52 protein-coding genes, 3 tRNA genes and 2 pseudogenes (1 of these 57 running past the window's edge) are annotated in these 56,086 nt (G+C 61.8%); 26 read left to right on the top strand and 31 right to left on the bottom strand.

The window, feature by feature from the left end; all coding sequences use genetic code 11:
• Positions 1-106: 106 nt before the first annotated feature.
• Complete coding sequence (locus BHMPCIPO_RS09825) at positions 107-736, bottom strand: MarC family protein (RefSeq protein ID WP_173516555.1); 630 nt, start codon at positions 734-736, stop codon at positions 107-109.
• Positions 737-1,156: 420 nt separating this feature from the next.
• On the opposite strand from BHMPCIPO_RS09825, the gene gyrA reads away from it, so the two are divergent.
• Complete coding sequence (gene gyrA, locus BHMPCIPO_RS09820; protein ID WP_173516554.1) at positions 1,157-3,934, top strand: DNA gyrase subunit A; 2,778 nt, start codon at positions 1,157-1,159, stop codon at positions 3,932-3,934.
• A 204-nt stretch (positions 3,935-4,138) separates the two neighbouring features.
• On the opposite strand, the gene BHMPCIPO_RS09815 is transcribed toward gyrA, so the two are convergent.
• The gene (locus BHMPCIPO_RS09815) at positions 4,139-5,068 is read right to left on the bottom strand and encodes a LysR family transcriptional regulator (protein ID WP_173516553.1); all 930 of its coding nucleotides are present in this window, start codon (positions 5,066-5,068) and stop codon (positions 4,139-4,141) included.
• 92 nt (positions 5,069-5,160) lie between these two features.
• On the opposite strand from BHMPCIPO_RS09815, the gene BHMPCIPO_RS09810 reads away from it, so the two are divergent.
• Positions 5,161-6,177 carry an SDR family NAD(P)-dependent oxidoreductase gene (locus tag BHMPCIPO_RS09810; RefSeq protein WP_173516552.1) on the top strand — a complete coding sequence of 339 codons (1,017 nt, stop codon included), beginning with the start codon at positions 5,161-5,163 and terminating at the stop codon, positions 6,175-6,177.
• Here BHMPCIPO_RS09810 and BHMPCIPO_RS09805 read toward each other — a convergent pair whose 3' ends face one another.
• Together BHMPCIPO_RS09805 and BHMPCIPO_RS09800 are read right to left on the bottom strand one after the other, a co-directional pair.
• Positions 6,178-7,122, bottom strand: coding sequence for a lytic transglycosylase domain-containing protein (locus BHMPCIPO_RS09805; RefSeq protein ID WP_376741631.1), 945 nt, complete (start codon positions 7,120-7,122; stop codon positions 6,178-6,180).
• A 106-nt stretch (positions 7,123-7,228) separates the two neighbouring features.
• Positions 7,229-7,738, bottom strand: a complete 510-nt coding sequence (locus BHMPCIPO_RS09800; protein ID WP_173516551.1) for a GNAT family N-acetyltransferase — start codon at positions 7,736-7,738, stop codon at positions 7,229-7,231.
• Between the two features lie 37 nt (positions 7,739-7,775).
• Between BHMPCIPO_RS09800 and BHMPCIPO_RS09795 the strand changes: the two genes are divergently transcribed.
• Complete coding sequence (locus tag BHMPCIPO_RS09795; RefSeq protein ID WP_173518132.1) at positions 7,776-8,345, top strand: helix-turn-helix domain-containing protein; 570 nt, start codon at positions 7,776-7,778, stop codon at positions 8,343-8,345.
• A gap of 2 nt (positions 8,346-8,347) precedes the next feature.
• Here the strand turns inward: BHMPCIPO_RS09795 and BHMPCIPO_RS09790 are convergent, their stop codons facing one another.
• The 5 genes from BHMPCIPO_RS09790 to trxB all read right to left on the bottom strand — a co-directional run bounded on the left by BHMPCIPO_RS09790 (position 8,348) and on the right by trxB (position 13,287).
• Positions 8,348-9,151 (bottom strand): aminoglycoside phosphotransferase family protein, encoded by an 804-nt coding sequence (locus BHMPCIPO_RS09790; RefSeq protein ID WP_173516550.1) that lies wholly within the window; start codon positions 9,149-9,151, stop codon positions 8,348-8,350.
• Positions 9,152-9,218: 67 nt separating this feature from the next.
• On the bottom strand, positions 9,219-10,340 hold the full coding sequence (locus tag BHMPCIPO_RS09785) for an alkene reductase (protein ID WP_173516549.1): 1,122 nt from the start codon (positions 10,338-10,340) through the stop codon (positions 9,219-9,221).
• A 55-nt stretch (positions 10,341-10,395) separates the two neighbouring features.
• The gene (locus tag BHMPCIPO_RS09780; RefSeq protein WP_173516548.1) at positions 10,396-10,686 is read right to left on the bottom strand and encodes an ArsR/SmtB family transcription factor; all 291 of its coding nucleotides are present in this window, start codon (positions 10,684-10,686) and stop codon (positions 10,396-10,398) included.
• Positions 10,687-11,300: 614 nt separating this feature from the next.
• Positions 11,301-12,197, bottom strand: a complete 897-nt coding sequence (locus BHMPCIPO_RS09775) for a LysR family transcriptional regulator VtlR (RefSeq protein ID WP_173518131.1) — start codon at positions 12,195-12,197, stop codon at positions 11,301-11,303.
• Between the two features lie 115 nt (positions 12,198-12,312).
• Complete coding sequence (trxB, locus tag BHMPCIPO_RS09770; protein WP_173516547.1) at positions 12,313-13,287, bottom strand: thioredoxin-disulfide reductase; 975 nt, start codon at positions 13,285-13,287, stop codon at positions 12,313-12,315.
• 656 nt (positions 13,288-13,943) lie between these two features.
• Here trxB and BHMPCIPO_RS09765 point away from each other — a divergent pair.
• From BHMPCIPO_RS09765 to BHMPCIPO_RS09755, 3 genes are read left to right on the top strand one after another with little or no spacing between them, the layout of a single operon-like run.
• Complete coding sequence (locus BHMPCIPO_RS09765) at positions 13,944-14,414, top strand: Lrp/AsnC family transcriptional regulator (RefSeq protein ID WP_065373661.1); 471 nt, start codon at positions 13,944-13,946, stop codon at positions 14,412-14,414.
• Positions 14,415-14,423: 9 nt separating this feature from the next.
• Positions 14,424-15,245, top strand: coding sequence for a glycosyltransferase family 2 protein (locus BHMPCIPO_RS09760; RefSeq protein WP_173516546.1), 822 nt, complete (start codon positions 14,424-14,426; stop codon positions 15,243-15,245).
• Positions 15,246-15,252: 7 nt separating this feature from the next.
• The gene (locus BHMPCIPO_RS09755; RefSeq protein ID WP_173516545.1) at positions 15,253-16,275 is read left to right on the top strand and encodes a glycosyltransferase; all 1,023 of its coding nucleotides are present in this window, start codon (positions 15,253-15,255) and stop codon (positions 16,273-16,275) included.
• A 128-nt stretch (positions 16,276-16,403) separates the two neighbouring features.
• On the opposite strand, the gene BHMPCIPO_RS09750 is transcribed toward BHMPCIPO_RS09755, so the two are convergent.
• Complete coding sequence (locus BHMPCIPO_RS09750; RefSeq protein ID WP_173516544.1) at positions 16,404-17,462, bottom strand: glycosyltransferase family 4 protein; 1,059 nt, start codon at positions 17,460-17,462, stop codon at positions 16,404-16,406.
• 86 nt (positions 17,463-17,548) lie between these two features.
• On the bottom strand, positions 17,549-18,025 hold the full coding sequence (gene greA, locus BHMPCIPO_RS09745; protein ID WP_077961205.1) for a transcription elongation factor GreA: 477 nt from the start codon (positions 18,023-18,025) through the stop codon (positions 17,549-17,551).
• Between the two features lie 294 nt (positions 18,026-18,319).
• Here greA and BHMPCIPO_RS09740 point away from each other — a divergent pair, with 294 nt between their 5' ends.
• Positions 18,320-19,834 (top strand): MFS transporter, encoded by a 1,515-nt coding sequence (locus BHMPCIPO_RS09740; protein WP_173516543.1) that lies wholly within the window; start codon positions 18,320-18,322, stop codon positions 19,832-19,834.
• 159 nt (positions 19,835-19,993) lie between these two features.
• Here the strand turns inward: BHMPCIPO_RS09740 and BHMPCIPO_RS09735 are convergent, their stop codons facing one another.
• From BHMPCIPO_RS09735 to BHMPCIPO_RS32835, 3 genes and pseudogenes are all read right to left on the bottom strand, one after another.
• A complete protein-coding gene (locus BHMPCIPO_RS09735; RefSeq protein WP_173516542.1) occupies positions 19,994-20,269 on the bottom strand; it encodes a DUF6894 family protein in 276 nt (91 codons plus the stop codon).
• A 198-nt stretch (positions 20,270-20,467) separates the two neighbouring features.
• On the bottom strand, positions 20,468-23,959 hold the full coding sequence (carB, locus tag BHMPCIPO_RS09730) for a carbamoyl-phosphate synthase large subunit (protein WP_173516541.1): 3,492 nt from the start codon (positions 23,957-23,959) through the stop codon (positions 20,468-20,470).
• 214 nt (positions 23,960-24,173) lie between these two features.
• Positions 24,174-24,326 (bottom strand): annotated as a pseudogene (locus tag BHMPCIPO_RS32835) (zinc-dependent alcohol dehydrogenase family protein); the annotation flags it as partial.
• Positions 24,327-24,526: 200 nt separating this feature from the next.
• On the opposite strand from BHMPCIPO_RS32835, the gene ypfJ reads away from it, so the two are divergent.
• Complete coding sequence (gene ypfJ, locus BHMPCIPO_RS09725; RefSeq protein ID WP_173516540.1) at positions 24,527-25,465, top strand: KPN_02809 family neutral zinc metallopeptidase; 939 nt, start codon at positions 24,527-24,529, stop codon at positions 25,463-25,465.
• A 62-nt stretch (positions 25,466-25,527) separates the two neighbouring features.
• Here the strand turns inward: ypfJ and BHMPCIPO_RS09720 are convergent, their stop codons facing one another.
• Positions 25,528-26,520: an aldo/keto reductase gene (locus BHMPCIPO_RS09720; RefSeq protein WP_173516539.1), complete on the bottom strand. Its 993-nt coding sequence runs from the start codon at positions 26,518-26,520 to the stop codon at positions 25,528-25,530.
• Positions 26,521-26,640: 120 nt separating this feature from the next.
• Between BHMPCIPO_RS09720 and BHMPCIPO_RS09715 the strand changes: the two genes are divergently transcribed.
• The 3 genes from BHMPCIPO_RS09715 (at position 26,641) to BHMPCIPO_RS09705 (ending at position 30,585) form a co-directional block, all read left to right on the top strand.
• Positions 26,641-27,549: a LysR family transcriptional regulator gene (locus tag BHMPCIPO_RS09715; RefSeq protein WP_173516538.1), complete on the top strand. Its 909-nt coding sequence runs from the start codon at positions 26,641-26,643 to the stop codon at positions 27,547-27,549.
• Positions 27,550-27,718: 169 nt separating this feature from the next.
• Complete coding sequence (locus tag BHMPCIPO_RS09710; RefSeq protein WP_173516537.1) at positions 27,719-29,026, top strand: TCR/Tet family MFS transporter; 1,308 nt, start codon at positions 27,719-27,721, stop codon at positions 29,024-29,026.
• A 143-nt stretch (positions 29,027-29,169) separates the two neighbouring features.
• Positions 29,170-30,585, top strand: a complete 1,416-nt coding sequence (locus BHMPCIPO_RS09705) for an MATE family efflux transporter (RefSeq protein WP_173516536.1) — start codon at positions 29,170-29,172, stop codon at positions 30,583-30,585.
• Positions 30,586-30,711: 126 nt separating this feature from the next.
• Here the strand turns inward: BHMPCIPO_RS09705 and BHMPCIPO_RS33425 are convergent, their stop codons facing one another.
• Complete coding sequence (locus tag BHMPCIPO_RS33425; RefSeq protein WP_255571450.1) at positions 30,712-30,840, bottom strand: hypothetical protein; 129 nt, start codon at positions 30,838-30,840, stop codon at positions 30,712-30,714.
• A gap of 360 nt (positions 30,841-31,200) precedes the next feature.
• Here BHMPCIPO_RS33425 and coaD point away from each other — a divergent pair, with 360 nt between their 5' ends.
• The 5 genes from coaD to tgt all read left to right on the top strand — a co-directional run bounded on the left by coaD (position 31,201) and on the right by tgt (position 35,121).
• A complete protein-coding gene (gene coaD, locus BHMPCIPO_RS09700; RefSeq protein ID WP_173516535.1) occupies positions 31,201-31,695 on the top strand; it encodes a pantetheine-phosphate adenylyltransferase in 495 nt (164 codons plus the stop codon).
• A 34-nt stretch (positions 31,696-31,729) separates the two neighbouring features.
• Positions 31,730-32,302, top strand: a complete 573-nt coding sequence (locus BHMPCIPO_RS09695; RefSeq protein WP_173516534.1) for a peptidylprolyl isomerase — start codon at positions 31,730-31,732, stop codon at positions 32,300-32,302.
• Positions 32,303-32,324: 22 nt separating this feature from the next.
• Entirely contained in the window at positions 32,325-32,834 is a 510-nt protein-coding gene (locus BHMPCIPO_RS09690; RefSeq protein ID WP_173516533.1) for a peptidylprolyl isomerase, read from the top strand.
• Between the two features lie 73 nt (positions 32,835-32,907).
• Positions 32,908-33,990, top strand: coding sequence for a tRNA preQ1(34) S-adenosylmethionine ribosyltransferase-isomerase QueA (gene queA / locus BHMPCIPO_RS09685; RefSeq protein WP_173516532.1), 1,083 nt, complete (start codon positions 32,908-32,910; stop codon positions 33,988-33,990).
• Positions 33,991-35,121 (top strand): tRNA guanosine(34) transglycosylase Tgt, encoded by a 1,131-nt coding sequence (gene tgt / locus BHMPCIPO_RS09680; protein WP_173516531.1) that lies wholly within the window; start codon positions 33,991-33,993, stop codon positions 35,119-35,121.
• A gap of 12 nt (positions 35,122-35,133) precedes the next feature.
• Here tgt and BHMPCIPO_RS09675 read toward each other — a convergent pair whose 3' ends face one another.
• Positions 35,134-35,553, bottom strand: coding sequence for a DUF4864 domain-containing protein (locus BHMPCIPO_RS09675; protein WP_173516530.1), 420 nt, complete (start codon positions 35,551-35,553; stop codon positions 35,134-35,136).
• Positions 35,554-35,899: 346 nt separating this feature from the next.
• Between BHMPCIPO_RS09675 and BHMPCIPO_RS09670 the strand changes: the two genes are divergently transcribed.
• Entirely contained in the window at positions 35,900-36,616 is a 717-nt protein-coding gene (locus tag BHMPCIPO_RS09670) for a sulfite exporter TauE/SafE family protein (protein WP_173516529.1), read from the top strand.
• A gap of 263 nt (positions 36,617-36,879) precedes the next feature.
• Here BHMPCIPO_RS09670 and BHMPCIPO_RS09665 read toward each other — a convergent pair whose 3' ends face one another.
• Complete coding sequence (locus tag BHMPCIPO_RS09665) at positions 36,880-38,307, bottom strand: ISNCY family transposase (protein ID WP_104668254.1); 1,428 nt, start codon at positions 38,305-38,307, stop codon at positions 36,880-36,882.
• 300 nt (positions 38,308-38,607) lie between these two features.
• Between BHMPCIPO_RS09665 and BHMPCIPO_RS09660 the strand changes: the two genes are divergently transcribed.
• Positions 38,608-39,555 (top strand): phosphoribosylaminoimidazolesuccinocarboxamide synthase, encoded by a 948-nt coding sequence (locus tag BHMPCIPO_RS09660; RefSeq protein WP_246304402.1) that lies wholly within the window; start codon positions 38,608-38,610, stop codon positions 39,553-39,555.
• 32 nt (positions 39,556-39,587) lie between these two features.
• Here BHMPCIPO_RS09660 and BHMPCIPO_RS09655 read toward each other — a convergent pair whose 3' ends face one another.
• The 3 genes from BHMPCIPO_RS09655 to metG are packed head-to-tail and all read right to left on the bottom strand — an operon-like array spanning position 39,588 to position 42,774.
• Positions 39,588-40,427, bottom strand: coding sequence for an MBL fold metallo-hydrolase (locus tag BHMPCIPO_RS09655; RefSeq protein ID WP_173516527.1), 840 nt, complete (start codon positions 40,425-40,427; stop codon positions 39,588-39,590).
• 1 nt (position 40,428) lies between these two features.
• Positions 40,429-41,208 carry a TatD family hydrolase gene (locus tag BHMPCIPO_RS09650; protein WP_173516526.1) on the bottom strand — a complete coding sequence of 260 codons (780 nt, stop codon included), beginning with the start codon at positions 41,206-41,208 and terminating at the stop codon, positions 40,429-40,431.
• A gap of 12 nt (positions 41,209-41,220) precedes the next feature.
• Positions 41,221-42,774 carry a methionine--tRNA ligase gene (metG, locus tag BHMPCIPO_RS09645; protein ID WP_173516525.1) on the bottom strand — a complete coding sequence of 518 codons (1,554 nt, stop codon included), beginning with the start codon at positions 42,772-42,774 and terminating at the stop codon, positions 41,221-41,223.
• A 178-nt stretch (positions 42,775-42,952) separates the two neighbouring features.
• Here metG and BHMPCIPO_RS09640 point away from each other — a divergent pair, with 178 nt between their 5' ends.
• The gene (locus BHMPCIPO_RS09640; protein ID WP_173516524.1) at positions 42,953-43,258 is read left to right on the top strand and encodes a nucleoside triphosphate pyrophosphohydrolase family protein; all 306 of its coding nucleotides are present in this window, start codon (positions 42,953-42,955) and stop codon (positions 43,256-43,258) included.
• Here BHMPCIPO_RS09640 and BHMPCIPO_RS09635 read toward each other — a convergent pair.
• From BHMPCIPO_RS09635 to BHMPCIPO_RS09620, 4 genes are all read right to left on the bottom strand, one after another.
• Complete coding sequence (locus BHMPCIPO_RS09635; protein ID WP_173516523.1) at positions 43,253-44,284, bottom strand: DNA polymerase III subunit delta'; 1,032 nt, start codon at positions 44,282-44,284, stop codon at positions 43,253-43,255. The two genes, BHMPCIPO_RS09640 and BHMPCIPO_RS09635, sit on opposite strands and share 6 nt — an antisense overlap.
• On the bottom strand, positions 44,281-44,961 hold the full coding sequence (tmk, locus tag BHMPCIPO_RS09630; protein WP_173518130.1) for a dTMP kinase: 681 nt from the start codon (positions 44,959-44,961) through the stop codon (positions 44,281-44,283). Before tmk ends, BHMPCIPO_RS09635 begins: the two co-directional genes overlap by 4 nt.
• Before the next feature lie 220 nt (positions 44,962-45,181).
• Positions 45,182-46,342, bottom strand: a complete 1,161-nt coding sequence (locus BHMPCIPO_RS09625) for a D-alanyl-D-alanine carboxypeptidase family protein (protein ID WP_173516522.1) — start codon at positions 46,340-46,342, stop codon at positions 45,182-45,184.
• Between the two features lie 63 nt (positions 46,343-46,405).
• Complete coding sequence (locus tag BHMPCIPO_RS09620) at positions 46,406-47,440, bottom strand: septal ring lytic transglycosylase RlpA family protein (RefSeq protein WP_173516521.1); 1,035 nt, start codon at positions 47,438-47,440, stop codon at positions 46,406-46,408.
• Between the two features lie 313 nt (positions 47,441-47,753).
• Here BHMPCIPO_RS09620 and BHMPCIPO_RS09615 point away from each other — a divergent pair.
• The 3 genes from BHMPCIPO_RS09615 to lexA all read left to right on the top strand — a co-directional run bounded on the left by BHMPCIPO_RS09615 (position 47,754) and on the right by lexA (position 49,432).
• A tRNA-Ser gene (locus tag BHMPCIPO_RS09615) sits at positions 47,754-47,843 on the top strand.
• A 249-nt stretch (positions 47,844-48,092) separates the two neighbouring features.
• The gene (locus BHMPCIPO_RS09610; RefSeq protein WP_173516520.1) at positions 48,093-48,389 is read left to right on the top strand and encodes a hypothetical protein; all 297 of its coding nucleotides are present in this window, start codon (positions 48,093-48,095) and stop codon (positions 48,387-48,389) included.
• A gap of 317 nt (positions 48,390-48,706) precedes the next feature.
• The gene (gene lexA / locus BHMPCIPO_RS09605) at positions 48,707-49,432 is read left to right on the top strand and encodes a transcriptional repressor LexA (protein WP_173516519.1); all 726 of its coding nucleotides are present in this window, start codon (positions 48,707-48,709) and stop codon (positions 49,430-49,432) included.
• Between the two features lie 475 nt (positions 49,433-49,907).
• On the opposite strand, the gene BHMPCIPO_RS09600 is transcribed toward lexA, so the two are convergent.
• From BHMPCIPO_RS09600 to BHMPCIPO_RS09580, 5 genes are all read right to left on the bottom strand, one after another.
• Positions 49,908-50,999, bottom strand: coding sequence for an acyltransferase family protein (locus BHMPCIPO_RS09600; protein ID WP_173516518.1), 1,092 nt, complete (start codon positions 50,997-50,999; stop codon positions 49,908-49,910).
• 31 nt (positions 51,000-51,030) lie between these two features.
• Complete coding sequence (locus BHMPCIPO_RS09595) at positions 51,031-52,212, bottom strand: serine hydrolase domain-containing protein (RefSeq protein ID WP_173516517.1); 1,182 nt, start codon at positions 52,210-52,212, stop codon at positions 51,031-51,033.
• A 660-nt stretch (positions 52,213-52,872) separates the two neighbouring features.
• A tRNA-Cys gene (locus BHMPCIPO_RS09590) sits at positions 52,873-52,946 on the bottom strand.
• 152 nt (positions 52,947-53,098) lie between these two features.
• Positions 53,099-53,755, bottom strand: a complete 657-nt coding sequence (locus BHMPCIPO_RS09585) for a thermonuclease family protein (protein ID WP_173516516.1) — start codon at positions 53,753-53,755, stop codon at positions 53,099-53,101.
• A gap of 262 nt (positions 53,756-54,017) precedes the next feature.
• On the bottom strand, positions 54,018-54,311 hold the full coding sequence (locus BHMPCIPO_RS09580) for a hypothetical protein (protein ID WP_173516515.1): 294 nt from the start codon (positions 54,309-54,311) through the stop codon (positions 54,018-54,020).
• Between the two features lie 159 nt (positions 54,312-54,470).
• On the opposite strand from BHMPCIPO_RS09580, the gene BHMPCIPO_RS09575 reads away from it, so the two are divergent.
• The 4 genes and pseudogenes from BHMPCIPO_RS09575 (at position 54,471) to BHMPCIPO_RS09560 (ending at position 55,841) form a co-directional block, all read left to right on the top strand.
• A tRNA-Asn gene (locus BHMPCIPO_RS09575) sits at positions 54,471-54,545 on the top strand.
• 340 nt (positions 54,546-54,885) lie between these two features.
• A pseudogene (locus tag BHMPCIPO_RS09570) lies at positions 54,886-55,076 on the top strand (class I SAM-dependent methyltransferase); the annotation flags it as partial.
• Between the two features lie 80 nt (positions 55,077-55,156).
• Positions 55,157-55,528, top strand: coding sequence for an SMR family transporter (locus tag BHMPCIPO_RS09565; RefSeq protein WP_173516514.1), 372 nt, complete (start codon positions 55,157-55,159; stop codon positions 55,526-55,528).
• A complete protein-coding gene (locus BHMPCIPO_RS09560; RefSeq protein WP_173516513.1) occupies positions 55,515-55,841 on the top strand; it encodes an SMR family transporter in 327 nt (108 codons plus the stop codon). Before BHMPCIPO_RS09565 ends, BHMPCIPO_RS09560 begins: the two co-directional genes overlap by 14 nt.
• On the opposite strand, the gene BHMPCIPO_RS09555 is transcribed toward BHMPCIPO_RS09560, so the two are convergent.
• A protein-coding gene (locus tag BHMPCIPO_RS09555) for an SDR family NAD(P)-dependent oxidoreductase (RefSeq protein ID WP_173516512.1) crosses the window boundary here: on the bottom strand, positions 55,829-56,086 show its final stretch. The gene runs 582 nt beyond the window's last position; the window shows 258 of its 840 coding nt (coding positions 583-840); the start codon falls outside the window, past its right edge; the stop codon is at positions 55,829-55,831. The two genes, BHMPCIPO_RS09560 and BHMPCIPO_RS09555, sit on opposite strands and share 13 nt — an antisense overlap.

The raw sequence follows: 56,086 nt of genomic DNA, 5'->3' as shown, positions 1-56,086 counted from the left end.
TCGTTGTAGCCAACCCGCACTGTTTCAAACGCCGTGTCCGTTTGGGCACGGCGTTTCTGTTTGTACGGAAACCACCGTCGTCTCGCGATGACTTCAGATCGTCGGCCTAGAGGGCCATGGCGGATTTGACACCGTCGACGACGAACTGGACGGCAAGAGCCGCCAGGATGACGCCGAGCAGGCGGGTCAGGATGGCCCGGCCGGTGACGCCGAGAAACCGGTCGATGCGCTCGGCGATCACGAGCGCCAGGAAGAGGCTCAAGATCGACAGCGCGATGACGATGATGAGCTGCGTGCGCTCCACGGCCGTCGGAAACGAGCCGGCAAGCAGGATCGTCGCCGAGATCGCGCCTGGCCCGGCAATCAAGGGCAGGGCGAGCGGGAAGACCGCGATGTTGTGGATGTGGTCCTTGGCGGTTGCGTTCTCGCCGGTCTTTTCCTTGCGTTCCTGCCGCTTCTCGAAAATCATCTCGAAGGAGATCCAGAAGAGCAGCAGGCCGCCGGCGATGCGGAAGGCGCCGATCGAGATGCCGAGCAGACCGAGAATGCCATTACCGAAGAGCGCGAAGGCGGCGAGAATGAAGAAGGCGATCAGCGAGCCGCGCGTGGCCACCTGAAAGCGCTCCTGCCGGCTGAGGCCGACCGTCAGGCTCAGGAAGATTGGCGCGAGGCCGGGCGGATCGAGGGTGACGAGAAGCGTGGTGAGCGCATTGACCAGGAGGTCGATATTGAACATCCGTTTCCCCTTCCGGATTCGCCCCGGGTTTTCCCGGTGGCATGGGGCATTGTTAGGCAAGCCGCGAGCGCTTGGAAAGAGGGCGGCAAACAAAGTCTCAGCAATGACTTAATGAGCAATTCCTTGCGGCGAGCGGCCCGCAAATGCGCGGCGCCGCGGCGATTGGCGGCGGGGGTCTTCCGATTTGCCGCGCAATGCCCTAGAAAAGCCTCCTCCGGCGGCAAAAGACTGTTCACAACTGCCGCATGGCTCGCCGGCTCCTGATCTGGATCACCGAGCGAATCATGCAGTGAATCAAAACGTTACAGTGAAATCTTCACACTTGGGCGGACGAGTGGTGCCGTGGGCCGCAAATTGGCGATTCCGGTGGCAATCCGCTATAAATATCCGACTGATTCTGAACAAAGATCGTGATCACCATTGACTGAGCAAAGCACTCCCGGCGGCGGAAAAACTCCGCCAGGCATCGAGCCGATTTCCATCATCGAGGAAATGCAGCGGTCCTATCTCGATTACGCGATGAGCGTCATCGTCAGCCGCGCGCTTCCCGACGTGCGTGACGGTCTGAAACCCGTGCACCGCCGCATCCTCTACGGGATGAGCGAGCTCGGCATCGACTGGAACAAGAAATACGTCAAATGCGCCCGCGTCACCGGGGACGTGATGGGTAAGTATCACCCGCACGGCAACGCCGCGATCTACGACGCGCTTGCACGCATGGCGCAGGATTGGTCTCTGCGCCTGCCGCTGATCGATGGCCAGGGCAACTTCGGTTCCGTCGACGGCGACCCGCCGGCAGCGGAACGCTACACCGAATGCCGCCTGCAGAAGGCAGCGCATTCCCTGCTCGACGACCTCGACAAGGAAACGGTCGACTTCCGCGACAACTATGACGGCACCCTGCAGGAGCCGTCCGTCGTTCCCGCGAAGTTCCCGAACCTGCTCGTCAACGGCGCCGGCGGCATCGCCGTCGGCATGGCGACGAACATCCCGCCGCACAATCTCGTCGAAGTCATCGACGGTTGCGCCGCGCTGATCGACAATCCGGCGATCGAATTGCCGGAACTGATGGAAATCATCCCTGGGCCGGACTTCCCGACCGGCGCGCTGATCCTCGGCCGCTCCGGCATCCGCTCGGCCTACGAGACCGGTCGCGGCTCGGTCATCATGCGCGGCCGCGCCCATATCGAGCCGATGCGCGGCGACCGCGAGCAGATCATCATCACCGAGATCCCGTTCCAGGTGAACAAGGCGACGATGATCGAGAAGATGGCCGAACTGGTGCGCGAGAAGCGCATCGAGGGCATCTCGGATCTGCGCGACGAATCCGACCGTCAGGGCTATCGCGTCGTCATCGAACTGAAGCGCGACGCCAATGCCGACGTCATCCTGAACCAGCTCTACCGCTATACGCCGCTGCAGACCTCGTTTGGCTGCAACATGGTGGCGCTGAACGGCGGCAAGCCCGAGCACATGACGCTGCTCGACATGCTCAGGGCCTTCGTTTCGTTCCGCGAAGAAGTCGTTAGCCGGCGCACGAAATACCTGCTGCGCAAGGCGCGCGACCGGGCCCATGTGCTCGTCGGTCTCGCCATCGCGGTCGCCAATATCGACGAAATCATCAAGCTCATCCGCCATGCGCCAGACCCGCAGACAGCGCGCGAGCAACTGATGGAGCGTCGCTGGCCGGCCCATGACGTCGAGAGCCTCATTCGCCTGATCGACGACCCGCGTCACCGCATCAACGAGGACGGCACCTACAACCTCTCGGAAGAGCAGGCCCGCGCCATCCTCGACCTGCGCCTGCAGCGCCTGACCGCGCTCGGCCGCGATGAAATCGGCGACGAACTCAACAAGATCGGCGAGGAAATCAAGGATTACCTCGACATCCTGTCGTCGCGCCTGCGCATCATGTCGATCGTCAAGGAAGAGCTCATCGCCATCCGCGACGAGTTCGGCACACCGCGCCGCACCGAGATCATGGAAGGCGGCCCGGACATGGACGATGAGGACCTCATTGCCCGTGAAGACATGGTCGTGACCGTCTCGCATCTCGGCTACATCAAGCGCGTGCCGTTGACGACCTACCGGGCGCAGCGTCGCGGCGGCAAGGGCCGTTCGGGCATGGCGACCAGGGACGAGGATTTTGTTACCCGGCTATTCGTTGCCAATACCCACACGCCGGTTCTGTTCTTCTCCTCGCGTGGCATCGTCTACAAGGAGAAGGTCTGGCGCCTGCCGATCGGCACGCCGCAGTCACGCGGCAAGGCGCTGATCAACATGCTGCCGCTGGAGCCCGGCGAACGCATCACCACCATCATGCCGTTGCCGGAGGACGAGGCGACCTGGGAAAACCTCGACGTCATGTTCTCGACGACCCGAGGCACGGTTCGCCGCAACAAGCTGTCGGACTTCGTCCAGGTCAACCGCAACGGTAAGATCGCGATGAAGCTCGAGGAAGAGGGCGACGAGATCCTGTCCGTCGACACGTGCACGGAGCATGACGACGTCATGCTGACGACGGCGCTCGGCCAGTGCATCCGCTTCCCGGTCGACGACGTGCGCGTCTTTGCCGGCCGCAACTCGATCGGCGTTCGTGGCATCAACCTCGGCGACGGCGACCGCATCATCTCGATGGCGATCCTTGGCCATGTCGACGCCGAACCGTGGGAGCGCGCTGCCTATCTGAAGCGTGCGGCGGCAGAACGGCGCGCGACGAACGGCGACGAGGAAGAAATCGCGCTGGTCGGCGAGGATGTCACCGATGGCGGCGAGCTTTCGAACGAACGCTACGAGGAGCTCAAGGCACGCGAACAGTTCGTGCTGACGGTCTCGGCCAAGGGCTTCGGCAAGCGCTCGTCATCCTACGACTTCCGCACCTCCGGTCGTGGCGGCAAGGGCATCCGTGCCACCGATACGTCGCGGACCGCGGAAATCGGCGAACTGGTTGCAGCCTTCCCGATCGAAGACAACGACCAGATCATGCTCGTCTCCGATGGCGGCCAGTTGATCCGCGTTCCGATCAATGGCGTCCGGCTTGCGAGCCGCGCGACCAAGGGCGTCACCATCTTCTCGACCGCCAAGGACGAGAAGGTCGTTTCGGTCGAGCGCATCAGCGAGCCAGACGGCGAAGACGAAGGCGAGGAGGCAGCGGTCGACAACGGCGTGCCGGAAACGCCAGCCGAATCCGAGGGCTAACCGCCACGCGATCGACTAACCCAAGAAATTTGAGAGCCCGTCATCTTGGCGGGCTCTTCTCTTGTCTGATTTGAAGCTGCCCTTCGCGACGATCGCAAACTTGCTGAAGGAAGCGGGGTCTGTTGGGCGCGATCCGCGCTCGTGCTCGACACGGTGGACGCGGATGGAGGCGATGTCTCCATCGTCAGGCGGGCAACCACTGCGCTAGGCGGAAGCATCGCCGTCCTCTGCCGCAGGTGCCGCTCCGCGAATGTAGTCGCGCAGCCCCTTGGCCAGTGCGTCGAACGTGACGCGGCAGCGCGGCGCCGACTTCAGGTTCTCGTGCATTACCAGCCAAGTATCGAGTTTCATCTCGAAGAGGCCCGGCAGCACCGGGAGAAGATTGGGGTCGCGCGCCGCCAGGCCGTTCTGGCAGATGCCGATGCCGAAGCCGGCGCGGATCGCGGCCAATTGGGCAAGGTTGCTGTCAGCCTTCAGCGCAAAGCCTGCCGGCGGCAGTTCGGGCGAGCGCGCGATGATCGCCCGGATTGCCGCGGTTTCCCGGTCGTAGCCGATCAGGCTGTGATCGGCGAGATCGGTCAGTGCCTGAGGCATACCGCGCCGCGCGATGTAACGGCGGTGGGCGTGAAAGCTGATGGGGACGACGCCGAGGTGGCGGGCGATCAAGGCATCCTGCGCCGGCGCGACCATGCGCACCGCGATATCCGCCTCCTGGCGCAACAGATCTTCGACCGCATCGGAGGCGGAGAGTTCGATCGTCAGTTCCGGATAGTCCTCGTGCAGTTGCGCCAGGATCGGCGGCAGGACCTCGATGCCGATGACCTCGCTGGCACTGATGCGCACCGTACCGCTGACGGCATCACGCTGGCTGGACGCGGCCCGCAGGAGCGCCGCCGATGTCGCGGAAAGCGTCTCGGCATAGGGCCTGAGCGCCAGCGCGGCTTCGGTCGGCAGCAGGCCGTGCGGAGACCGCACGAAGAGCGGATAACCAAGGGATGCTTCCATCGCATCTATGTGCCGGCCGATGGTCGGCTGCGTCAGGCCGAGCTCGCGGGCGGCCGCGGACAGCGATCCCTCCCGCAACACCGCGAGAAAGCTTCTGTAGAAATCCCAGCTCAAATCCAGTTTGCTCATACATTTCAGTATATCCGCTCAAAGATGTTCGGCAATTCCGTTTAGCTCCATGATGCGTGATCCTCTGTTCATCGAAATGGATGGAGCGTGACATGATCGGGACGCAGGAAAGAACAAGGATCGCACTGGTGCTCGGGGCGACGGGCGGTATTGGCAGCGCCGTCGCGCGCGGGCTTGACAGCCGCGGCTGGCAGGTGCGCGCCTTGAACCGAAACGCCGAGAAGGCGGCGCGGGCGGAGCCGGCACTCGACTGGCGGCAGGGCGATGCCATGAGCACGCGGGATGTCCGCGCCGCGGCCGAAGGCGTCGATCTGATCGTGCACGCCGTCAATCCGCCCGGCTACCGCAATTGGGGCACCCTGGTGCTGCCGATGCTCGACAGCATCATCGCTGCGGCCAAGGCCACAGGGGCGCGCATCCTGCTGCCGGGAACGATCTACAATTTCGGCCGCGATGCCTTTCCCGTTCTGACGGAGGACGCGCCGCAGAACCCGGATACGGACAAGGGCATGATCCGCAAAGAAATGGAGCGTCGGCTGAAGAATGCGTCCGACGCAGGCGTCGGTGTCATCATCGTCAGGGCAGGCGACTTCTTCGGCCCGGGAGCCGCGAACAACTGGTTCTCGCAAGGACTGGTAAAAGCCGGAAAACCGCTGACGGCGATTTCCTATCCCGGCCGCGAAGGCACTTCGCACCAGTGGGCCTATCTGCCCGACGTGGCGGAAACCATGATCCGTCTCGTCGAGCGTGCCGAGAACCTGCCGCGCTTTGCCGTCTATCACATGCGCGGCTTCCTCGACCGCAACGGCACAGAGATGGTGGCGGCGATCCGCCGTGCGGTCGGTAAGCCGGAGCTACCGGTGCGGGCGTTCCCCTGGTTGCTGATCGGCCTTGCCTCGCCCTTCGTCCCGCTCTTCAGGGAATTGCGCAAGATGCGCTACGTTTGGCGCGAACCGCTGAGGATGCCGAACGATCGGCTGCTTGCCGTTCTCGGTGAAGAGCCGCACACGCCGATCGACGAGGCGGTAGCGACGACGCTCAGGGGACTCGGCTGCCTGCCGGTAGAGGCAGCCGCGCGCCCGAACGCCGGCGATCGCGTTGCCGCGTGATCAGTTCTTGAAGACGAGGCAGGCGCCGCCGCTCTTGCGGATGGTGGTGCAGAGCTTGTTCGCTTCCGCTTGGGTCTCGCGGCCGATGCGCGCGGCGTAGCGAATCCTGAGGCCAAAGCTGGCATTGCGCTCCCTAAGCAACAAAGGCTTCTCGCTTCGGATCGATTCCGGCAGGCGCTTGACCGCGTTCACGAACAGTCGCTGCGCTACCGATTTTTGGAAGTGCGCGGCGAGCTGTACGCCCCAGGGCGCCCATTCGGCTTCGTCGATCACCTCGATATCGCGAAGGTTGCGGGTACTGGCCAGCGCCACGCAGCCATCCAGGAAGGTCTTGTTCTTGTCGAGCGTCAGATCGAGGATTTTTGGAGGATTGTCGCGCCAGTCCTCGACGCTGTAGGCGGTGATCGCGAGCACGTAGTTGCGGGTTTCGGCCGGCAGCCAATCGACCTCGAGGAACCGCTCCAGCCCGTTTTCTCCGGCATTGTAGGCAGCGGCGGCAAAGCCGAGATTGCCGTAACGCGACTTGAGCTCGTTCAGATATTCCGCCGATTTTCCCAGTGCCTCGACGGCATCGAAGCTGTTGTTGAGTCCCCGCAGCTTCGCCGTTCCCGGCATGAACTGCGCGATCCCTTCGGCGCCCTTGGGGCTGACCGCATTCGGCCGGAACAGGCTTTCGCGCCAGATCAGGCGGGCGAAGAAGGCGGAAGGCAGGTCGTTCGCCGTCGCGTAATGATCGATCACGCCGCAGACGTCGCGGGCGAAATTCTCCTTGCTGATGCAGAGTGCCTGCGCGGGGTCTTTGGCCGACCGCCCCGAATAGACGCATTTCGGGCCAGGGGCGAGGTCGTCGATACGAGCAGCCGCCGATCCCGCGACGAAAACGGGTGCGCTGACAAGCAGCGCCAGCGCCGCTCTCGCGACCCGTGACCAAGCGACCGATCTCACTGTCCGCCGAAGACTCACGTTGCTGCGTTCCAGAAACACGCCTTATGCGTTCATAGCATCTCCAATCGCCTCGACAAGCGGTCATTGTCGAGGCGGATGCCGGAGCCTAGCGTGGCGAGCCCGTCCGAAGCACCAGTTGCATGAATGTGAGATCGAGCCAGCGGCCGAATTTCGTGCCGACCTCGCGCATGCGGCCGGTATCGACAAAACCCAGTTGGGCGTGAAGGCGGATCGAGGCCGTGTTTTCCGATTCGATGCCTGCGATCATCACATGCTTGCCCAGCCGTTCCGCTTCGGCGATCAGCGCGACCATGAGTTTGCGGCCGATGCCGCCACCGCGACGATCCTTGCGAACGTAGACGGAATGCTCCACCGTGTGGCGATAGCCATCGAAGGCGCGCCAATCGCCGAACGAGGCATAGCCGACGATATCTCCCTCGTCGGAGACGGCGACCAGCACCGGATAGCCTGCGTCCGCACGGGCTTTCAGCCAGCCCGCCCGATTGGCGACATCGACCAGGGTCTCGTTCCAGATCGCCGTCGTGTTCGCGACGGCGTCGTTGTAGATCTCGCAGATGGCTGGCAGATCGTCTTGGATGGCCGCCCTGATCAACATGCTTGCTCCTCGCATTCGTCCACTATATGACTACAACATGAATACTAAAGTAGACGGCCTGGATCAACGGCTCAGTGAACGAATTCGTCTCGAACGGGAAGCGCGCGGCTGGTCGCTGAGCGAACTTTCAGAGCGCTCCGGTGTCTCGCGCGCAATGATCCACAAGGTCGAGCGGGGCGACAGCAGCCCGACGGCGACATTGCTCGCAAAGCTTGCGGGCGCGTTCGGCCTGACCATGTCCAGCCTGATCGCGCGAGCGGAGATGAGTCAGGGCCGGCTGTCGCGACGGCGGGATCAATCGGTGTGGCGCGATCCGCAAACGGGATATCTTCGGCGCCACGTTTCACCGATGTCGGACCTGCCGCTCGAACTTGTCGAGGTCGAGCTTCCGGCCAGCGCCGAGGTGCCGATCCCGGCATCCGCCTATGCGCTTCATCGTCGATGGATATGGGTGAAACAAGGCAGCCTCACCTTTGTGGAGGGCCCTGAGACCCACGTTCTTGGCGAGGGGGACTGCCTGGAACTCGGGCCGCCGCAGGATTGCGTCTTCCGCAACGCCGGCAGCGAGGCGTGCATTTATGCCGTCATCCTGTTGAGGACCGGCTGAGCTTAGCGATCGAGCTCGGCGATTGCGATCTCGGCCATCGTCAGATCGCTCTCGACGCCGAAGTCGTCACCGTCCTCCAGGAACCAGGCAGCGGAAAGCCCGGAATAGGCCAGCACCCAATTGAGGATGCGCCGCGGCTGAAGGCCCGTCTCCTCGGCAACGATCGGCAGATGCCGTTGCAGCCGGCCAGGAGCGGTGACCAAAGGGAGCTCCGGATTGCAGAACAGGTTGGCATAGTCGTAGCCGCGGTCGCCGAATACGCGCTTTGGATCGATCGCCAGCCAGCCGCGGTCGCCGAAATCGAGGATGTTGGCGTGGTGCACGTCGCCATGAAGCACGACGGGCGGTTCCGGATCGGCAAACAGGCCCTTCGCCGCCTCCAGCGCACGCGCAAACAGACCACCTTGGGCAGGGGCGGCGGCTTCCAGCGAGGCGAACCATTTGTCGAGCGGGACGAGATCCTGCGGAACGGGCGTCAAACGCGGCGCATGCAGTTCCGCAACCGTGCGGCAGATGATGCGCGTCGCGTCTTGATCGCTTCCCGTCATTGCCATGTGGAACAGGTTGCGCTGGCTATCCGTGCGCTCCATCAGTACGGCTTCGCCGTCGGATTCATAGACCTTTGCGGCGCCTTGCCCGTTCCAGTAGAGCATCGGCAGGCGACCGAATTTTTCTTCGGGATCCTGCGCGACCTTCAGCATCGCCTGGCGGTTGCGATAGCGGACGGGATGAAGATGGCTGGAGGGCGTGACGATAATTTCGCCGTCCGGCTGCAATGACCATTTTTCAAAATATAAAGAAAACATAAGAGGTTGATTTCCCAATGGACAAATGCCCCGCCGAGGCGACGGGGCATGGGGCCATGTGGGAGCGTCAGGCGACCTGTTCAAGGGCCGGATAGTCGGTGTAGCCCTTGGCGCCGCCGCCATAAAAGGTTGCCTGGTCCGGCGTGTTGAGCGGCGCGTCGCGCTTCAGCCGCTCGACGAGATCCGGATTGGCGATGAACGATTTGCCGAAAGCGACGAGATCGGCTTCGCCGTCCCTGACCGTCTTCACCGCCAGCGCCTTGTCATAACCATTGTTCGTCATCCAGGCAGCCTTGCCGCCGGCCGTCACATAGGCGGAACGCAGCGCGTCGTAGTCGAACGGCCGGTCGCCCTGCTGGTGGTCGCGCGGGCCGCCCGTCGCGCCCTCGATGATGTGGATATAGGCGAGGGGATAACGGGCGAGGTTCGCGACGACATAGCCGAAGAGCGATTGCGGTTCGGGATCGAACGCGTCGTTGGCCGGTGTTACCGGCGAAAGACGGATGCCGACGCGGCCAGCGCCGATTTCCTTCGTCACCGCATCCATGACCTCAAACAGGAAGCGAGCCCGGTTCTCGATCGAACCGCCGTAGGAATCCGTCCGATGGTTCGATCCGGAGCGCAGGAACTGATCGATGAGATAGCCGTTGGCCGCGTGGATCTCGATGCCGTCGAAGCCGGCATCGATCGCGGCGCGCGCAGCCTTGCGGTAGTCTTCGACGATACCTTCGATCTCGCCAATTTCCAGCGCGTGCGGCTCGGAGGTTTCGGCAAAGGAGCCGGTGCCATCCGGATTGATCAGATAGGTCTTGGATTTGGCGCGGATTGCGGACGGCGCAACCGGCTTGAGACCGTTCGGCTGCAGCGAATTGTGCGAGATACGGCCGACATGCCACATCTGCACGACGATCCGGCCACCTTTCGCATGCACTGCATCCGTCACCTTGCGCCAGCCTTCCAGCGCCTCCGGCGTATAGAGGCCCGGCACGTCGGCATAGCCCTGACCCTGCTGTGTGATTGCCGTTCCCTCGGTAATCAGCAAGCCGGCCGTTGCACGCTGCTCATAATAGGTGACGTTCAGTGTGTTCGGTACGGCGCCGGGAGAACGATTGCGCGTCAGCGGCGCCATGACGATGCGGTTCTTCAGCGGGATATCGCCGATGGTGATGGGGTCGAAAAGCGAGGCCATGTGAGGTCCTTTCATGGAGGTCTGTTTGGGAGGTCTGCTTGGGAGGTGTTGCGGTTCAGAGGTCGCCGATGCTCTTGAGGAAGGCGGCAATCGTCTCTTCGTCACGACGATAGAAGATCCACTGGCCGACCCGGCGCGTTGTCACGAGGCCGGCGCGCTGAAGTACCGCGAGGTGCGAGGAAACGGTCGACTGCGACAGGCCGCAGCGTTCGAACTGACCGGCGCATACGCCGATATCGAACGGATGCTCCTGCGTCGGGAAATGGAGCTGAGGCTCTTTCAGCCAGGCGAGGATGTTCACCCGCACTGGATGGGCAAGCGCTTTCAATATCTCGTCTCGGTCCATTGCATATCGCCATATCGAGTTTTATCGATAGATGTATCGTGAAAGCACGATATTCAAATCACAAGGCCGTGAGCATCGGCGAGGGCAAAAAAAAGGACCTCAAGAAACTTGGGCCCTTGTAGTTGTGAAGGTAATGAGAACCTCCAGAGGGGAACAGCTAATGCGGTGGCGGGGAGGAGAAGCCACCAAGAATGCATCAGCTGCAATTTGATATGGGAAGCGAACTACCGACTTTCAATAGTCGGCTGTGATTTTCGTCACGGTTCGCCCGCATCTAACAGTAGACAAAAAAAGAGGGCCACAAGATGACTTGGGCCCTTATAAGTTGTGAAGGTAATTTAAACCTCCAGAGGGGAACAGCTGCTGCGGTGGCACTGGGAGGAGAAGCCACCAAAGATGCATCAGCTGAGTTTGGTATGCTGCTTTTTTGGGCGGGCAACAATCATTTAATATGCATGACAGCCATGTCATCTGTGCATCCCTGCACATTATTGCATCGCACAACAAAAATGCGCCGCACAAAATCGAGGAAGCGTTCAAAATATCGCAGCAAAAACAGCTAGTTATGGAAGAAACCAAGAAATGCCCACAAAAAGAGCATTTGCAGATCGGCGTCAGAAATTCCAGTTCCGCGCTTTGGCGACGATGTAATCGCGGAAGACCTTGAGCTTCGCAGCGTTCTTCATCTCGTCGGGATAGCAAAAATAGGTATCGAACGACGGGATGTCGGCACTGATCGGAAGCTGGATGAGGCCGGGGTCGCGGCCGACGATATAGTCCGGCAGCATGGCGATGCCGATGCCCAGCAGGCAGGCGCGCTTGATCGAGGTCTGGCTGTTGATTTGCAGGTGCGACACGCGCGGATTGTCGGAATCGCGGCCAGCGATCTCGAGCCAGTTTACGTCGAGCAGATAGTTCGGCGCCGGTTCGCCGAAGGTGATGATGCGGTGATTGTCGAGGTCGTTGATCGACTGCGGTTCACCGTACTTGTTGATGTAGGACGGCGCGGCGTAGACGTGCATATGCACGGTGAAGAGCTTGCGCTGAATCAGGTCCGACTGCTGCGGCTGGCGCAGCCGAATGGCGCAGTCCGCATGGCGCATGTTCACGTCGAGCTCTTCGTTGTCGAGGATGAGCTGGACCTGCACGTCCGGATGCAGCGACATGAATTCCTGGATCTTGTCCGTGAGCCAGCCCTGGCCGAGACCGACGGTCGTGGTGATGCGCAGCTTGCCGCTCGGCTTGTCGGTGGTCTCGCTGAGCTGAATCTTGACGCTTTCGAGCTTCATCAGCACTTCGTGCGCCGTGCGGTAGAGGATTTCGCCCTGTTCGGTCAGGATCAGGCCGCGCGCATGACGGTGAAACAGCTTGATGCCAACGTCCTGTTCAAGCGAACTCACCTGCCGGCTGATCGCCGACTGGGAGAGATGGAGCTTGTCTGCCGCATGCGTGAACGACCCAGCCTCGGCCGCCGCGTGAAAAATGCGCAGTTTGTCCCAGTCCAGCGACATGAAGTCCCCCATATGAAACCACTCCGGGAGACGGGGTCCTGTCTCCCGGATGTGGCTGATGCGTCTGTTCCCACACGGGGAGGTGCCTCAGGACACCCGCCCCGATTCGCAGCTTCTATTCGGCTGCAATTGCGACGGGCATATGACCCGCCAGGTATTTCTCGGCCTCGAGCGCTGCCATGCAGCCCATGCCGGCCGCCGTCACCGCCTGACGATAGATGTCGTCCGTCACGTCGCCTGCGGCAAAAACGCCGGGTACGTCGGTCGCCGTCGAATCGGGCGCGGTCCACAGATAGCCGTTGGACTTTTGCCGAAGCTTGCCTTTGAAAAGTTCGACCGCCGGCGCGTGGCCGATCGCGACGAAAACGCCGTCGGTGACCATGTCCGAGGTCTCGCCGGTCTTGGTGTTGCGCAGCTTCACGCCGTTGACCGAGGCAGGCATCGGCGGCTTCGCCGGAGTACCCAGGTACTCGACGACCTCGTGGTCCCAGATCACTTTGACATTCGGCTTGGCGAACAGGCGCTCCTGCAGGATCTTCTCGGCGCGGAAGGAATCGCGGCGGTGCACGACGGTGACGGTCTTGGCGAGATTCGACAGATACAGCGCCTCTTCCACGGCCGAGTTGCCGCCGCCGACGACGATGACGTCCTTGTTGCGGTAGAAGAAACCGTCGCAGGTGGCGCAGGCCGAGACACCGAAGCCCATGAAGGTGTGTTCGGTCTCGATGCCGAGCCACTTGGCCTTGGCGCCGGTTGCGATGATCAGGGCGTCCGCCGTCCACTCGCTACCGCTGTCGGTCTTGACGCGGAACGGGCGCACGGACAGATCGACGTCGGTCACGAGATCGTTGACGATCTCGGCACCGACATGGGTCGCCTGCTTCAGCATCTGCTCCATCATCCAGGGCCCCTGAACCGGATCGGCATAACCCGGATAGTTTTCCACGTCGGTGGTGATCATCAACTGGCCGCCCTGTTCCAGGCCGGCGATCAGCACCGGCTCGAGCATGGCGCGCGCCGTATAGATGGCGGCGGTATAACCAGCCGGGCCGGAGCCGACGATCAGCACTTTCACGTGACGGGCAGTCATAGTCTTGTCCTTCGTTCACGGGGAGAGGAAACGCTCTCGTCCGATTCCATTGCGTCAATGGGAAATAGTTCCATAGTTTAGGTATTCCCTGCCATGACTTTCAAGGGCGTCCGCCCTGATACACACAAGTGCTTGAGCGCCAAGGCTAGTTTTGCCACCAGATGACGCGTTTGTGCACCAGGTTCGGCCATGCGATCCGATTTGCCGGACCTTGCGCCGCGAGCGGTGCGACGAAGGAATGATCGCCATAGCCGGCCAAGCCTGTGCCGCTTGCGGCGGTCGCGGCCCATTTTTGCGATCCTACCGGTCTCGGCCATGCCATTTTCCCGCGAATAGTCGGCGCGACTGCTTGTTGTCCAGCGGGTTTGGCGATATTTCACGCGGATTCACTTTGCTGGAGAAGCATATGGGGTTGAATGCCGGCCGTGCTTGGTTCCATCGCGAAGGCGCTGCGCCCGGCCACGCACCGACTCGAGACGACCTCGCCCTTGGAGAGCGCGCCTTGCCGAAAATCTCGACAGAGATGATCGCGGCTGCGCCGGGATAGGGGACCAGTCAGCGTCGCCGGCCATCGGGCCAGCCCAACCATCAGCAAATACAAGGTTTTCGACTTTGCCCTCGCGCATAAAGTCGCCACGCAAAAAGGACGAACGTTCATGACGAAACAAGTCGAGCTCGACGCAATCGATCTCAAGATCCTTCGCGAGCTCCAGCGTGATGGCCGGATGACCAATGTCGATCTCGCCCAACGGGTCGGCATCTCTGCGCCGCCCTGCCTCAGGCGCGTGCGCAAGCTCGAAGAAACCGGCGTCATCAAGGGCTATCACGCGCTCCTGAACGCGCCGGCCCTCGGCTTCGATCTCGTCGCCTTCTGCATGGTGGGCCTCAAGCGCCAGTCGGAAACCGATCTCAAGGCCTTCGCTGCCGCCACGGCCGAATGGCAGATTGTCCGCCAGGCCTGGACAGTTTCCGGCGAAAGCGACTTCCTGCTGCATTGTGTCGCCGAGAACCTGACAACTTTCCAGGATTTCGTCATCGAAGTGCTGACGGCCAACGAACGGGTCGACACGGTGCGCACGATGCTGACCATTCGCCAGGTCAAGGATATCGGCCTCGTCCAGATCTAAGGCCCGCCCATGAGCAAGCTTCCGCTTTCCGCCTTCATCATCTGCCAGAACGAAGAAGCCTATCTCGGCAATTGCATCGAGAGCCTCGATCAATGCGCGGAAATCGTCATCGTCGACTCCGGCTCGACCGACGGCACGCCGGCACTCGTGCAATCCTATATCGACAAGGGCTGGCCGATCCGCTTCCTGCACGAGCCGTGGCGGGGTTATGCCGGTCAGAAGCAATTCGCCCTCGATCAATGCACGCAGCCGTGGTGCCTCAACATCGATTCCGACGAGCGCCTGGACGGGCCGCTGAAGGCGCTGCTGCCATCGCTGCTCGAGGCACCGGCGGAGACGGTCGGCTGGCGCGTTGCCCGCAGGCCCTATCTGATCGGCTACGGCTACACGCCAGAGCGCGTGCACGAAAGGCGGAACCTCAGGCTGATCCGCCAGGGCAGGGGACGCTACGACCTCAACCAGAAGGTCCATGAGGGTATCGTGCCGGATGGTGCCGTCGGCGCTGCCCGCAAGGGCAGCCTGCTTCACTACCGGCCGTTGATCATCGACGAGCAGATCCTCAAGGAAAACAAATACTCGACGCTCAAGGCAGACCAGCAGTTTGCCGCCGGCAAGTCCGCGCGACCCTACAAGATGCTGTTCAGCCCACCGCTCTATTTCTACCGGCTCTATTTCCGCAACGGCCTTTGGCGCTGCGGTTTTCCGGGCTTCATCGAAGCGATGACGGGGGCCGTCTACGCCTTCCTGACCGCAGCCAAGATCTATCAGAGGCACGCGCTGAAACGCCGTCCGAACCATGACGACATGGATCGGCGCCAGGCCAGCCCGTGAGGTTCCCATGAAAATCATGCACTTTCATTTCGGCAAGGACGGCGGCGCAGAGCGCTTCTTCGTTCATCTGGTCAATGCGCTTGGCGAGCGCGGCGTCGAGCAGACCTCGGTCATCCGGCCCGGGCGCATCTGGCGGAAAGATATCGAAGGTGCGACCCGCATCATCGAAAGCAATTTCCGCAACCTGTCGCTCGACCGGATCCTTCTGCCGATGAAGGTCAGCAGCATGGCGCGCCGCGAGAAGCCGGACGCGCTCTTCGCCTGGATGCCGCGCGCAAGCCGCCTCATGCCGAACTACAAGGGCTGCATCAAGATTTCCCGCCTCGGCGACTATCCGCTGCGTCTCGACTATTTCCGCAATACCGATTGTCTCGTCTGCAACACGCCGGGCATTGCCGAACATGTGCGCAAGCTCGGCTGGACGCGCGACGTCGAGGTCATCTCCAACTTCACCGGTACCGAGCGGGTCGCCTCCGTCAGCCGGGCAACACTTGATACGCCGGAGAACGCGCCCGTCGTCATGTCGATGGGACGCTTCGTCCCACGCAAGGGATTCCACACGCTGATCCAGGCGATCGCCAAGGTGCCGGACGCCTACCTCTGGCTCGTCGGCGACGGCGAGGAACGTGGAAACCTGGAGAAGCTGGCCGCCGATCTCGGAGTCTCGAAGCGCGTACGCTTTGCGGGCTGGCAGAAGGATACGCGTCCCTTCCTCGCCGCTTCGGACATTTTCGTCATGGCATCGAGCCATGAGCCGCTCGGCAATGTCATCCTCGAGGCCTGGGCCCAGGGCACGCCTGTTGTTTCGAGCCGTTCAGAAGGGCCACAATGGTTCATGCGCGACGGCGAAAACGGCTTGATGGTCGATATCGGCGATGCCGACGGCTTTGCCCAGGCGATTGACAGGATCGCAAACGACACGTCGCTGGGCGAACGCCTTGCCGTACGCGGCCACGAGACGCTGATGAACCAGTTCTCCAAGCAGGCGATCACCGACGCCTATCTGAAGCTTTTCGCCTCGAAGCGCTGAGGTCGCTCTACAGCGCCGCGCGTCCAATCAGACGCGCAAAGGTCGCCGTAGCACTTTGATTTTCTGCATGTCTCCTTAAATCGAGGTCGATTTAAGGAGACATGCAGCAGCACGCGGCCGCCGGCCGCTCAGAAGCGCATCAACCGCTCGTAGACGGCATTGATCGCACGGGCCTCGCCTTCGATCGCGAACGACGCACAGGTCAGCGCCAGGCCATTGGCGCCGGCCGTGGCGCGGCGGCGATCATCGTCCATGAATCCGGCAGTCGCCTCGACCATCGCCTGCAGGTCGTTTGCGGCAATGATCGTGCCGGTTTCCTGCTCACCGACGACGACCAGTTCCGAAAATGCGCCGACATCGGTCGCGACAACCGGTACCCCGGTTGCCATGGCCTCGAGCGGCGTCAGGCCAAAACCTTCCCAGCGTTGCGGTGCGACGAAGAGGTCGAGCGCGCGATACCAATCGGGAATGTTGGTGTGTTCGCCGACGAAACGGATGCGGTCCGTCAGGCCGGCCTTTGCCACACGTTCCTTCAGCTCGTTCTCGAACGCCACATGCGGGCCGGTCGCGCGCCCCGCAACGACTGCGCTCCAGCCCGGCCGGCAAGGGAGCAGCGCGATCATGCTGTCAACGAAGAGATCCGTTCCCTTCTGCTTACGAACCCGCCCGAAGCAGCCGACATATTTCTGCGCGGGGTCGAGGCCGAGCGCGGACTTGGCAGCAGTTGCGTCCACAGGCGGCTGGAAGCGTTTCGTGTCGATACCGTGCAGGATCACCGTGTTCGGCACGTCGAGATAGGCGGCAGTGTTGCCGCTCGTCGCGATCACCGCATCCATCCTGGAGATCAGGAACTTGCTCCAGCCGGTGTGGCGGCGTTGCGAGGCGGACGTGAAGACGATCTTCAGCTTCATGCCGAGCAGGTCGCGCAGCACGATCGCCGGGAGCATCTCGACGTTGCGGCGCGCATGCCAGACCCGGCAGGGCCGACCGTCCGGTGCACTCCACAAGCGCAGGAGATCGCGGAATCGGATCGAGGGCAGGGTGTCCGGCAGTCCCGGGCCGAGCACGGCGATCTTTTCGCCGAGCGCGCGCTGGATCGGAATCAACTGAATAATGGTGGACGTCACGCCCGAGAGGCGGCGCTTGAAATTGGGAGCGATGACTTCGACGTTCCGGATATCGGCCACGAAAGCGCACTCCTTGCGCGAGCAACGATCGTCTTTTGGGAATGAGAGAATGGGGCGAAGGGAGGCTTCGCCCCCGCCGGGGCTGATCAGCCCCAGTTGACCGCGAGAATTTCGTAGGCCTTGGAGCCGCCGGGGGCGTTCACTTCGATGGAATCGCCGACTTCCTTGCCAATCAGGGCGCGCGCGATCGGCGACGAGATCGAGATGCGGCCAGCCTTCACGTCGGCCTCCTGGTCGCCGACGATCTGATAGGTCTTTTCTTCGTCCGTGTCCTCGTCAACGAGCTTGACCTTGGCGCCAAACTTGATCTTGGAGCCGGACATCTTCGAGAGATCAATGACTTCCGCGCGGGCGATCAAGTCTTCGAGCTCGGTGATGCGGCCCTCATTGTGGCTCTGCGCCTCCTTGGCGGCATGGTATTCGGCATTTTCCGACAGGTCGCCATGTGCACGGGCTTCGGCAATCGCCTCGATGATTCGTGGTCGTTCTTCCTGCTGGCGCCAGCGCAGCTCCTCCTGCAGGTTGACGAATCCACCCTGGGTCATCGGCACTTTTTCGACCATTTCATTGTCCTTCATCAAGCACGAGGCGCCGCCCTTCGGGCAGCGCCAACGCAAAAGAAAACGGTCTCCGGCGCGCGAACACCGGAACCGTCCGAAACTTTGAGCCCCGGTTATAGCAGAAACGGAAGCGCGAAAGCCAGATATTTCGCCACCGTCCACCGAAGGCGACAAACCACCCGCAACTTGTAGACGAACAAAACCGGTGGCAAGTTTCGCAGAAACCGCTTTACCTCAACTGTGGTTGAGGTCGTATCAGAATTGCTCCTGCAGTATATCAAAGAGGAAGCAAGGGGCATGGATCTGGCCAAGGACCACGATATCAAGGCGGACCTGGACGCGGGGTCGCACGAGGACGGGCGCTGGAGCGAACTGCTCCGGCCAGGCTATCTGGCGGCAACGGTGACGCTCTGCCTTGGGGTCGCACTTTTTGCGTTCAATGAATTTTTCATAGCGACGGCACTACCGACGGCTGTCGCGGACATCGGCGGCGCCACGCTGCTTTCCTGGGCGGTCACGCTCTATCTCGTCTTCGCGATTCTCGGCGGGGCGGTTGCGGCCAATCTGAAGGCAAGGTTCGGCGCCCGCGGCACGCTGATTGCAGCCGCCATCGTATTTGTCGGCGGAACCATGATAGCGACGACCGCGAGCAGCATGCCGCAGGTGCTCGCCGGCCGGGTGTTCCAGGGATTCGGCGAGGGTATCATCGCCGCGGTCTGCTATGCGCTGATCCCGGAGCTCTTTCCGCCGCGGCTGGTGCCGAAGGTCTTCGGAGCCGAAGCAATCGTCTGGGCGATGGCGGCCTTCGGCGGTCCGCTCGTCTCCGGATTCGTTACGGAACATTGGTCCTGGCGGGCGGCCTTCGGCGTCAACGTCCCGGCCGCGGCAATCTTCGTCGCCCTCGTCCTCGCCATCGTGCCGGCCCAAGAGATATCGATCGGCAAATCACGCCCGATCCCGCTCCTGCGGCTGACCGTCGTCGGCACCGGCATATTGCTGATATCGGTTTCAACCACGGCCAGAAGCGTTCCGTTGATGGTCGCCGCATTGGCGACGGCGCTGGCGATCCTCTGGGCTGCGGTCGAGACCGACCGGCGGGCGGCGCATTCGATCTTGCCTGCCGGCGCCTTCGCGCTCACAAAACCGCTCGGTACCGGCCTTTGGGTCGTGCTGTTGATGCCACTGGCGCAAGCGTCCGGCTCCGTCTACCTCATCTATGGTCTGCAGCACGTGTGGAACTTCAGCCCGACCGCTGCCGGATTTTCCGGTGCGCTGATGGCGATCTCCTGGAGCGTGACAGCAATTCTCGTTGCGAGCCTGCACTCGCACAATCTGCGTGTGAAGCTCATTCAGACGGGGCCGGCCCTACTCAGCCTCGGACTCGTCGGCCTGACGATCGCGGTCGCCATTGACGAGTTCCGGCTGGTCTTTCCAAGCCAGATCGCGATCGGCGCCGGCTTCGGAGTCTCCTGGGGGACGCTCAGCCAGTTGATGATGGATGTTTCGCCCCATAGGGAACGTGACAAGACCTCGGCATTTCTGCCGACGCTGCAATCGGCGGGTTACGCCATCGGTGCAGCAATCTGCGGATTGACCGCGAATCTCCAGGGCTTCGACGAGAAGGCAAGCGTCGCCACGATGCACGGGGCACTGTTCGCCGTCTTCATCGTCGCGACCATGATCTCGACGGCATCGCTCTACTTCGGCCTTAGGACCGTCCGGCTTGCCACCAAGCGGTCCGGGCGGAATGCGGCGGGAGCAGCGGTCCGGGCGCTCTCTGGAAACCAAAGCGTCGTGCTTTCAGATGAGTGACGCTTTGGCACTTTGATCCGGAGAGTATCTTTCGGTCCCGCGGCCCGGCCTGGAGCTCTAGAGCGGGATGCGCTCACATGCGTTCGCGTCGCCGCGCTAACCCATTGTTTTTGCCGCATTTGTGCGACGTCAGGTGATTCCACTTGACTGCAAAATGCTCTAGGCGGCCGCGTGGAGCGGGGCGCCGACGTAGCGGCGCCCAAGTAGCGCGCGCTGCTCGCCGCCACGGCCGCTCGACGGAACGATGGTCGCAAGCAGCCTGCGATTGCCGGAGAAGACCTCGACCCTCAGCGATCCATAGTCCGCATCGCGGCCGATCCTGTCGGCGATGCGCTGGCCATAATAGAGGGCCGAGCCCTCGTCGAAATGGATGATGCCGTCCTCGTCGACGAAGTGCTCGTCGCCCCAATGCAAATCGAAAAAATAGAGTTGCACGATCTTGCCCCGTAGCGCGCCCGCCGGAGGCCCCTCCGATCCCCAAGCGCTGACACATTGGAGCACGATGTGGACGAACGCAGCCTGAACCGCCCATTCATGCGGCATTCAGCCGGACCGGGTGGACGAAAGCGCGGATGGCGGTCGATCGTCAGGACTGGAAGCGGCGCGCGAGATCGTCGCGCGCCGCTCGTACTATCAGGCCTTGAAGTAGCTCTGCAGCGGGCGCACTTCGAGGCTGCCGGCCTTCAGCGCCTTGATTGCATGCGCTGCCGCTTCCGCGCCGGCCATGGTGGTGTAGTAGGGCACCTTCTGCATCAGCGTTGCACGGCGCAGCGACTTCGAGTCCGAAATCGCCTTGTTGCCATCGGTCGTGTTGATGACCAGCTGGACCTGACGGTTGCGGATCGCGTCCTCGACGTGCGGCCGGCCTTCCTGGACCTTGTTGACCTTGGTCGCGGCAATGCCGTTTTCACCGAGGAAGCGAGCAGTGCCCGCCGTGGCCATGACCTTGAAGCCGATGTCGACGAGAATGCGGATCGCCGGAAGAACCCGGGTCTTGTCCTCGTCGCGCACCGAAACGAACACCGTTCCATCGCGCGGCAGGTCGACGCCGGCGCCGAGCTGCGACTTGGCGAAGGCGAGCGCATAGTCGGTGTCGAGACCGATGACTTCGCCGGTCGAGCGCATTTCCGGGCCGAGCAGCGTGTCGACGCCGGGGAAGCGCGCGAAGGGGAAGACCGCTTCCTTCACTGCAATGTGCTTCAGGTTGCGCGGATCCGGCTTCTCGCCATAGGCGGCGATCGCCACATCCAGCGCTTCGCCAGCCATCACGCGGGCCGCGATCTTGGCGATCGGCGCGCCGATCGTCTTGGCGACGAAGGGCACGGTACGCGAGGCGCGCGGGTTGACTTCGAGCACGTAGATCGTGCCGTCCTTGATCGCGAACTGCACGTTCATCAGGCCGCCGACATTGAGCGCCTTGGCAAGTGCTGCCGTCTGGCGCTCGAGTTCGTCGACCAGGGCCGTGTCGAGCGTGTGCACCGGCAGCGAGCAGGCGCTGTCGCCCGAGTGAATGCCGGCTTCCTCGATATGTTCCATGATGCCCGAGACGAAGACGTCCTTGCCGTCGCAGAGGCAGTCGACGTCCACTTCCGTGGCGTTTGTCAGGTAGCTGTCGAAAAGCAGCGGGTTCTTGCCGAGCAGCGTGTTGATCTGGCCGGTCTTGTCGTTCGGGTAGCGCTGCTTGATGTCTTCCGGAACCAAGCCCGGAACCGTGTCGAGCAGATAGGTCTGCAGCATGCTTTCCGAATGGATGATCTGCATGGCGCGGCCGCCGAGAACGTAGGACGGGCGCACGACCAGCGGGAAGCCGATCTCGGCAGCAACGAGGCGTGCCTGCTCGACCGAGTAGGCGATGCCGTTGCGCGGCTGGTTGAGGTCGAGCTTCATCAGGAGCTTCTGGAAGCGGTCGCGGTCTTCGGCAAGGTCGATCGCATCCGGTGCGGTGCCGAGGATCGGGATGCCGTTCTTTTCCAGCGCTTCGGCGAGCTTCAGCGGCGTCTGGCCGCCGAACTGCACGATGACGCCGACGAGTTCACCCTTCTCCTGCTCGGCGCGCATGATCTCGATCACGTCTTCGGCCGTCAGCGGCTCGAAATAAAGGCGGTCGGAGGTGTCGTAGTCGGTCGAAACCGTCTCCGGGTTGCAGTTGATCATGATCGCTTCGTAGCCGGCATCCTTCAGCGCGAAGGCCGCGTGGCAGCAGCAATAGTCGAACTCGATGCCCTGGCCGATGCGGTTCGGACCGCCGCCGAGGATGACGACCTTCTTGCGGTCGGAAACGCCGGCCTCGGAGCGCGCGGCACCGACGAAGGGCGTTTCATAGGTCGAGTACATGTAGGCCGTCGGCGAGGCGAACTCGGCAGCGCAGGTGTCGATGCGCTTGTAGACCGGACGGACATTCAATGCATTGCGCAGTTCCGCCACTTCCTTCGGGCGCCTGCCGCCGAGCGTGGCGAGCCGGGCGTCGGAGAAGCCCATGGCCTTCAGCATGCGCAGGTTTTCGGCATCCTCGGGCAGGCCGTGCTCGCGGATGCGCGCCTCCATGTCGACGATCGCCTTGAACTGGGCGATGAACCACGGATCGATCTTGCTCGCCTCGTGAACGTCCGCCTCGCTCATGCCGAGGCGGAGCGCCTGGGCAACCATGCGCAGCCGGTCCGGCGTCGGCGTGCCGATCGCAGCGCGGATGGCGTTGCGGCCATCGCCGTCGTCGTCCATGTCGGGGATTTCGATTTCGTCGAGCCCGGTGAGGCCGGTTTCGAGGCCGCGCAGCGCCTTCTGCAGCGATTCGGCGAAGGTACGGCCGATCGCCATGACTTCACCGACCGACTTCATGGCGGTCGTCAGAACCGGCGAGGCACCCGGGAACTTCTCGAAGGCGAAACGCGGGATCTTGGTGACGACGTAGTCGATCGACGGTTCGAATGATGCCGGCGTCGCGCCGCCGGTGATGTCGTTGTCGAGCTCGTCCAGCGTGTAGCCGATCGCGAGCTTCGCCGCGATCTTGGCGATCGGGAAGCCGGTCGCCTTCGATGCGAGCGCCGAGGAGCGCGAAACGCGCGGGTTCATCTCGATGACGACCAGGCGGCCGTTCTCCGGGTTGACGGCGAACTGGACGTTCGAGCCACCGGTTTCGACCCCGATCTCGCGCAGCACCGCGATCGAGGCGTTGCGCATGATCTGGTATTCCTTGTCCGTCAGCGTCAGCGCCGGGGCAACGGTGATTGAATCGCCGGTATGCACGCCCATCGGATCGATGTTCTCGATCGAGCAGATGATGATGCAGTTGTCCGCGGTGTCGCGGACCACTTCCATCTCGTATTCCTTCCAGCCGAGCACCGATTCTTCGATCAGCACTTCAGTGGTCGGCGAAGCATCGAGACCGCTGCCGACGATGTCGAAGAATTCAGTACGGTTGTAGGCAATGCCGCCGCCGGTGCCGCCAAGGGTGAAGGACGGGCGGATGATCGCCGGCAGGCCGACATCGTCGAGCGCCTGTGCGGCAATCGCCATCGCATGGTTCATGTAGCGCTGCTTGCGATCGCCTTCGCCGAGGTTCCACTGGTTCTCGAGCTCGTCGAGCGCCTTGTCGAGTTCCGGGCCAGAAAGACGGTTCTTCAGTTCGGCGCGCTCGGCCTCATGCACCTTGCGGTCGTGGTCCTTGATGTCGGTGGCGTTCGCCAGCCGCGACTTCGGCGTTTCGAGGCCGATCTTCGCCATGGCTTCGCGGAAGAGCGCGCGGTCTTCGGCCTTGTCGATCGCGTCCGGCTTCGCGCCGATCATCTCGACATTGTAGCGGTCGAGAACGCCCATGCGGCGCAGCGACAGCGCCGTGTTGAGCGCGGTCTGGCCGCCCATGGTCGGCAGCAGCGCGTCCGGGCGCTCCTTGGCGATGATCTTGGCGACGACTTCCGGCGTGATCGGCTCGACGTAGGTTGCGTCGGCGAGGCCCGGATCGGTCATGATCGTTGCCGGGTTGGAGTTGACGAGGATGACGCGGTAGCCTTCCTCTTTCAGCGCCTTACAGGCCTGGGTGCCGGAATAGTCGAATTCGCATGCCTGACCGATGACGATCGGCCCCGCGCCGATGATAAGAATGGACTTGATGTCTTGGCGCTTCGGCATGGTCGGTCATCCGTTTCTAGCTGCGCGAAAAACCGGCCAAAGTGGGAGGTCACCGGCCGGGCACGCATTGATGGTCTTTTCAGGCTAGAAGCGGCTTATAGGCAAATGTATCTGCAAGCGAAACCCCGAAAATTCCGGAATCGACAAGAAGCCCGCATATTTGCGCGTCCTCTGCTTTCTCGTTCTCTCGGCAGCGCCAAATCCGCGCCAAACGTCAGGCGCGACCGGGAATCACCAGAACCTTGACTTCCCCGGCCGCCGGAGGGTGTGAGATGACACCGGCGGCCTCATCGAGTGTTACGCGCCGTGAAATCAGCTTGTCGATCTCGATAGACCCCGGATGCATAGGAGCGATAAAGCGGCCGAGGGTCAAGAAAGCCGCGCGTACCGAGGCGACAGAGCGCGACCTGGGTTGCGAAAAACCTTCGCGGGTCCAGCCCGAAGCAGCAAAAAGTCTGGCCAGATCGCGAACTTACGGGTGGCAATTGCGTTTTACAACGACGATAGGCCCGTCCTATAAAAGAGCAAACCGACAACGCCTGTTTACCGAGGCTGGGAGGACAGATCATGGAATGGAAAGGCCGCCGCCAATCCGAAAACATCGAAGATCAGCGCGGCGCGAGCCCGGGTGGCGGCAATCCGTTCGGGCGCGGCGGCGGTTTTCGCATGCCGGGCGGCGGAGGCGGCATGCGTCGCGCCGGCGGCGGCATGAGCTTTGGCACGATCATCTTCCTCGTCATCCTCTACTTCATCCTCAAGGCCATGGGCATCGACATGCTGCAGGTGCTGGAAGGCGGCGGCGGTCAGATGCAGTTGCCCGGCTTCGAGCAGAGCGACGGTTCACCGGCGCCGCGCGGCTCGGCTGAGGAAGAGGAAATGAAGGCCTTCATGGCGACCGTGCTCGCCGAGACCGAGGATACCTGGAACGGCATCTTCCAGGCGAGCGGCAAACAATACGAAGAGCCGAAGATGGTGCTCTTCCGCGGCCAGGTGCGCTCGGCTTGCGGTTTCGCGTCTGCCGCCTCCGGGCCGTTCTATTGCCCGGGGGACCACAAGGTCTATCTCGACATGAGCTTCTTCGACGAACTCGCACAGAAGTTCGATGCATCGGGCGACTTCGCCCAGGCCTATGTGGTCGCGCACGAGGTCGGCCATCACGTCCAGAACCTGATCGGCGTCCTGCCGAAGTTCAACCAGATGCGCCAGTCGATGAGCGAGACTGAAGCGAACCAGATGTCTGTCCGCGTCGAGCTGCAGGCCGATTGCTTCGCCGGCGTCTGGGGCAAATATACGGACCAGAAGGGTCTGCTGGAAACGGGCGACCTCGAGGAAGCGCTGAACGCCGCCACCCAGATTGGCGACGACACGCTGCAAAAGCGCATGCAGGGCTATGTCGTTCCGGAAAGCTTCAACCACGGCACCTCCGAACAGCGCATGCGCTGGTTCAAGCGTGGCTTCGATAGCGGCAAGATGTCGGCCTGCGATACCTTCTCGGGTGCCGTCTGACCGCAGCGCCGCAAGATGCCATCAGGGCCGGCACGATTGCCGGCCCTTGTCGTTTGTCGTGGTCAGCGTTCGCTGTCCATATGGGCGAGCAGGGCTTCTGGATAGCGGGCGCCCGCGGCGGCGTCTTTCGGAACCGCCTTTTCGATCGCAGCCAGATCGCCGGAGCTGAGAGTGATATCGCGCGAGGCGAGGGCTTCCGCCAAGCGATCCCGCCGGCGCGCCCCGATCAACGGCACGATGTCCTGGCCCTGTGCCGCCACCCAGGCAATCGCGATCTGCGCCACCGAAACGCCCTTGCTATCGGCGATCTGCCTCAGCGCCTCGACGAGGGCGAGGTTCTTGTCGATGTTGCCCTCCTGGAACCGCGGGCTCATGGCGCGGAAATCGCCCTTGCCGACCGCGCCCTTCTGCCAATGACCGCTAATCAGGCCGCGCGAGAGAACACCGTAGGCGGTGACGCCAATGCCGAGAGCGCGGCAGGTCGGCAGGATCTCCGACTCGATACCGCGTGATATCAGCGAATATTCGATCTGCAGATCCGAGATCGGGTGGACGGCAGCAGCGCGGCGGATGGTTTCGGAGCCGACTTCGGAGAGGCCGATATGTCGGACGTATCCAGCCTTCACCATGTCGGCGATCGCACCAATGGTGTCCTCGATCGGAACGTCGGGATCGAGCCTGGAGGGGCGATAGACGTCGATATGGTCGACACCGAGCCGCTGCAGCGAATAGGCGAGAAAGTTGCGGATGGCCTTGGGGCGGCAATCGTAGCCGGACCAGTTGCCGGCGGCATCACGCAAGGCGCCGAACTTCACGCTCAACAACGCCTTCTCGCGTTTTCCGCCTTTCAGCGCCTCGCCGATCAGCATCTCGTTATGGCCCATACCATAGAAGTCGCCGGTGTCGAGCAGCGTGATGCCGGCCTCCAGCGCGGCATGGATGGTAGCGATGCTTTCGGCACGATCGGCCGGGCCGTACATGCCGGACATGCCCATGCAACCGAGGCCGAGGACCGACACCGACGGGCCGGTCTTTCCGAGTGAAACGTAATCCATTCGTGTTCTCCTTCGACAAGGCCGAAATCTGCCGGCCGTTTGCTCGGTCTCTTGTTTACTTCGATCGGCGTCGTGCGATAATCCGATCTCAACCGAACGACTTGTACGAAATTCCGCACAATGAACGACCTGCCGCTCGCCGATCTCGATGCCTTCACCGCCGTTGCCTCCGCGCGCAGCTTCCGCGCGGCAGCGAAGAAGCGTGGCGTTTCCGCGTCGTCGCTCAGCGAGGCGCTGCGCCGGCTGGAAGCGAAGCTGCAAGTGCGCCTGCTGAACCGCACGACCCGCAGCGTCACGCTCACGGAGGCCGGCACGCGGCTGCTCGATCGGCTTTCGCCTGCACTCGGCGAAATTGCCGGCGCGCTCGAGCAGGTCAACGAAATGCGCGACAGTCCGGCGGGAACGCTGAAGCTCAATGTCCCAACCATCGTCGCCCGCGAAATCCTACCACCGATCGTCGGTCGATTCCTCAGCGAGCACCCGGCGATCTCGTTGGAAGTGACGGCGGAAGATGGCTTCGTCGACGTTCTGGCGGCCGGGTTCGATGCCGGCGTGCGTTACGAGGAACGCGTCGAGCGCGACATGATCGCGATCCCCATCGGGCCGAGCCGGCAACGCTATGTTACGGCCGCGGCCCCGGATTATCTCGCGAGGCGAGGGGTGCCGCGCCATCCACGCGACCTGCTCGAACATCGCTGCATTCGTCACCGTTTCGCCAGCGGCATTTCCCTTCCCTGGGAGTTCGGCGAAGGCGACGCGGCGCTGACGATCGCGCCGCCCGCTGTGGTGACCGCCAACACGATCGACCTCGAAATCGGCGCCGCCATCGACGGGCTTGGCATCATCCGCACCTTCGAGGAGTTCGTGGCGCCTGCGATCGCGATCGGGCAGCTCGTGCCCATCCTCGATGACTGGACGACCAGCTTTTCCGGGCCGTTTCTGTATTATGCAAGCCGCAGGCACATGCCGGCGCCGCTGCGCGCCTTCGTCGATTTCTTGAAGCTCGAGCAACGGCGCGACCATGCGTGACAGGCGGTCGCCCCCGTCACGCGACGCATCAACCATTGCGATAATCTCATCAGATAATTTGAGATGTTCACGGATTGTTTCGCGCAAAATGATCCGTTACACCTAAATTGGTAGCGTCGTTCACGTTCTGTCTCTCACCCTGAGGCAGGCCGCACGGGGGAAGAATCGCATGCTCGACGAGAAATTTGTGCGACGCGGCCTGTTCCTCGTCTTCCTCATCCTGTTCCTGGATATCCTCGGCATCGCGATCATCGTTCCGGTGTTGCCGACCTATCTGGAAGAGCTGACCGGATCCAATGTCAGCGAGGCGGCGATAGATGGCGGCTGGCTGCTGCTCGTCTATGCGGCGATGCAGTTTCTCTTCGCCCCGCTGATCGGCAATCTCAGCGACCGATTCGGCCGACGCCCGGTCCTACTCGCGTCCGTCTTCACCTTCGCGCTCGACAATCTGATCTGCGCGCTCGCTACCAGCTACTGGATGCTGTTCATCGGCCGCATTCTCGCCGGCATCAGCGGAGCGAGCTTCGGCACCGCATCGGCCTATATCGCCGACATTAGCAACGACGGGAACCGCGCCAAGAATTTTGGGCTGATCGGCATTGCCTTCGGGACTGGCTTCGCCCTTGGTCCCGTGCTCGGCGGCCTGCTCGGGGAATTGGGTCCGCGCGTGCCGTTCTACGGTGCCGCAGCGCTCTCCTTCCTGAATTTCATCCTCGGCGTGTTTCTGCTGCCGGAGACACTGGATCGCGCCAATCGCCGCCGTTTCGAGTGGAAACGCGCCAATCCGCTCGGTGCTCTGAAGCAGATGCGCAACTATCCCGGTATCGGCTGGGTCGGCTTGGTGTTTTTTCTCTTCTGGCTCGCCCATTCCGTCTATCCGGCAGTCTGGTCCTTCGTATCCAACTATCGCTATGGCTGGAGCGAGGGGCAGATCGGGCTTTCGCTCGGGATCTTCGGCATCGGCGGCGCGTTCGTCATGGCCGTCATTTTGCCGCGTGTCGTGCCGCGGCTTGGCGAGTGGCGGACGGCGGTGCTCGGACTGACCTTCACGACGCTCGGCGCCATCGGCTATGCCGGCGCCTGGCAGGGATGGATGATCTATGCGGTGATCATCGCGACCGCGCTCGAAAGCCTCGCCGATCCGCCGCTGCGCAGCATCGCAGCCGCGCATGTCCCACCGTCGGCACAGGGAGAACTTCAGGGTGCGCTGACCAGCATCGGCAGCATCACCACGATCATTGGCCCGCTGATCTTCACCCAGGCCTTCGGCTACTTCACCAGTCCCGGCGCTCCCGTCGCTTTCGCCGGCGCTCCCTATGCGCTTGCGAGTTGCTTCCTCGTCGGCGCGCTCGTCGTCTTCCTGTTGAAAATACCCAGGAGCAGCGCGGTCGGGCCACAAGCGTTGGAGACGGACGCGCCGGTCGTTGCCGCAGCAGCGGTTGAAACGGTGGAACGACCGAGAATGCACGGAAATTGATCAATTTTCGTGATCTATCGATGAAAGTTTGAGCAAAGCCGCCCTAGCGGCTGGCTCTTTTCCCGGCGGTATTCTATTTCCGGTTTTCCTCCCTCCGACTTCCAGTTGCGGCCCGGGGCCGCGCCGACTGCCAGGAATCTGCCATGCTGACCGCGAATGCGAGCTCGATACCGTTGACGACCGACAACTCCTGGCGGACGCATTATCGCGCAAGCTTCCATCTCGGCGTGCCGTTCGTCGGTGCCCAGCTTGCCCAACTCGCGATCAACACGACGGACGTTCTGATGGTCGGCAAGCTCGGCGCAACCGAGCTTGCTGCGATCATCCTGGCGACGCAAATGTATTTCACCGTCTACATCTTCGGCAGCGGCTTTGCGAACGCTGTGGTGCCGATGGCAGCGCAGGCCGTGGGGCGGGGCGACAAGGTCTCGGTGCGCCGCTCCGTGCGCATGGGCATGTGGGTCGTCCTGCTCTATGGCGTGCTGACGGCGCCGATCCTCTGGATGGCCGAACCGATCCTGCTCTTTGCCGGGCAGCAGCCGAAGGTGGCAGCGCTTGCGGCCGAATATATCCACGTTGCGCAATGGGCGATCTTCCCGGGCCTCATCTTCATGGTGCTGCGAGCATTCCTGAGCGGTTTGGAGCGGGCAGGGGTCATTCTCTACGTGACGCTGGCGACGCTCGTGCTCAATGCCACCCTCTGCTACGTGCTGATCTATGGCCATTTCGGCTTTCCTAAGCTCGGCATCTTCGGTGCTGCGGTGGCGGCCCTTGGCGTGGCGCTGCTCGGCGCGGCGCTGACGATCGGCTATATCAAGAGCAAACCTGAGCTCAACCGGTACGAGCTCTTCGTGCGCTTCTGGCGGCCCGACTGGGCTGCTTTCCGCGAGGTCGTCCATCTCGGCATTCCGATCTCGCTGACGATCCTCGCCGAGGTCAGCCTCTTTACCGTCGCATCGCTGCTGATGGGCACGATCGGTACGATCGAGCTTGCCGCGCACGGGATCGCGCTGCAGTTCGCCTCGATCGCCTTCATGATCCCGCTTGGTATCGCGCAGGCGGCCACCGTTCGCGTCGGGCTTGCCTTTGGTCGCGGCGACCTGCTGGGCGTGCGGCGCGCGGCGATTGCGTCTCTGGTCCTCGGAGCCGGCTTTGCCGTCGTCGGCAGTGCGATCTATGCGTTTTTCCCGAGCCAGCTCGCCGCGCTCTATCTCGATACCGATCGGCCGGATGCCGCCGCCGTGCTTGCCTTTGCCGCGCCGCTCATCGTCATTGCCGGCGCCTTTCAGCTCGTCGACGGCATGCAGGCAATCGCTGCCGGCATGCTGCGCGGCCTGAAGGATACCAAGGTGCCGATGCTGCTGGCGATGATATCCTATTGGCCGATCGGTTTCGTCTGCGCCTGGGCCTTCGCCTTCCCGTTCAACTTCGGCGGAATCGGTGTCTGGTTCGGATTCGTCCTTGGCCTTGCCGCGGCGGCGTTATTGTTGAATTGGCGCTTCTTCCGGATGATCAACGGGATTTCGGCAAGGGCTGCCCAACCAGCCAAGGCGCGGTGAGCGCCTGGCCAAGAAAAAGCCGGACGGGCAGGGGATGCCGTCCGGCTTGCAATGGCGGTCGCCTCAGGGGAAGGGAAGGAACGACGACCGCTTATTACCAAGCTTCATTCGCGAAGCCGTGGGCTGCTAGACGTTGAATCCGTCGAGCCGCTCCGAACCCTGGCGATCGCGCTGGAGGTCGCGTATCGTCCGGGCAAAATCGATCAAAAAAACGAAACTGATGACCGCAGCCGCGATCATGAACAGGGTGGCCATGACGCCCTCCGTCAACGGAAGATCTTCTGGGTCACGAATTGCTCGCGCCGGTCACGGGACTCGTTGCGAAGTCCTTGAATCGTCGCGAAAAGCATCGTGAAAAACATCGCCATCGAAAACAGAGCAAGTCCCATAGCCGTAATCCTTTCGCATCCTAAACGGCAATACGTTCGAAAAGTTCCGTTGTTTATGGCGCTACACTAACGTTCTGCGTGTGAAGCACCGTTGAACATGACATTCATCTAGCATTCATTCTTTCCGCCCCGCTGTTTCCCAGGGAACAGTCCTCAGCCATCGGCACAACTCTTGCGGTCCGTCGCCGTACGTGACAAAAGGCTTCACCAAACGGAAACAGGTGCAATGACCACGGCATTCTATCCCGGCTCCTTCGATCCAATGACGAACGGGCATCTCGACGTGCTCGTGCAGGCACTGAACGTGGCGGCGAAGGTCATCGTCGCGATCGGCATCCATCCGGGGAAGGCGCCGCTGTTTTCCTTCGAAGAACGCGCCGAGCTCATCCGTCAGTCACTGCAGGAGTTTCTCCCCGAAAGGGCCGGTGACATCGAAGTCGTCGCCTTCGACAATCTGGTCGTCGACGCGGCGCGCGCCCGCGGCGCGAAACTGCTGGTGCGCGGGCTTCGCGACGGCACGGACCTCGACTACGAAATGCAGATGGCCGGCATGAACCGGCAGATGGCCCCCGACATCCAGACGTTATTCTTGCCCGCGGGCACGGCATCGCGGCCCATTACGGCCACATTGGTCCGCCAGATCGCGGCCATGGGCGGTGACGTCAGCGCCTTCGTGCCCGCGGCAGTTTACCAAGCGCTGCAGGCCAAACGCCGCGCCTGACGCGCGGCACAATTTCACCACGCAGGGAGAAACCATGAAAATCCTCCACCTCGCTTTCGCCGGCGCCCTTGCGCTTGCCTCCTGGACGGGAACGGCGATCGCACAATCGGCCGACAACTTCATCACGATCACGCTCAAGGATGGGCCTGTCGTCGTCGAACTGCGTCCGGACATTGCTCCGAAGCATGTCGAGCAGATCAAGGCGCTTGCCGCCGCCGGCGAATATGACAACGTTGCCTTTCACCGCGTGATCAAGGGCTTCATGGCCCAGACCGGCGACGTGCAGTATGGCGACATGGAAAACGGCTACCAGCCGCAGGCTGCCGGCACCGGTGGTTCCTCGCGGCCCGACCTGCCGGCGGAGTTCTCCGACGTTCCGTTCGAGCGCGGCACGGTCGGCATGGCCCGCTCGCAGGACCCGAACAGCGCCAACTCGCAGTTTTTCATCATGTTCGCCCCGGGAGACTTCCTGAACGGCCAGTATACTGTCGTCGGCAAGGTCGTTTCCGGGATGGAGAACGTCGACAAGATCAAGCTCGGCGACGATGCCAACAACGGCTCCGTTACCGATCCCGACCGCATGATCAACGTCAAGGTCGGCAAGTAAAGTCAACAGAAGGAGAAAACCCATGGCCGAGATCAAGGATCCGGAAAACACGATCATCCTGGAGACCACCAAGGGCAGGGTCGTCATCGAGCTTCTGCCTGACGTCGCTCCGGGCCATGTCGCCCGCATCAAGGAACTGGCTCGCGAAGGTGCCTATGACGGCGTGGTGTTCCACCGAGTGATCGAGGACTTCATGGCGCAGACCGGCGACGTTCAGTACGGCAAGACCGGCGGCGAGCACTTCAACCCGGCGCGTGCCGGCATGGGCGGCTCCTCCAAGCCGGATCTGAAGGCCGAATTCTCGAACGTCAGCCACGTTCGCGGCACCTGCTCGATGGCCCGCAGCCAGATGCCGAACTCGGCTAACTCGCAGTTCTTCATCTGCTTCACCGATGCCCCCTGGCTCAACAAGCAATACTCCGTTTGGGGTCAGGTCATCGAGGGCATGGACAATGTCGACAAGATCAAGCGCGGCGAACCGGTGCGCGATCCCGACTCGATCGTAACGATGCGGGTTGCCGCCGACGCCTGATTTGCGCTAATGCACGGACCCGCCCCGGTCGCCGAACGCGCCGGGGCGGGTTTGCTTTTGTCTGAAGATAACGATGCGCGTAGACCTGTTCGACTTCGACCTTCCGGAAACCTCGATTGCGCTTAGGCCCGCAAGCCCACGCGACAGCGCCCGCATGCTCGTCGTTCACCCTGGTGGCCCGGAAGTTCTGTCCGACAAGGGCGTGCTCGACCTGCCGTCGTTCCTCAGGGAGGGCGACGCACTGGTCTTCAACGACACCAAGGTCATCCCGGCACAATTGGAAGGCATTCGGCGCCGCGGCGAGGAGATCACCACGTCCGTCTCGCTGACGCTGCACATGCGGACAGCACCCGATCGCTGGAAGGCCTTTGCCCGCCCGGCGCGGCGGCTGAAGGTCGGTGACCGCATCGCCTTTGGCCATGAAGGCGCGAGCTGCATGCTCGGCATGCTCGACGCGACCGTGGAAGAGAAGGGCGATGCCGGCGAGGTGACGCTGCGCTTCGACCTTTCGGGCCCATCGCTCGACGAGGCGATCATGGCGGTCGGCCATATTCCCTTGCCGCCCTACATCGCCTCGAAACGCGCCGAAGACGCCCGGGACCGCGCTGACTATCAGACGGTGTATGCCCGGGAGGAGGGCGCGGTTGCCGCGCCCACGGCAGGGTTGCACTTCACCGACCGTCTCTTCGCCAAGCTCGACGAGGCCGGCATCGAAAGGCACTTCGTGACACTGCATGTCGGGGCGGGAACGTTCCTGCCGGTCAAGGCTGACGATACCGATGATCATGTGATGCATCAGGAGATCGGCCATGTCGACGCCCGCACCGCCGAACGACTCAATGCCGTCAAGGCGAGGGGCGGGCGCATCGTCTGCGTCGGCACGACTTCGCTGCGGCTGATCGAGAGCGCGACTTCCGACGACGGCCTCGTCAGTCCGTGGTCGGGGCCAACCGGCATCTTCATCACGCCCGGCTATCGCTTCCGTGCCGTCGACATGCTGATGACCAATTTCCACCTGCCGAAATCGACCCTGTTCATGCTGGTCTCGGCCTTCTCGGGCCTGGAAACGATGCGCGCGGCCTACACACATGCGATCGAGACCGGCTACCGCTTCTATTCCTATGGCGATGCCAGCCTGCTCTTCCGGAAAGACTAGATGACCGAGACCTTCCAGTTCAAGCTCCACAAAACCGACGGCAAGGCACGTCGCGGCGAGGTTTCCATGCCGCGCGGCACGATCCGCACGCCGGCCTTCATGCCGGTCGGCACGGTCGGCACGGTCAAGGCGATGTATCTCGACCAGGTGAAGGATCTCGGCGCCGACATCATTCTCGGCAACACCTACCACCTGATGCTGCGCCCCGGCGCCGAGCGCGTCGCCCGGCTTGGCGGCCTGCACGGGCTGATCCGCTGGCAGGGACCGATCCTCACCGATTCGGGCGGCTTCCAGGTCATGTCGCTTGCCGGCCTGCGCAAGCTCGACGAGCAGGGCGTCACCTTCAAGAGCCACGTCGATGGCGCAATCTTCCATATGTCGCCGGAACGCTCGATCGAGATCCAGGGTCTGCTCGACAGCGATATCCAGATGCAGCTCGACGAATGCGTGGCGCTGCCGGCTGAACCCAAGGAAATCGAGCGCGCGATGGAAATGTCGCTGCGCTGGGCCGAACGCTGCAAGGTCGCCTTCGGCAACCAGCCGGGCAAGGCGATGTTCGGCATCGTGCAGGGTGGCGATATCCCGAAGCTGCGTGAGCGCTCGGCCGAAGCGCTGAAAGGCCTCGATCTCAAAGGATACGCCGTCGGCGGTCTCGCCGTCGGCGAGCCGCAGGAGGTGATGCTGCGCATGCTCGACATCACCTGCCCGATCATGCCGGCGGACAAGCCGCGCTACCTCATGGGAGTCGGCACACCCGACGATATCCTGAAGTCGGTGGCTGAGGGCATCGACATGTTCGACTGCGTGATGCCGACCCGTTCGGGACGCCACGGCCTTGCTTTCACGCGCCACGGCCGCATCAACCTGCGCAATGCGCGGCATGCCGAAGACATGCGCCCGCTCGACGAACAATCCTCATGCCCGGCGACGCGCGACTATTCGCGCGCCTATCTGCATCACCTGATCCGTTCGAACGAGTCGCTTGGCGGCATGCTTCTGAGCTGGAACAACCTGGCCTACTATCAGGAACTCATGGCCGGCATTCGCCTGGCGATCGACGAGGGGCGCTTTGCCGACTTCATGGCCGAAACCCAGGAAAACTGGCGGCGAGGGGACCTGCCGCCAGTGTGAGGCGCGAGGCACTCAAATCGCCGGCCCTGGCGCCGACTGCAGCATCATCACGGCATTGATCTTGTAGCTGCCATCCGGCTGCTTCACGAGCTGGTAGATCGCCGTCCAGTCCTTGCCATCGGGCGCCGAGATCAGCACCTCCTGGAACACCTGGTCGCCCACGACTTTCGACCGGCCAAAGGCGAAATTGCCGGGCCGGTAAACCGGCCGATAGCCGCGCTTGACCATGTCGAAGAAGGCGGACTTGTCGGGAAACTTGCCGCGGATCTCGGGCGAGGCAAAGGAATAGGCGGCCTCCGCATCATCACGCAGGAAGGCGGCGATCTGCTCCTGAATGATCGATCGCACCGTATCGACCGGTTCTTCCGCGCGCGAAGCGCCTGTGCCAGCCAGAGCCACTAGCCCGAGGGCGATAACAAAGCTCCTGAACATCGCCGATCTCCATAGCCAGAGCTGAAGAGCATAGGACAGTCGCGCACTTCGGAAACGGTCGTGTGCCAGCGGCGTGCGGCTCTCGGCATCAAGCGATCCAATATTACCAAATATAATCATATAATTACATCATGTTCTGAGTAGTCTTCCTTAAATATCATAAGTTGGTGATGTTTTTCGAAATGAACCGATCAGGCAGGGCCGCCCGACGCCCGCGCGAACGTTTTTTTCGAACCGGAGGAACGGGATCTCGCACGGCTGGCAGGAGCGGGGCGGTGTTCTGCTTTTCAGAATCAGAAAACTCGAATTTTATCCGTGAGACGTCAGAAATTGATGGAGCCCGTGCTTGCTTCTTGTCCTCATCATTGGCCTGCTCGCCGGGGTCGTTAGCGGCATTATCGGTACGGGCGCTTCGATGATGCTCCTGCCGGTGCTCGCATACGTTAATGGCCCAAAGGAAGCCATCCCGATCATGGCCATCGCCGCCGTGATGGCAAATGTCTCCCGCATTCTCGTATGGTGGCGCTCCATCGACTGGCATGCAGTTGCGGCCTATGCGGCGACAGGGATACCGGCAGCAGCACTGGGCGCGCGCACAATGTTGGTTTTGCCTCCGCGCACAGTGGATGCGGCAATCGGAATCTTCTTCCTGACCATGATCCCAATGCGCCGCTGGCTTGCCGCAAATTTACGGCAACTGACGCTGCCACATCTCGCTTTGGCGGGGGCTGCCATAGGTTTCCTGACGGGCATTGTCGCTTCCACCGGCCCCGTATCCGTGCCGGTGTTCATCGGATACGGCCTGACAAAAGGGAGCTTCATCGGCACAGAAGCCGCAGCGTCGCTTGCGATTTACGTCACCAAGGCGCTCACGTTTCAAAGTTTCGGCGCTCTGCCATTCGCGGCCTTGGCAAAGGGGTTGTTGGTGGGCGGATCGTTGATGGTCGGCTCACTGATTGCCAAACCTTTTCTGCTACGCCTGACGCCTGAAGCGTTCAGGCACATCATGGATGCGCTGTTGCTCGGTGCGGGCGTCAGCCTCCTATGGGGTGCCGCAAGCTGAAATCTCCCGGGTCATCAAAAGCCGGGGAGAGTGACATTCTTACTTTGCAGGATCAGGACACTTTAACTTTGCGGCTACACACAATGTCAAAGCTGATTAGAGATGCGGCGCCGCCAGCCAGTTAGAAATGCGACACTCGGCACCGCTGCTGGCGCTGACGGTCAGCCCCCGATCCGTCCGGCTGGTCCGGGTTGCAAGGAAGGAGCGGGGGCGGGTGAGGGACACCCTTCGGCTTTAGCTTTGAGGCTATGAGGGCCAGCGGTTCATTCCGCTGCCTGCATGCGCGCTAGTGCCTTCTGCCTTTTGGCAATGACCTCCGGATCATTCATGAAGTCCGTCCGCCGGCCGGGCTTGCGGCCGCGCTTCTGATAGCCGTTGCTCTGGCTGCCGTCGCGAATGCCAAACATATGATCCGTCTGGCCGGTGCGGCGAGGGCCGCTCTTGCTGCGCTGCTGTTCACGCCCGGCCTGCATCTCGGCGACGATCGAAAGCATGTCGTCCAGGCGCTTGTTCTCGACGACCTCCGAACGATGGACCGATCGCAAGGTGTCGAAGGTTCTGTAGGGCAGGACGAAGCTCTCGTGCATGATCTCGAGGCGGCCGTCCGGATAGTCGCAAACGACCACCTTCTTACCCGCCAGCGCCTTGGCCTGCTCCGTCGGATCGAGAATGAACAAGACCTTGTCATAGCGCAGCGTCAATGACTGCGACAGCGTGCGGACTTCCTTGCGGCACATGGCGCCATCGAGGTTCTCATGCGCGGCAAGCGGCCGATGCATGTCCTTCGGATTGCGCGGCGGCTTGCCAAAGCGACGATTGAAGTCGGCCATGAACTCCGGCGCATAGGCATTGGCCGCGTCGATCGTGTCGATGCCGCGCAGCCGTAGTTCCTTGACCAATCGATCCTGCAGCGTCTGGTTGGCGCGTTCGACGCGTCCTTTGGCCTGCGGGGTGTTGGCGCAGATGATGTCGATGTTGAGTTCATAAAGCGCCCGCCCGAACTGGGTCAGGCCGCTCGTCCGGTCCTTCTCCGAGGCATGGGTTGAACGAAAGACACCGTGCTTGTCGCTGTAAAATGCCAGAGGCTTGCCCCATTGCTGCAGATACGCCTTCGTCGCATGCAGGTAATCGAAGGTGTTCTCCGATCCGGCGAACCGCAGATGCAACAGCTTGCCAGTGGCGTCGTCGATATAGACGAGCAGGGCGCATTTGGGGCCGCGGTTCTCGAACCACCAGTGATGCGAGCCGTCGATCTGGACCAGTTCACCGAAGCAGTCACGCCGGCCGCGCGGCTGGAAGACCCGCTGCTTGCGCTCGCGTCGCGAGACCCAGATGCCGGCCTCGGTCATCCATTGGCGCAGCGTCTCCTTGGCGACCGAGATGTGATGCAGTTCGATCAGCTTCTCGCGCGCCAGCGTCGGACCGAAATCCAGATAGCGTTCGCGGATCAGATCCAGCGCCGCATTGCGAAAATCTTCGCTGTGGCGCCGATTGCTTGGCCGCGATCGCTTCTTTGAAACCAGACCGGCCGCACCGGACCGGTCATAAGCCTGCAGCAGCCTGTGCACCTGACTTCGGCTGAGCCCGAGCAGTTCGGCTGCCTGGACAACGCTTAGGCGTCGATCATTGATCTTCTGAATGACTTCGAGGCGATGCAATTCTTTCTGCGACATGGTGATCAAACAGGACATCACGACTCCGAACGCTCATGGTCTCCACCAGGCGGAAGGTCGTCATCCTTGCTCCCAACGTTGACATTGACCAGCGCGTCGAGAGGCGAGAGTGTCGCATCTCTAACTGGCCCAACTGTCGCATTACTAAATAGCCCTGTGACACAAAGATCACATAAGATAGATTATGGAACTTCCGTATATGCCGGAAAACATGGATTGCGCACCATTCCTTGCCTTGCCGAGCTTGACCCGGTCTTTCCGGCCTGCTTAGCGTTCCAGCGATCGACACCTCTTTCAAGGCCAGATGTGATGAGCGAATTGCGCGTTCTTTCAGATGCTTTCATTCCGGAACTGCCAAACCGCTACAAAGGCAAAGTTCGCGAAAATTACGATCTGCCCGACGGCAACCGGATCATCATCGCGACGGATCGGCTGAGCGCCTTCGACGTCATCCTGACCTCCATTCCGCACAAGGGTCACGTCTTGACCCAGACCGCGCGCTATTGGTTCGAGGAAACGGCCGACATCTGCCCGAACCATGTGGTCAGCTATCCGGACCCCAATGTCGTCATCGGCAAGCGGCTCGACATCCTGCCGGTCGAGGTCGTCGTGCGCGGCTATCTTGCCGGGACCACGAGCACCTCGATCCTGACGAAATACCGCAACGGCGAACGTGAGATGTACGGCATCACCTTGCCGGACGGCATGCGCGACAACGAAAAGCTGCCACAGCCGATCATTACGCCCACCAGCAAGGCTTTCGACGGCGGTCACGACGAGCCACTCTCGGCCGAAGCGATTCTCGAGCAAGGACTGCTGACGAAAGAACAACTGGATACGGTCTGGAACTATGCGCTGGCTCTGTTTGCCCGTGGCCAACAGCGCGCCGCCGAGCGCGGTCTGATCCTCGTCGACACCAAATACGAGTTCGGCACCGACGAGAACGGCACGATCATTCTCGCCGATGAGATCCACACGCCCGATAGCAGCCGCTACTGGATTGCCGATAGCTACCAGCAGAGCTTCGAACGCGGCGACCGCCCGAAGAGCTTCGACAAGGATTTCGTGCGCGCCTGGGTCACCGCGCGCTGCGATCCCTACAAGGATCCGATACCAGAAATTCCCGTCGATCTCATCGAACAGACCTCGGCGGTCTATATCGAGGCTTTCGAGAAGATCACCGGCCAGCGCTTCGTTCCGGATCTTTCAGGCGCAACGGTACTGGAGCGCATCCGCTCCAATCTCGCACCCTATTTTTCCAAATAAATCAATATATTATAAAATAATTCTAATCTAATTTATGCGTTATCGGCGGATGCCGGATCGGCGACGTCGAATTCGAGCCGCATCATGTCGTAGGCCGGCTCGATGTGGTCGGGCGTTTCGCCCTGAACCGTGTCGTAATCCAACGGCACGTGCATGTGCGTCAGCACCGCCCGCTTCGGCTGCAGCCTGGCGATCCAGCCGAGCGACTGCACCAGCGACAGATGGCTTGGGTGAAACTTGTACTGCAGCGTGTCAATGACCAGGAGATCGAGACCGTCGAGCTTGGCGACGGTTTCCGCAGGAAAATCACTGACATCGCTGCAATAGGCGAAATTGCCGATACGGAACCCCAGCGAATGGATGTTGCCGTGAAACTGCATCAGCGGCCGGAACGGGATCGGCCCGCCGGCGCCGGTGATCACGACGGGCGACAGATCGTCGGGAATGATCCGTGGCTCGACGATCGGCGGGTAACCGCTACCGGGAGGTGATTGCAGGCAATAGCCGAAGCCTTCACGGATTCGCCCCATGGTATAGGCATCGGCCCAGATCGGTACCCTTCTCCGGTTTTCAATGACGTAGCCGCGCAGGTCGTCGATGCCGTGCAAGTGATCGGCATGGGCGTGGGTATAGAGCACCGCATCGATGTGGCGCACCTCTGCTGCAACCATTTGCGCACGAAAATCCGGCCCGGTGTCGATGACGACGGTCGTCTTGCCGCCATCGGGCGCGGTCTGCTCGACCAGCAAAGCCGCGCGCATGCGCCGGTTCTTTGGATTTTCAGGATTGCAGGCGCCCCAGTCACCGGTAATGCGCGGGACGCCCGGCGACGAGCCGCAGCCGAGAATGGTGAAGGCGCGCCGGAACGCCATGTCAGATCCTCGGCATCTTGGAGAAGATGCGGAAGGCGTTTTCCGTGGTGATCGTCGCGATCTCCTCAGTGCTCACACCGATCGTTTCGGCGAGCACGGCAGCGGTATGGGCGACATAGGCCGGCTCGTTGCGCTTGCCGCGGAACGGCTTCGGCGCGAGATACGGCGCGTCGGTCTCGACGATCATCCGGTCGTGCGGCACGGTCTTGGCGATCTCGCGCAACTCTTCGGATTTCGGAAAGGTCAGGATGCCCGAAAAGGACACGTAGCCGCCGAGTTCGACGCCGACACGGGCGAGGTCAGGACCGGAGGAGAAGCAGTGCAGAAGGAAAGGGAAGGCCCCCTTCCCGGTTTCCTCGGTCAGGATCGCCGCCATATCCTCGTCCGCCGAGCGGCTGTGAATGACGAGCGGCAGACCGGTCTCGCGCGCTGCGGCGATGTGACGGCGCAGGCCCTCTGCCTGGGCATCGCGCGGCGCGTTGTCGTAGAAGTAGTCGAGACCCGCCTCGCCGATCGCAACCACCTTCGGATGCGCCGATAGCCGGACAAGATCTTCGGTCGTGACGTCCAGCTCCTCATCCGCATTGTGCGGATGGGTGCCGACGGAACAGAAAACGTTCGGATAGGATTCGGCGATCGAAAGGATCGTCTCGAACCGCTTCACGCGGGTCGAGATCGTGATCATCTGCTCGACACCGGCCTCGTGCGCCCGCGCGACAATGGCATCGCGCTCCGCTTCGAAGTCGGGGAAATCCAGATGGCAATGCGTATCGATCAGCATGCTCAAAGTGCCTTATTGCGCTTCCGGTGCAACATAGCGCGGGAAGACCGGCTTCGGTGCCTCCAGCGGTGTACCCGAGACAAGGCGTCCCGCCTCGCCAAGTGCTGCGAAGTCGCGCTTGTCCGGCGGAGCGGCGACCAGATCGAGCAGCTTTGCCGACGATTCCGGCATGAAGGGTTGCAGCAGGATGGCGATCTGACGCACGACTTCGGCGGTGACATAAAGCACGGTCCCCATGCGCGCCGGATCGGTCTTCTTCAGCGCCCAGGGCTCCTGGCCGGCGAAATAGCGGTCCGTCTCCGAGACGACGGCGATGATCGCCGCCAGTGCCCGGTGGATCATCTGCTTGCCCATCTCGTCGCGCGTCGTTTCCAGCAGCGCGTCGGCGGCCGCCAGCATCGCCTTGTCCTCGTCGGTCAAGGTACCGCAGACCGGGATCTGGCCGTCGCAGTTCTTGACGATCATCGACAGAGAGCGGCTCGCCAGGTTGCCGATGCCGTTGGCGAGGTCGGAGTTGATGCGGGTCGCAATCCCCTCCTCGCTATAGCTGCCATCCTGACCGAAAGAGACTTCACGCAGGAAGAAGTAGCGGATCTGGTCGAGGCCGAAATGCTCGACGAGATTGAACGGATCGACGACGTTGCCGAGCGACTTCGACATCTTCTCGCCCTTGTTGAGCAGGAAGCCGTGGGCGAAGACGCGCTTCGGCAGCGGCAGGCCGGCCGACATCAGGAATGCCGGCCAGTAGACCGCATGGAAGCGGATGATATCCTTGCCGATCACATGGATATTCGCCGGCCAGAACTTGGCGCGCGGCCCCTTCGGATCATCGAGATAGCCAGTGGCAGTGAGGTAGTTTGTCAGCGCGTCGACCCAGACATACATGACATGCGCGGGATCGTTTGGAACCCTGATGCCCCAGTCGAAGGTCGTGCGCGAGACCGAGAGGTCCTTGAGGCCCGATTTCACGAAGGAAATTACTTCATTGCGACGCTCGGCCGGACCGATGAAATCCGGGTTTTCCTCGTAATGCTTCAGGAGTTTTTCCTGATAGGCGGAGAGGCGGAAGAAGTAGCTCTGCTCCTCGACCCATTCGACCGGCGTTCCCTGCGGCCCATAGCGGACGCCATCGTCGCGCAGTTCGGTCTCGTTCTCCTGGTAGTAGGCTTCGTCGCGCACCGAATACCAGCCGGCATAGGAATCCTTGTAGAGATCGCCCGCCTCCCCCATGCGGATCCAGATCGCCTGCGACGCCTCGTGATGGCGCTTCTCGGTCGTGCGGATGAAGTCGTCGTTGGACGCGTTCAGAAGCACCGCCATCTTCTGAAATTCCGCGGAGTTGCGGTCGGCCAGCTCCTGCGGCGTCACGCCTTCCTTGCGCGCCGTCTGCTGCATCTTCTGGCCGTGCTCGTCCGTACCGGTCAGGAAGAACACGTCACGTCCGTCGAGGCGCTGGTAGCGCGCCATGGCATCGGTCGCGATCAACTCATAGGCATGACCGATATGCGGCCGGCCGTTCGGGTAGGAAATCGCGGTGGTGATGTAGAAAGGGGACGTGTCTCTCATAGGCGGATTCGATCTATCTCGGATTAAGCTACGCACGCTCTTAGCGCATACGCTTAAAGGAAGAAACATGCGATCCGTGAAAAGGCCGGCCGGAGAGTTCGCCGCGGATGCCGTCAACCTTGCGCAATCCGCACGCGCCGCCTAGAACAAAACAGAAACATAAAGCAGAGGGTGAGTCATGCTGGAGCGACTTGGCAGCCAATTTGAAACCGCCTCCGCCGGCTATGCCGGCGCGCACGGGATCGAGCGCGATGCCGACTGGTTCATCCTGAAGATGCAGGAGGAACTTGGGGAGTTGACCGAGGTCTGGAACAAGCTCAGCGGTCGTGGCCGGCGTCACGGCAAATCGACGGAGGAACTCACGGCCCTGATGGCCGACGAGACCGCTGACCTGCTCGGGCATGTCCTGCTTTTCGCCCACCATCACAAGCTCGACCTGCCGGCGGCAATCGAGCGCAAATGGCGCTTCCAGGCAACGCTATAACGCCGCCTTCATGTCGTCGAGGAGCGACAGGATGGTTTGCTTGCGGTCGAGATTGTAGGCGTCGCTGACGGTCAACCGCTCGGTCACGGAGGCCGATAGCCGCGCGAAGCGCTCGGCGCGCATGATGTCTCCGGCAATCGCGGCCTCGCGCGCGTCGCGCATGATGCGGTCGCTGGCGAGTGCCTGGAAAAACTCGAAGATCGTTTCGCTGTCTTTGCCCGAGAGCACGTCCGCCAGCTTGTGCATGTCCTTGCGGACCGCCGGGCCCTGCCCTGCGAGGATCCCATCGAAGGTCGCGGCAATCTCCAGCCCGCCATAATTGATGAGCTTCAGCGCTTCGGCAACGCTGCCATTGGCCGCCGCGACGATGCGCTCGGCATTTTCGCCCTCGAGATCGAAACCGAGATGGGCCAGTGCCTGATGGAGCGGCGCGGCGTCGAGCGGCTTCAGCCGTAGCGGCAGGCAGCGCGAGCGGATCGTCGGCAGCAATTTTCCAGGCGCATGCGTCAGCACTAGGAAGAGCGAGCGGCGCGGCGGCTCCTCGAGGATCTTCAGGATGGCATTGGCCGCATTGCGGTTGAGGTCGTCGGCCGGGTCGATGATGACGATGCGCCAGTTGCCCGTTCCAGACGTCTGGCTGAAGAACTTGCCGGCACGCCGGACCTCATCGACCGTGATCGCGCCCTTCGCCCTGCCCGTCTTTTCATCGATCGGCCGCGTCAGGTGCAGCAGATTGTGCGAGGCGCCCGAAGCGAGCTGCCGCCCGATGGCGGAAGACGGATCGGGATCGGCAAGCGCCTCAGGCGCTTCAGCGGGTTCGGGATGCTTCAGAATGTGGTGCGCAAAGCGGAAGGCAAGCGTCGCCTTGCCGATGCCCTCCGGCCCTTCGATCAGGATCGCGTGGTGTCCCTTGCCGGAGCGATAGCTCTGCGCCAGGAAGCTTTCTGCCTGTTCGTGGCCGAACAGCCGATTGTTCTCGGCGGGCGCGATGGCGCCATCCAGGACGCCGGCTCTTTCTGCGCTCATGACACGACTTCCTCGGTCGCGGCGTCAGCGCCGTTACCGTGCGGCAAAAGGGCCTGCACGAGCGAAAGCACCTCGGCGGCGATGGCTTCGACGGGTTGCGTCGCGTCCACCACCCGGCATCGCTCGGCATCGCGCCTGGCGATATCGAGAAAAGCCTCCCGCCGGTTTTCGTGCGTCTCCAGTTGCTCCTTTTCGAAACGATCCGGATTGTCGTCGCCGGCCCGGAGTTGCGCCCGCTGGAGGCCGATGCTGGCCGGCAGATCGAAAATCACCGTCAAATCCGGCACGACGCCGTTGATCGCCACACGCTCGAGGCTCTCGACGAAGCTTTGCTCGAGATTGCCGGTGATGCCTTGATAGACGCGCGAGGAATCCATGAAGCGGTCGCAAAGCACGATCGTGCCCTTTTCGAGCGCCGGGCGAATGACCTCTTCGACGTGGTCGCTGCGGGCCGCAGCAAAGAGAATCGCTTCCATCTTAACCCCGAAGGCCTCCGCCGCCCCCGAAAGCAGCACGTGGCGGACCGCTTCAGCGCCTGGTGATCCCCCAGGTTCGCGCGTCGTCAGCACCTCGTAGCCGCGGGCGCGCAGGGATTCGGCCAGGAGGCGGAGTTGCGTCGACTTGCCGGCACCCTCCCCGCCTTCGAATGTTACGAACAGACCTTTTTTCAGCGACACCATGCTTTCCCATATCGGCATGCAACCTCCGGCCATGATGATTAGGTCGAATCGACCCAATCATCATGGCCGGCTCTCATAAGTTAGACCGGGATGCGGGCGGAAAACCGCACACTTTATCCTCATCCCGCTCCGGCCCTGTTTAGCCGATTGGTCCGCGGTGCGAAACCGTCAGGCGGCGATCAATTGGCAGGAATAGCCTTCGCCGCAGATAGGGCGACTAAATCCAGAAGAACAGCAGTTCCTGCAGCGCATCGAGAGCGCGGCTGGTCAACGTGCCCTGCCCCACGGCGCTGGCGGTCTTGACCGGCACTTCGCGCAGCAGTTTCTCGCCATTCCACAATTTGACGACGCCGACCTCCGTGCCAGCCGTCACCGGTGCGCGCAAGGGCCACCTGTAGACGATCCGTGCAGTCAGCCGTTCCGGGTTGTCGACGGGCAACAGCACGTCGACGGGACCGCCGGCCACCAGGGGGACGTGAGACGCATCGCCGCCATAGACGGCCGCTTCGCCAATCGCTTCCCCATCGGCAAAAATCCGCTTCTTTTCGAAGGCAGTCATGGCCCAATCGAGCACCCTGCGGCTCTCCTCGATGCGCTCCTTGTCGGTTTCGAGACCACCCATGGCGAGATAGACCCGGCGGTCGCCGCGCTGCAGCGAGGCGGCGAGCGAGAAGCCGAAGCCTTCGGCAAAACCGGTCGCTAGGCCGTCCACACCGATATTGGCCGAGATCAGCGGGTTCTTGTTGCGTTGCAGGATCTTGTTCCATTCGAACTCCGGCTGCGAATAGAGCCGGTAGAGATCCGGATGGGCCTCATGGAGATGCCGAATGAGCGTTACCAGTTCGCTCATGGTGATCTGGTTGCCGGGATCAGGCAGCCCCGTGGCGTTGCGGAACGTCGCAGTCGGCATGCCGAGCTCGCGAGCGCGCGCCGTCATGCGCTCGGCAAAGGCGCCCTCGTTGCCGGTCATGCCCTCGGCAAGGATGATGCAGGCATCGTTGGCGAGCTGCACCGCCACGCCCTGCAGAAGGTCGGCGACGCGGATGCGGGATTTCAATGCGGCAAACATCGTCGAGGTGCCGGACGGGGCACCACCGGTACGCCAGGCGTGCTCGGACACGTCGAAGGTGGTTTCGGCGGAAAGCTCACCCTTGACGAGAGCCTCGGCCACGACTTCCATCGTCATCAATTTGGCGAGCGATGCCGGCGGAATCGGCTGGTTTTCGGCGCGCGAGAAAAGCACGGTGCCGGTTTCGGCATCGACCAGCAGGATCTGTTTTGCCTTGGTATCGAAGGCGGGCGCCGGTGTCTGCGCGAGTACGGCACCAGCAAACAATGCCACGCCGAAAAACACCGCCGAAAACATCTTCATGCGCATGGGAAACTCCGGTTTCCCCTTGGCCATAGCAGCGTGGTCATTTTGGCACAACGCCGCTTACGGTTATCGGACAGAACCGCTTGCTTTCTGGCGCTTCGCGTAATCGACAATCACCTGGGGGGTAAGCTGCTTCTTGTCGACCATGATCGCTTCAAACGGCGATTCGGCGTCGCTGACGCGAACTTCGTAATAGGCGGCCGCATAGGCCATGTTGCCGTCGGGCATCGGGATGAATTCCGGCCGCTCACGCGGGATCGGGCCGATCTCCGGGAGCATCACGAACTCGTTCAGCGACTCTGGCTGAGCGAACTGCGGCACGGGCGCGGCAAGTGCCGTCACCGGTTCGCCGACGTCAAGCGAAGCCTTTGCGGGAACGGTGAGCGTGCCGAGGCTCTGATTGCGGAACGGCTCGTTCGACGCAACCATCACGCCGGTTGCGATCTGGCCTTCCGGCATCACGCTCGGGCCCCGTTCGCCCTTCTGGACATAGGAAGCCATCAGATAGGGCATGTCGTTGCCTTCAAGCGGCGCGCGGCCGACATATTGTACGCGCACTTTCGCGCTGCCCTTGCGCTTGATGTCGAGCATGTCGGCCGTCTTCGAGGAAACGTCGATGATGCGGCCGTATTCATAGGGGCCACGGTCGTTGACGCGCACGATCACCGACGCGCCATTTTCCATATTGGTGACGCGCGCATAGCTCGGCAGCGGGAATGTCGGGTGCGCGGCGGACAGGTGCGCCTTGTCGTAGACCTCGCCGTTGGCAGTCAGCCGGCCGTGAAACGCCGAGCCATACCAGGAGGCGACACCGGTCTTGTTGTAGCCGAAGTCCTCCTTCGGCTGATACCACTTGCCCTTGACCTGATAGGCCTTGCCGACCTGGTAACGTCCGCCGCCCTTCGGAATACTGTTTCCAGTCGCAACGCGCGGGCTCGCCTTCACGCCATAAACGGATTCGGCGAAGTATTCCTTGCTGCGCGACTTGGACTTCTTGATGCTCGACGTGGATCCGCAGGCCGCAAGCGTTACGCACAGCATGGGGACTGCCGCAAGGCGCAGTCCCTTGACCAGATATGCCGCATTTTTACTGGATGTCATCTGTCCCACAACATCGATCGAATAAGCCGTACTCGAAACCTTCCGCTCATGCCCCCAGCGGAAATCTCGGCGTCCCGAAACGGAACAGTCGATCAAACATGACAGCAACACGGCAAAAATGCGAACTCATCCACAGATCAACGCCGGATTTCATGCGTTATGGTTTACAGATGGTTACCGGCAGAGCGGGCCCGCGCTCTAATACCGGGCCACCGAGAAAATCCTTCGGCGATGCATCTTAAATCTTGCAAAGCGACGGAGCTTCGCGCAATAACGCCGTGCCCGAAAGCCGTTAGCTGCCGGCTTCAGGCAAGGACAGGTGGCCGAGTGGTTTAAGGCTCTGGTCTTGAAAACCAGCGTACGGGAAACCGTACCGTGGGTTCGAATCCCACCCTGTCCGCCATTCACCCTTGGAAATACGCTGACGCCGCCCCCCTTGCCGCAGCGCCCTTACTACAGTGAGCGCCGCTGCTGCAAAGCCCTGCGGCCTTTGCGCGTCGGGCACGTGACGTAAAACAGCCACAGCTTACACTCAAAGAGCTGTTGAACACGTCAGAGTGATCGCCAGGCTTGCTGGACACCGGAACGAAAGCGCGGTTCACATCGTTAACCGCCCCGTAGTCCCACCCTTGCATCAAAGTGGACGATCACCGTGCTCGCCGCCCTCCTCCTCGCTTCGATAGTTGCATCGCCCAATATGCCTGACATCAAGCTCAGCGCCGCCACGGTTGATGAACTGCAGACCGATTTCGAAACCGCCGTTCCCTGCCATCAGATCGACGGACGCAAAGTGTGGAAGGGCGCGATTGCGTTCTACATCCAGTCGTTCGTCTATGACGGCGACACAGCTGTTGCGACCGATGCGGCGGACGCCGTGCTTCCCGAAGACAACACCCCCGAGACGGTGAAGGAATTCGAAGACGCCTGCTCCAGCACGCAGCCGGCCTAAAGCGAAGAGCGTTCGGATGAACGCACGTCGCTTTAGTACCTTCCGCTTGCAGCGATTCCACCTGAACACCGGATCAGCTCGCCTGCTCCACGAAAACGATCACGAATCGTTCGAATCAACCTCACGGTCTCGCCATGCGCCACGCCGCAGGCCCTATTTCGCGCACTCAAACCCGCTTTGCTCCCGTAAAAGTGACCGATTGACACGCGCGGACGCGTCAATTGCCTGAATTCACGGAATTTTAGGCACTTGCAGAACACATATGGAACAGATAGTGTCTGTTCTTGATTTGTTTCACGCTTCTGGAGCGACGTGCCATGCTGACCCGCAAGCAACAGGAATTGCTTCTGTTCATTCACGAACGCATGAAGGAGTCGGGCGTCCCGCCATCATTCGATGAAATGAAGGATGCGCTCGAACTGGCGTCGAAATCCGGCATCCACCGCTTGATCACGGCGCTCGAAGAACGCGGGTTCATTCGCCGCCTGCCGAACCGGGCCCGTGCGCTCGAGGTCATCAAGCTCCCGGAAGCCTACGCGTCCATCCAGCAGCAGCCGCGCCGCGGCTTCTCCCCGAGCGTGATCGAGGGAAGCCTCGGCAAACCGGCAGCACCTCCCCCTGCTGCACTGCCAAAGCCGGCGCCAGCGGCTGAAAACGCTTCGGTGTCCGTGCCGGTCATGGGCCGCATCGCTGCAGGTGTGCCGATCTCGGCCATCCAGAACAACACGCATGACATCACCGTTCCGCTCGACATGCTCGGCAACGGCGAACACTACGCCCTCGAAGTCAAGGGCGACTCGATGATCGAAGCCGGCATCTTCGACGGCGACACGGTGATCATCCGCAATGGCAACACGGCCAATCCCGGCGATATTGTCGTGGCGCTCGTGGACGATGAGGAAGCGACGCTGAAGCGCTTCCGGCGCAAGGGCGCGTCGATTGCGCTCGAAGCCGCCAATCCCGCCTACGAGACACGGATTTTCGGACCCGATCGGGTGAAGATCCAGGGCAAGCTCGTCGGACTGATCCGCCGCTACCACTGACATCCGGACAAGATCTGGAACGGCAGCTCCTTTCGCTGCCCAATATCTTCTCCGGGACATCGGCGGCGTCTGCGTATCTTGTATAGGGTCCGGCAAACGGTCTGGGAGGTTTGGCTCCCAGTCGAGTTGGAGCGCCGCCTGTCACTCTCGGATGGCGTCGTATATGACGGTTTCGGGTCTATGGCGGGGAAAACCGCGGGCAATCCGTCGCCTTCACTGGCTTCTTGGCGCATCGTGGGCGTTCATAGCGCGGCCAGCGATTGGGCTATGATGCTCGACGGGCATCCTTCTTCTCGACGAGCAGCAGTACCGTCGGGTTTACGTCCTCGCCAGTTCTCGGGAATCTCGGACCACTACAGCGGTTGCATGGCTCGCCTGCTTTAGTGCCGAGGCCATCTTCACCAACGCCAAGCAATCACAGTCTGACCGGAGGTCGAGGGCTTTCTGGCCCACAAGTGGGGGCTGACTGGGAACCTCAGCGCAGGGCACCCGTATAAGAGCCCTCCGGCTTAAAATGAGGGCCACGCCTTGCGTATCTCTTACGGAGCTTCAAGAACGGCTGTTCGATGCATCGGTAGCTGAGTGCTGCGATCGGCAGGAACAGCACGAAAGCCAGCAGGGAACACAGAAGCGAAAGCCCAAAGGGCAGAAGACCAAGATACTGCGTCACCATTTTTGCAGCGGGGCCATAGTACCAAAAGTGAAGCAGGTAGATCGAATAGGAGACCGTGCCTACGAAGGAAATCGAGGCCGATAGCCGCTTGGGTAGCGTCAATTTCGATCCGTCGTAGGCGGCGATCATCACGGCGTAGAACGCGGCCTCGGCAGCGGGAAGATAGATCCATACCGGCGATGCTTGAGACCCATAGAAACCGCCGCTGATGTTGAACCCGTGGTAGAAGGTGACGAACACCATGGCGACCGCAAGGATCACCAAGGGCCGTACGCGTGTACCTTGGTAGAGATGCCAGGCATATATCCCGGCGACGAACTGGTCGAAGTGACCGATGATTGTCCAGTAGCCAATCGGCTGGATCTCCCAGCCGGCGATGAACAGGCTCAGGCGCAACCCGATCGCCGCAAAGATCAGCATCAAAGCCGATTCCCGTCGTATGCCGACGATGAAGAGAAGCGCAGGAAGGATCAGGTAGAAATGCCATTCTACCGTAATGCTCCAGGCGCCGTTCGGCCACATTGGGAGGACGCTTCCAAGCGCGATCCATGCCGCAGCCTCTTGAACCGGCGTTCCGTTGGCGACCCAGCCCGCTGCCGTGATCAGAAGCACGAATGCCAATAAGGGCAGTAGGCGGACAGACCGGTTCCGCAGGAAGTTCTTATAGATGATCTGTCTGCCGTCCAGCAGCTTGGCGAACAGGTAGCCGCTTAGCGTCATGAACAGCGAAACGCCTGTATGGCCTTCCTCGATCAATGACAGCACCGGCAAGGTCGGGACATAGCCTACTGGCACTCCGGCGGCATGGATGAAGTGCCAAGTGAACACCATGAAGGCGGCCAACGCTCGGATGTGATCCAGCTTTTCAAAGTATTGCTCTGAAGACGATTGCACTCGTCCGCCCCCACTCCGAATGTCTCATGGATCAGCACGGCATGGTAATCCGTACGTCGGCACCGTCCTCGGCTGATGTTATAAGCCTACGAGGCGCCCAGCCGGATTTGCGTCTTTTGTAGGCGCGCTCATAGGCGCGTCGAGCTGCGTCGATGAGACTATGCTGGATGCGAACGAAACGGCTCAAATCGCGGGCTCTTTCGCGTCCGTTGAACAGTGCGACAATCACGATTCCGTCTGATGAGCGGGCGACCACTGCCCGTGTTCCGTTCAGCGCTCCTGTATGGGCGATATCGATCTCGGCCCCGCGCTGCCATATCCACCATCCGAGACCGAAGGACTGTTCAGGAAATTCGCCTGGCACAGGAGCCGCAACCTCGATGTCCCGGATGGTGCGTGATGCGAAACGGTAAAGGTCTTCGGCTGTAGATATCCAGCCGGCAGACGGGTTGAAGTGCGTCCTGGCCGCGTCCATGCCGACAACGTGATGACGGACCTCCGCGGGTGCTTCGCTAATGAGGCCCGTTCTCTTGAGGCCCAGGCGGTTCAGGACGCGCGTTTGGACAAACCGTTCGTAAGACATCCCGCTGATCTTGGCGACGATCAGGCCAAGCCAGCAGGGGCCGAAGTCTGTGTATTCCGCTTCCTCGCCGGGGTCGCTATCCAAGGGGCGCTTTTGGCGCTCAAGAACGACCGGTAAACAGGCCTCAGCCGGCGCGAACGTTTCCTTGTCGGCCGCGACCAGATCGAAATGCTGACGCCACCCCAAGCCGGAAGTATGTTGCAACAGGTGGCGAACCGTGATGTTGCTGAAGCGGGGATCTTCGGCCTTGGCGACGGATGGGAAGATGCTTTGGAGTGTATCGTCAAGCCTCAGTTGGCCATCATCTATCAACGTCAGTACTGCTTCTGCAGTGATGAGCTTTGAGATGCTGGCTATTTGAAACGTCATGTTGTCTTGCATGGGACGCCCGGTCGCATGATCAGCAACGCCAAAGCTCAGCAGTCGCGGCTTCTCTCCAGCTTTACCGAATGCGACGACCGCGCCGGGTATTCCCTCGCGATCCAGGAACCATTTGACGGTTTCGGTAATCGAATGCGGCTTGGCCCAGAACATGGCCTCAGTCACGCTGGGCCAGACAACACCATAGCCGAACACAATGCCAATGCCGGCCACGAACACGGCGATGCGGCGCGACCATTTCGAATGCATTCGATCCTCCCCTCACGCCAGAGGTAACGAATGCGATGGTTGCGGCCAATTCTCTTGGAAAAGGAAGTGTGCGGCAACTGGCGGCAGCGCGAAGGCCCACGCACCAAAAGTCCCCACCGAGGTGTACCGAATCCTGTAACTCTTCATCGATTCCCCCACAACCGTGAGGCCTTAGGGTCGCATAGCGCTCGTTTTAGTCAATGGTAAAATAAAACAACAAAAAGTCGGGTTGAACCCGGCCGCCCCTCCAAGCCCTCATAGGCTCTCCCACAGGCCGCTGTGGGCGCTATGACAGCTTTCCAGGGGCAACGTCCGATGACATCGTCGCCGAGATGATGAGGACCGGCGAGGCGCCGTGTTCCTGTCCTCCGGCCACAATCGAGAGAGTCCACCTCAAGGCCGAATACATGATGCGCTACGACGTGTTTGTCGGTGGCGAGGATGGGAGATCCAGTTTTCACGCACGCGCAGTTGGTAAGTGGGTTTCTGGCACCCGATTCGCGGTGATCATGTCGCATTCCATGTCGCGTGGATTCGCCGTCGCCTCGTGGAAATGCTTGGCACGCAAGGGAATCCCGTTGCAACATGACGCGACATGGAAGCAGACAAATCCCCGCTTCACCACGACTGCAGCCTATTGAATTCGTTGGTGAAAATGTTTGGAGGCCTCGCCCGGAATTGAACCGGGGTACAAGGATTTGCAGTCCTCTGCGTCACCACTCCGCCACGAGGCCTCACAGCTCGGATAACCGAGCGTTGGCGCGGATTTAGAATGATTGCAGAAAAACCGCAAGAGGCATTTTCCGAAAAACGCGCCGTCGATTTGTAAGATCGGTACTTTCCACAGAGCGATCGCGAAGCTCGCCGATCGCATCCCGGATTGGCCTCAGCACCAAGGCGTCGCGTGCCCCGTCCACGGCCGCACCAGCCCTTCGGAGACGAGCACGCGCCCGATGGACTGGTCGCCGCGGGTGACCAGCCGCAGCTTTTCGCCGGGCTCGGCATCCGGACGACCGCTCGCCGCTTCCAGCTTGAAGTCCCCCGCATTCAGCAGTTCGCGCAAGCGCTGCTTGGCGTAAAAGCCGCGCGAACGCTCCTTGTCGCAACTTGCCTGGCGGATGCGCGGTGCGTCGACGTCTGCCACGCGGATCGTTTCGCCGCGGTACAGGAAGGTGGCGCCGTCTATCACGCAATTGTCGTTGCGAATCCCGCAGAAATAAAACTGATCCGTGCGGATGGATGCCGTCTTCACTTCCTCGTTCGGCCGCACCGCGGGTGTCGGCGCCTTTGCGCCGACGTCAACGGACGGCACCGGCGCGGCAAGTGCGACTCTCGTCACCGGATTCGGTTTCTGCCTTTCGACCTGCTGGGCAGCACGCTCGTCCGTTTTCTGAGCGACGCGAACGGGCTTCGGCTTCGATTCATGCCGCGACGTGAATGCCAGCACGTCCGATGCCACCGGCCAGTGTTTCAGTTCGGCACGGTGATCATAGGCGACCACGCCGCCGACGGTCAGCGCCGCGGCCAGATACCACGGTGCCATACCGCCTTGTTTACCCCTGCTCCGACCGGAATTCCGGCTTCGACGTTTCGTAGTGCCTTTGGCCATGCGTCCCCATCCTGATTCGCGACCGCATTATGCGTTTGATGGGTTGCCGAAAAGTTTTCGGCGGCCTCCCTCAACAAGGGGCTCGCTGGGCCGGTGTGAATCAGACCGTCGGGAAGTGGAAGTGCTCTGGCCGGTTGCGATCCGGATCGATCAAACATTTCGCGATCCATAGAAATAGTAGGCAGCAGCTCTCGGTTCACGAGCCGTTGGAGGAATTCGCGCGTCCGCGCCAGCGTGCCCACCAGACAGCCAAGCGACGACGGCGGCGGCGAACGGATGGGATATCGTGCGAAAGGACGATGAGGCCCAGCGGTATCATCCAGAAGCCGAGCACCGGCAGAAAGCCGAGTAAGCCGCAGAACACCAGGAGCGAGCCCAACAGGATACGCAGCAGCGGCGATTGCGGCAGGGTGATGCGCCATTTGCCGAGCACGATCTGGCGCGTCTGCGGATCAATCCCGAAATGCGTCTGCTTCCTGTTTTTATTCATCATTCGCTATCCGGCGTCTTTTCCCACAATTGGGGACTTCTCCACAGCCTCGCAACCGAACTTGTCATTTTTTTTGAAAAAACCGCTTGGCAAATCAGAAAAGCATGCGTATTAGCAGCCTCACTTCTGAAGCGCACAGCGAAACAGCGGCGCGGATGATCCCTGGTAGCTCAGCGGTAGAGCACTCGACTGTTAATCGATAGGTCGCCGGTTCGAATCCGGCCCGGGGAGCCAGTTTCAAAAAGAGCCGTTTGCAGAAATGCGAATGGCTCTTTTTCATTTTGCACCTGTGTTCCCCGGGTGATCAATCCCCTTCTACACGGTAGGCCTGGGTTCATCATGGTTCTCTCGGCACGCTTGTGATCTCGCGGATGATAAGTTGCGAGCCTTGGCGGCCGAGGCGCCCCTAACGCCTCCAGCGCATGGTGCAACCACATTGCTGCGCCGCCCCCAGTGGGGCCGTCGCCGCGTTCGTCCAGCTTCCGAATAGAGCGCGCAAGGCGCAGATCCTTGCGGAACCAGACGATGATCGGCGCCGCCTTTTGTCATAGGTGTCGGCCTGCGCATGATCAACGCCTTCGGCTTCGGTATCGATTGCGCCGGACACTCGGCGAATGGCGCGAGCGCTTCTGGTCCGTCTGGAACCGGATTGAGCCGTTGGGCTTCGACCTGCGTTTCAAGTGGCTATGGGAGTTCTATTTCTACTATTGCGAAGCCGGCTTCCGCGCCCGCAACATCACCCTTCGCCAGATCGTGTTCGAATAGGAACGCGTATGGCGCATCTTTACCGCGTCACGCGCAGCGCTTAAGAGGCGGTCGATCCAATTCTCTTTTGAAGGTTCCGCATGCGTCTTGCATGGTTTTTCCTCGCGCTCGCCATCGCGACCGAAGTGGTGGGCCTGACGGTAATGAAGGCCGCCTCATCGAGCGGCTCTTATCTCGGCCACATCGTCATGTATGTCTCGATCGCCCTCTCCTACGTCTTCCTGGCCAAGGCCGTGAAGACGATCTCCGTCGGCGTCGCCTATGCGATCTGGGAAGGTTCGGGTGTCGCGATCATCACGCTGGTCTCGGTATTCGTCTTCGGCCATGTGCTGACCGGCCGCGAGATGCTGGGGCTTTCGATGGCGATCGTCGGCATATTGCTCGTCAATGCCGGCGAGCGTCACGACGAGGACGAAGCCGCGACGGAAGGAGCAGCCAGTGAGCGCGCCTAGCATCTACTTCGCGCTGGCCGTGATGGCGGGCATTCTCGATGTTGCCGCGAACCTCGCCTCGACGAAATCGGAGGGCTTTGCCCGCCGCGGTTGGGGGGCCCTCTCCATTCTGCTGGTGCTTGCCGCCTTCGCGCTCCTTGCCGAAGCGGTCAAGGGCATGGAGCTTGCGATCGCCTACGCCGTCCTCGGCGCGACCGGAATCTTCGGCACGGCCATCTGCGGACGGCTGCTCTTCGGACAGAAGTTGAGGCCGATCGGCTGGGCCGGGCTCGCACTCATCTTCGGCGCCGTGCTGGTGCTTCACACCGCCTGACGCCGACGCTCGCCGGAGCCGGCATGTTTTTTCGCCTCTCTGGCCTCGGCAACGACACCCGTCAGCCGCCTGATAAGAGCGAAATAGAGACTATAGGGCAGCAGGCGCATGAGCTTCACCGCGTAGGTGAAATGCCGCGGGAAGGTGATCTCGAAGCGTCGCGACTTCAGGCCCGCGACGATGCGATCCGCCGCCTGCTCGGCACTGACGAGGCCCGGGCGCGGGAAGCGTATCCTCGCGGTACC

Origin of the sequence: Ensifer sesbaniae (assembly GCF_013283665.1) — a bacterium.
Taxonomy (GTDB): Bacteria; Pseudomonadota; Alphaproteobacteria; order Rhizobiales; family Rhizobiaceae; genus Ensifer; species Ensifer sesbaniae.
This window is presented reverse-complemented; position numbering and strand designations above follow the sequence as displayed.

Coding starts and splice junctions, on each gene's coding strand:
- BHMPCIPO_RS09655 (WP_173516527.1), bottom strand. CDS start 40,427: ATGGCGTTCCGGCGCGCCTTCACCATTCTCGGCTGCGGCTCGTCGCCG.
- BHMPCIPO_RS09800 (WP_173516551.1), bottom strand. CDS start 7,738: ATGTTGATCAGGGCGGCCATCCAAGACGATCTGCCAGCCATCTGCGAG.
- BHMPCIPO_RS33425 (WP_255571450.1), bottom strand. CDS start 30,840: ATGGCCACCCTGTTCATGATCGCGGCTGCGGTCATCAGTTTCGTTTTT.
- metG (WP_173516525.1), bottom strand. CDS start 42,774: ATGAGAGACACGTCCCCTTTCTACATCACCACCGCGATTTCCTACCCG.
- BHMPCIPO_RS09710 (WP_173516537.1), top strand. CDS start 27,719: ATGCTCGACGAGAAATTTGTGCGACGCGGCCTGTTCCTCGTCTTCCTC.
- BHMPCIPO_RS09695 (WP_173516534.1), top strand. CDS start 31,730: ATGAAAATCCTCCACCTCGCTTTCGCCGGCGCCCTTGCGCTTGCCTCC.
- coaD (WP_173516535.1), top strand. CDS start 31,201: ATGACCACGGCATTCTATCCCGGCTCCTTCGATCCAATGACGAACGGG.
- BHMPCIPO_RS09785 (WP_173516549.1), bottom strand. CDS start 10,340: ATGGCCTCGCTTTTCGACCCCATCACCATCGGCGATATCCCGCTGAAG.
- BHMPCIPO_RS09620 (WP_173516521.1), bottom strand. CDS start 47,440: ATGACATCCAGTAAAAATGCGGCATATCTGGTCAAGGGACTGCGCCTT.
- BHMPCIPO_RS09640 (WP_173516524.1), top strand. CDS start 42,953: ATGCTGGAGCGACTTGGCAGCCAATTTGAAACCGCCTCCGCCGGCTAT.
- BHMPCIPO_RS09795 (WP_173518132.1), top strand. CDS start 7,776: ATGAATACTAAAGTAGACGGCCTGGATCAACGGCTCAGTGAACGAATT.
- BHMPCIPO_RS09755 (WP_173516545.1), top strand. CDS start 15,253: ATGAAAATCATGCACTTTCATTTCGGCAAGGACGGCGGCGCAGAGCGC.
- BHMPCIPO_RS09815 (WP_173516553.1), bottom strand. CDS start 5,068: ATGAGCAAACTGGATTTGAGCTGGGATTTCTACAGAAGCTTTCTCGCG.
- BHMPCIPO_RS09690 (WP_173516533.1), top strand. CDS start 32,325: ATGGCCGAGATCAAGGATCCGGAAAACACGATCATCCTGGAGACCACC.
- carB (WP_173516541.1), bottom strand. CDS start 23,959: ATGCCGAAGCGCCAAGACATCAAGTCCATTCTTATCATCGGCGCGGGG.
- BHMPCIPO_RS09675 (WP_173516530.1), bottom strand. CDS start 35,553: ATGTTCAGGAGCTTTGTTATCGCCCTCGGGCTAGTGGCTCTGGCTGGC.
- ypfJ (WP_173516540.1), top strand. CDS start 24,527: ATGGAATGGAAAGGCCGCCGCCAATCCGAAAACATCGAAGATCAGCGC.
- BHMPCIPO_RS09565 (WP_173516514.1), top strand. CDS start 55,157: ATGCGTCTTGCATGGTTTTTCCTCGCGCTCGCCATCGCGACCGAAGTG.
- BHMPCIPO_RS09580 (WP_173516515.1), bottom strand. CDS start 54,311: ATGAATAAAAACAGGAAGCAGACGCATTTCGGGATTGATCCGCAGACG.
- BHMPCIPO_RS09810 (WP_173516552.1), top strand. CDS start 5,161: ATGATCGGGACGCAGGAAAGAACAAGGATCGCACTGGTGCTCGGGGCG.
- BHMPCIPO_RS09760 (WP_173516546.1), top strand. CDS start 14,424: ATGAGCAAGCTTCCGCTTTCCGCCTTCATCATCTGCCAGAACGAAGAA.
- BHMPCIPO_RS09775 (WP_173518131.1), bottom strand. CDS start 12,197: ATGTCGCTGGACTGGGACAAACTGCGCATTTTTCACGCGGCGGCCGAG.
- greA (WP_077961205.1), bottom strand. CDS start 18,025: ATGGTCGAAAAAGTGCCGATGACCCAGGGTGGATTCGTCAACCTGCAG.
- BHMPCIPO_RS09720 (WP_173516539.1), bottom strand. CDS start 26,520: ATGGATTACGTTTCACTCGGAAAGACCGGCCCGTCGGTGTCGGTCCTC.
- BHMPCIPO_RS09635 (WP_173516523.1), bottom strand. CDS start 44,284: ATGAGCGCAGAAAGAGCCGGCGTCCTGGATGGCGCCATCGCGCCCGCC.
- lexA (WP_173516519.1), top strand. CDS start 48,707: ATGCTGACCCGCAAGCAACAGGAATTGCTTCTGTTCATTCACGAACGC.
- BHMPCIPO_RS09740 (WP_173516543.1), top strand. CDS start 18,320: ATGGATCTGGCCAAGGACCACGATATCAAGGCGGACCTGGACGCGGGG.
- BHMPCIPO_RS09585 (WP_173516516.1), bottom strand. CDS start 53,755: ATGGCACCGTGGTATCTGGCCGCGGCGCTGACCGTCGGCGGCGTGGTC.
- BHMPCIPO_RS09825 (WP_173516555.1), bottom strand. CDS start 736: ATGTTCAATATCGACCTCCTGGTCAATGCGCTCACCACGCTTCTCGTC.
- BHMPCIPO_RS09665 (WP_104668254.1), bottom strand. CDS start 38,307: ATGTCCTGTTTGATCACCATGTCGCAGAAAGAATTGCATCGCCTCGAA.
- trxB (WP_173516547.1), bottom strand. CDS start 13,287: ATGACTGCCCGTCACGTGAAAGTGCTGATCGTCGGCTCCGGCCCGGCT.
- BHMPCIPO_RS09765 (WP_065373661.1), top strand. CDS start 13,944: ATGACGAAACAAGTCGAGCTCGACGCAATCGATCTCAAGATCCTTCGC.
- tgt (WP_173516531.1), top strand. CDS start 33,991: ATGACCGAGACCTTCCAGTTCAAGCTCCACAAAACCGACGGCAAGGCA.
- BHMPCIPO_RS09715 (WP_173516538.1), top strand. CDS start 26,641: ATGAACGACCTGCCGCTCGCCGATCTCGATGCCTTCACCGCCGTTGCC.
- BHMPCIPO_RS09625 (WP_173516522.1), bottom strand. CDS start 46,342: ATGCGCATGAAGATGTTTTCGGCGGTGTTTTTCGGCGTGGCATTGTTT.
- BHMPCIPO_RS09705 (WP_173516536.1), top strand. CDS start 29,170: ATGCTGACCGCGAATGCGAGCTCGATACCGTTGACGACCGACAACTCC.
- BHMPCIPO_RS09650 (WP_173516526.1), bottom strand. CDS start 41,208: ATGCTGATCGATACGCATTGCCATCTGGATTTCCCCGACTTCGAAGCG.
- queA (WP_173516532.1), top strand. CDS start 32,908: ATGCGCGTAGACCTGTTCGACTTCGACCTTCCGGAAACCTCGATTGCG.
- BHMPCIPO_RS09780 (WP_173516548.1), bottom strand. CDS start 10,686: ATGGACCGAGACGAGATATTGAAAGCGCTTGCCCATCCAGTGCGGGTG.
- BHMPCIPO_RS09790 (WP_173516550.1), bottom strand. CDS start 9,151: ATGTTTTCTTTATATTTTGAAAAATGGTCATTGCAGCCGGACGGCGAA.
- BHMPCIPO_RS09595 (WP_173516517.1), bottom strand. CDS start 52,212: ATGCATTCGAAATGGTCGCGCCGCATCGCCGTGTTCGTGGCCGGCATT.